This is a genomic window from Actinomadura syzygii, assembly GCF_008085905.1.
GTDB lineage: Bacteria > Actinomycetota > Actinomycetes > Streptosporangiales > Streptosporangiaceae > Spirillospora > Spirillospora syzygii.
Genome location: NZ_VSFF01000012.1, coordinates 342784 through 400075 on the forward strand (window position 1 = coordinate 342784; position 57292 = coordinate 400075).

Annotated in this window: 46 protein-coding genes and 2 tRNA genes (1 of these 48 cut by a window edge); 25 read left to right on the forward strand and 23 right to left on the reverse strand. The window is 72.1% G+C overall.

Going from position 1 to position 57292, the window contains the following annotated elements; all coding sequences use genetic code 11:
* Positions 1-1215: the 5' portion of a PucR family transcriptional regulator gene (locus FXF65_RS31560; RefSeq protein WP_148353688.1), read on the reverse strand. Its footprint begins 282 nt before the window's first position; the window shows 1215 of its 1497 coding nt (coding positions 1-1215); it begins with the start codon at positions 1213-1215; its stop codon lies off the left edge, out of view.
* A gap of 91 nt (positions 1216-1306) precedes the next feature.
* Here FXF65_RS31560 and gabT point away from each other — a divergent pair, with 91 nt between their 5' ends.
* The 8 genes from gabT to FXF65_RS31600 all read left to right on the forward strand — a co-directional run bounded on the left by gabT (position 1307) and on the right by FXF65_RS31600 (position 11188).
* Positions 1307-2668, forward strand: a complete 1362-nt coding sequence (gabT, locus tag FXF65_RS31565; protein WP_148353689.1) for a 4-aminobutyrate--2-oxoglutarate transaminase — start codon at positions 1307-1309, stop codon at positions 2666-2668.
* A 163-nt stretch (positions 2669-2831) separates the two neighbouring features.
* On the forward strand, positions 2832-4532 hold the full coding sequence (locus FXF65_RS31570) for an amidohydrolase (RefSeq protein ID WP_148353690.1): 1701 nt from the start codon (positions 2832-2834) through the stop codon (positions 4530-4532).
* A 1-nt stretch (position 4533) separates the two neighbouring features.
* Positions 4534-5709 carry an ABC transporter substrate-binding protein gene (locus FXF65_RS31575; RefSeq protein ID WP_148353691.1) on the forward strand — a complete coding sequence of 392 codons (1176 nt, stop codon included), beginning with the start codon at positions 4534-4536 and terminating at the stop codon, positions 5707-5709.
* Positions 5702-6559, forward strand: a complete 858-nt coding sequence (locus FXF65_RS31580) for a branched-chain amino acid ABC transporter permease (RefSeq protein ID WP_148353692.1) — start codon at positions 5702-5704, stop codon at positions 6557-6559. Before FXF65_RS31575 ends, FXF65_RS31580 begins: the two co-directional genes overlap by 8 nt.
* Positions 6546-8264, forward strand: coding sequence for a branched-chain amino acid ABC transporter ATP-binding protein/permease (locus FXF65_RS31585; protein WP_148353693.1), 1719 nt, complete (start codon positions 6546-6548; stop codon positions 8262-8264). The genes FXF65_RS31580 and FXF65_RS31585 overlap by 14 nt, the downstream gene beginning before the upstream one ends.
* 217 nt (positions 8265-8481) lie before the next feature.
* Complete coding sequence (locus tag FXF65_RS31590; RefSeq protein ID WP_148353694.1) at positions 8482-9660, forward strand: ABC transporter substrate-binding protein; 1179 nt, start codon at positions 8482-8484, stop codon at positions 9658-9660.
* A gap of 6 nt (positions 9661-9666) precedes the next feature.
* The gene (locus tag FXF65_RS31595; RefSeq protein ID WP_148353695.1) at positions 9667-10386 is read left to right on the forward strand and encodes an ABC transporter ATP-binding protein; all 720 of its coding nucleotides are present in this window, start codon (positions 9667-9669) and stop codon (positions 10384-10386) included.
* Positions 10387-10396: 10 nt separating this feature from the next.
* Positions 10397-11188 carry an SDR family NAD(P)-dependent oxidoreductase gene (locus FXF65_RS31600; RefSeq protein WP_222868826.1) on the forward strand — a complete coding sequence of 264 codons (792 nt, stop codon included), beginning with the start codon at positions 10397-10399 and terminating at the stop codon, positions 11186-11188.
* Positions 11189-11210: 22 nt separating this feature from the next.
* Here the strand turns inward: FXF65_RS31600 and FXF65_RS31605 are convergent, their stop codons facing one another.
* From FXF65_RS31605 to FXF65_RS31615, 3 genes are all read right to left on the reverse strand, one after another.
* Positions 11211-12212 (reverse strand): LLM class flavin-dependent oxidoreductase, encoded by a 1002-nt coding sequence (locus tag FXF65_RS31605; RefSeq protein WP_246199260.1) that lies wholly within the window; start codon positions 12210-12212, stop codon positions 11211-11213.
* 39 nt (positions 12213-12251) lie between these two features.
* Positions 12252-14771: a bifunctional YncE family protein/alkaline phosphatase family protein gene (locus FXF65_RS31610; RefSeq protein WP_222868827.1), complete on the reverse strand. Its 2520-nt coding sequence runs from the start codon at positions 14769-14771 to the stop codon at positions 12252-12254.
* A gap of 120 nt (positions 14772-14891) precedes the next feature.
* Entirely contained in the window at positions 14892-15209 is a 318-nt protein-coding gene (locus tag FXF65_RS31615; RefSeq protein ID WP_148353697.1) for a hypothetical protein, read from the reverse strand.
* 222 nt (positions 15210-15431) lie between these two features.
* Between FXF65_RS31615 and FXF65_RS31620 the strand changes: the two genes are divergently transcribed.
* Entirely contained in the window at positions 15432-16223 is a 792-nt protein-coding gene (locus tag FXF65_RS31620; RefSeq protein ID WP_148353698.1) for an IPT/TIG domain-containing protein, read from the forward strand.
* Between the two features lies 1 nt (position 16224).
* Here FXF65_RS31620 and FXF65_RS31625 read toward each other — a convergent pair whose 3' ends face one another.
* Positions 16225-17685 carry a carbon-nitrogen hydrolase family protein gene (locus tag FXF65_RS31625; protein ID WP_148353699.1) on the reverse strand — a complete coding sequence of 487 codons (1461 nt, stop codon included), beginning with the start codon at positions 17683-17685 and terminating at the stop codon, positions 16225-16227.
* Between the two features lie 195 nt (positions 17686-17880).
* Here FXF65_RS31625 and FXF65_RS31630 point away from each other — a divergent pair, with 195 nt between their 5' ends.
* Positions 17881-18669, forward strand: coding sequence for a helix-turn-helix domain-containing protein (locus FXF65_RS31630; protein ID WP_148353700.1), 789 nt, complete (start codon positions 17881-17883; stop codon positions 18667-18669).
* A 64-nt stretch (positions 18670-18733) separates the two neighbouring features.
* On the opposite strand, the gene FXF65_RS31635 is transcribed toward FXF65_RS31630, so the two are convergent.
* The 5 genes from FXF65_RS31635 to FXF65_RS31655 form a co-directional block, all read right to left on the reverse strand.
* Complete coding sequence (locus FXF65_RS31635) at positions 18734-19588, reverse strand: geranyl diphosphate 2-C-methyltransferase (RefSeq protein ID WP_148353701.1); 855 nt, start codon at positions 19586-19588, stop codon at positions 18734-18736.
* A 73-nt stretch (positions 19589-19661) separates the two neighbouring features.
* The gene (locus FXF65_RS31640) at positions 19662-20963 is read right to left on the reverse strand and encodes a family 2 encapsulin nanocompartment cargo protein terpene cyclase (RefSeq protein WP_222868828.1); all 1302 of its coding nucleotides are present in this window, start codon (positions 20961-20963) and stop codon (positions 19662-19664) included.
* A gap of 151 nt (positions 20964-21114) precedes the next feature.
* Positions 21115-22296 carry an MFS transporter gene (locus tag FXF65_RS31645; protein WP_148353702.1) on the reverse strand — a complete coding sequence of 394 codons (1182 nt, stop codon included), beginning with the start codon at positions 22294-22296 and terminating at the stop codon, positions 21115-21117.
* 80 nt (positions 22297-22376) lie between these two features.
* Positions 22377-23219: an EamA family transporter gene (locus FXF65_RS31650; RefSeq protein ID WP_222868829.1), complete on the reverse strand. Its 843-nt coding sequence runs from the start codon at positions 23217-23219 to the stop codon at positions 22377-22379.
* A complete protein-coding gene (locus tag FXF65_RS31655) occupies positions 23216-23737 on the reverse strand; it encodes a MarR family winged helix-turn-helix transcriptional regulator (protein ID WP_148353703.1) in 522 nt (173 codons plus the stop codon). The genes FXF65_RS31650 and FXF65_RS31655 overlap by 4 nt, the downstream gene beginning before the upstream one ends.
* Before the next feature lie 90 nt (positions 23738-23827).
* Between FXF65_RS31655 and selA the strand changes: the two genes are divergently transcribed.
* Positions 23828-25156, forward strand: a complete 1329-nt coding sequence (gene selA / locus FXF65_RS31660; protein ID WP_148353704.1) for an L-seryl-tRNA(Sec) selenium transferase — start codon at positions 23828-23830, stop codon at positions 25154-25156.
* On the opposite strand, the gene fdh is transcribed toward selA, so the two are convergent.
* Positions 25153-28404, reverse strand: coding sequence for a formate dehydrogenase (fdh, locus tag FXF65_RS31665; protein ID WP_187412598.1), 3252 nt, complete (start codon positions 28402-28404; stop codon positions 25153-25155). The two genes, selA and fdh, sit on opposite strands and share 4 nt — an antisense overlap.
* Before the next feature lie 79 nt (positions 28405-28483).
* The gene (locus FXF65_RS31675) at positions 28484-29221 is read right to left on the reverse strand and encodes a VOC family protein (RefSeq protein WP_148353707.1); all 738 of its coding nucleotides are present in this window, start codon (positions 29219-29221) and stop codon (positions 28484-28486) included.
* Between the two features lie 108 nt (positions 29222-29329).
* Between FXF65_RS31675 and FXF65_RS31680 the strand changes: the two genes are divergently transcribed.
* On the forward strand, positions 29330-29605 hold the full coding sequence (locus FXF65_RS31680) for a hypothetical protein (RefSeq protein ID WP_148353708.1): 276 nt from the start codon (positions 29330-29332) through the stop codon (positions 29603-29605).
* A 111-nt stretch (positions 29606-29716) separates the two neighbouring features.
* On the opposite strand, the gene FXF65_RS31685 is transcribed toward FXF65_RS31680, so the two are convergent.
* A tRNA-Gly gene (locus FXF65_RS31685) sits at positions 29717-29787 on the reverse strand.
* Between the two features lie 130 nt (positions 29788-29917).
* Between FXF65_RS31685 and FXF65_RS31690 the strand changes: the two genes are divergently transcribed.
* Positions 29918-29994, forward strand: a tRNA-Pro gene (locus tag FXF65_RS31690).
* 40 nt (positions 29995-30034) lie between these two features.
* On the opposite strand, the gene alaS is transcribed toward FXF65_RS31690, so the two are convergent.
* Positions 30035-32659 (reverse strand): alanine--tRNA ligase, encoded by a 2625-nt coding sequence (gene alaS, locus FXF65_RS31695; protein WP_148353709.1) that lies wholly within the window; start codon positions 32657-32659, stop codon positions 30035-30037.
* Positions 32660-32838: 179 nt separating this feature from the next.
* Positions 32839-33204: a winged helix-turn-helix transcriptional regulator gene (locus tag FXF65_RS31700; RefSeq protein ID WP_148353710.1), complete on the reverse strand. Its 366-nt coding sequence runs from the start codon at positions 33202-33204 to the stop codon at positions 32839-32841.
* A 132-nt stretch (positions 33205-33336) separates the two neighbouring features.
* Here FXF65_RS31700 and FXF65_RS31705 point away from each other — a divergent pair, with 132 nt between their 5' ends.
* The gene (locus tag FXF65_RS31705; RefSeq protein WP_148353711.1) at positions 33337-33915 is read left to right on the forward strand and encodes a YceI family protein; all 579 of its coding nucleotides are present in this window, start codon (positions 33337-33339) and stop codon (positions 33913-33915) included.
* Between the two features lie 149 nt (positions 33916-34064).
* Here the strand turns inward: FXF65_RS31705 and FXF65_RS45990 are convergent, their stop codons facing one another.
* Positions 34065-35903 (reverse strand): glycosyl hydrolase family 18 protein, encoded by a 1839-nt coding sequence (locus tag FXF65_RS45990; RefSeq protein ID WP_148353712.1) that lies wholly within the window; start codon positions 35901-35903, stop codon positions 34065-34067.
* Positions 35904-36098: 195 nt separating this feature from the next.
* On the reverse strand, positions 36099-36674 hold the full coding sequence (locus tag FXF65_RS31715) for a MarR family winged helix-turn-helix transcriptional regulator (RefSeq protein ID WP_148353713.1): 576 nt from the start codon (positions 36672-36674) through the stop codon (positions 36099-36101).
* 61 nt (positions 36675-36735) lie between these two features.
* Between FXF65_RS31715 and FXF65_RS31720 the strand changes: the two genes are divergently transcribed.
* Positions 36736-37155 (forward strand): cupin domain-containing protein, encoded by a 420-nt coding sequence (locus FXF65_RS31720; RefSeq protein WP_148353714.1) that lies wholly within the window; start codon positions 36736-36738, stop codon positions 37153-37155.
* 61 nt (positions 37156-37216) lie between these two features.
* Here FXF65_RS31720 and FXF65_RS31725 read toward each other — a convergent pair whose 3' ends face one another.
* Together FXF65_RS31725 and FXF65_RS31730 are read right to left on the reverse strand one after the other, a co-directional pair.
* On the reverse strand, positions 37217-37861 hold the full coding sequence (locus FXF65_RS31725) for a LuxR C-terminal-related transcriptional regulator (RefSeq protein WP_148353715.1): 645 nt from the start codon (positions 37859-37861) through the stop codon (positions 37217-37219).
* A complete protein-coding gene (locus tag FXF65_RS31730; protein ID WP_246199261.1) occupies positions 37813-39120 on the reverse strand; it encodes a sensor histidine kinase in 1308 nt (435 codons plus the stop codon). Before FXF65_RS31730 ends, FXF65_RS31725 begins: the two co-directional genes overlap by 49 nt.
* Positions 39121-39370: 250 nt before the next feature.
* Between FXF65_RS31730 and FXF65_RS31735 the strand changes: the two genes are divergently transcribed.
* Positions 39371-41935: a Tex family protein gene (locus FXF65_RS31735; RefSeq protein ID WP_222868830.1), complete on the forward strand. Its 2565-nt coding sequence runs from the start codon at positions 39371-39373 to the stop codon at positions 41933-41935.
* Between the two features lie 61 nt (positions 41936-41996).
* Here the strand turns inward: FXF65_RS31735 and FXF65_RS31740 are convergent, their stop codons facing one another.
* Positions 41997-43118: a DMT family transporter gene (locus tag FXF65_RS31740; RefSeq protein WP_148353718.1), complete on the reverse strand. Its 1122-nt coding sequence runs from the start codon at positions 43116-43118 to the stop codon at positions 41997-41999.
* 309 nt (positions 43119-43427) lie between these two features.
* Between FXF65_RS31740 and tig the strand changes: the two genes are divergently transcribed.
* The 5 genes from tig to FXF65_RS31765 all read left to right on the forward strand — a co-directional run bounded on the left by tig (position 43428) and on the right by FXF65_RS31765 (position 48869).
* Positions 43428-44924, forward strand: a complete 1497-nt coding sequence (gene tig / locus FXF65_RS31745; RefSeq protein WP_148353719.1) for a trigger factor — start codon at positions 43428-43430, stop codon at positions 44922-44924.
* Between the two features lie 281 nt (positions 44925-45205).
* Positions 45206-45838 carry a ClpP family protease gene (locus FXF65_RS31750; protein WP_148353796.1) on the forward strand — a complete coding sequence of 211 codons (633 nt, stop codon included), beginning with the start codon at positions 45206-45208 and terminating at the stop codon, positions 45836-45838.
* Positions 45839-45935: 97 nt separating this feature from the next.
* On the forward strand, positions 45936-46562 hold the full coding sequence (locus FXF65_RS31755) for an ATP-dependent Clp protease proteolytic subunit (protein ID WP_148353797.1): 627 nt from the start codon (positions 45936-45938) through the stop codon (positions 46560-46562).
* Between the two features lie 173 nt (positions 46563-46735).
* On the forward strand, positions 46736-48010 hold the full coding sequence (clpX, locus tag FXF65_RS31760; protein ID WP_148353720.1) for an ATP-dependent Clp protease ATP-binding subunit ClpX: 1275 nt from the start codon (positions 46736-46738) through the stop codon (positions 48008-48010).
* Between the two features lie 409 nt (positions 48011-48419).
* Complete coding sequence (locus FXF65_RS31765) at positions 48420-48869, forward strand: VOC family protein (RefSeq protein ID WP_148353721.1); 450 nt, start codon at positions 48420-48422, stop codon at positions 48867-48869.
* Positions 48870-48878: 9 nt separating this feature from the next.
* On the opposite strand, the gene FXF65_RS31770 is transcribed toward FXF65_RS31765, so the two are convergent.
* Together FXF65_RS31770 and FXF65_RS31775 are read right to left on the reverse strand one after the other, a co-directional pair.
* Complete coding sequence (locus FXF65_RS31770) at positions 48879-49532, reverse strand: response regulator transcription factor (RefSeq protein ID WP_067903948.1); 654 nt, start codon at positions 49530-49532, stop codon at positions 48879-48881.
* Positions 49533-50330: a sensor histidine kinase gene (locus FXF65_RS31775; RefSeq protein ID WP_148353722.1), complete on the reverse strand. Its 798-nt coding sequence runs from the start codon at positions 50328-50330 to the stop codon at positions 49533-49535.
* Positions 50331-50499: 169 nt separating this feature from the next.
* Here FXF65_RS31775 and FXF65_RS31780 point away from each other — a divergent pair, with 169 nt between their 5' ends.
* A complete protein-coding gene (locus FXF65_RS31780; RefSeq protein WP_148353723.1) occupies positions 50500-53121 on the forward strand; it encodes a valine--tRNA ligase in 2622 nt (873 codons plus the stop codon).
* 139 nt (positions 53122-53260) lie between these two features.
* On the forward strand, positions 53261-54184 hold the full coding sequence (locus FXF65_RS31785; protein WP_148353724.1) for a hypothetical protein: 924 nt from the start codon (positions 53261-53263) through the stop codon (positions 54182-54184).
* Here FXF65_RS31785 and FXF65_RS31790 read toward each other — a convergent pair.
* Complete coding sequence (locus FXF65_RS31790; RefSeq protein WP_148353725.1) at positions 54156-55358, reverse strand: folylpolyglutamate synthase/dihydrofolate synthase family protein; 1203 nt, start codon at positions 55356-55358, stop codon at positions 54156-54158. The genes FXF65_RS31785 and FXF65_RS31790 overlap by 29 nt on opposite strands.
* A gap of 55 nt (positions 55359-55413) precedes the next feature.
* Here FXF65_RS31790 and FXF65_RS31795 point away from each other — a divergent pair, with 55 nt between their 5' ends.
* Together FXF65_RS31795 and FXF65_RS31800 are read left to right on the forward strand one after the other, a co-directional pair.
* Positions 55414-56835: a bifunctional folylpolyglutamate synthase/dihydrofolate synthase gene (locus tag FXF65_RS31795; RefSeq protein WP_378230956.1), complete on the forward strand. Its 1422-nt coding sequence runs from the start codon at positions 55414-55416 to the stop codon at positions 56833-56835.
* A complete protein-coding gene (locus FXF65_RS31800; protein ID WP_148353727.1) occupies positions 56832-57188 on the forward strand; it encodes a DUF4233 domain-containing protein in 357 nt (118 codons plus the stop codon). The genes FXF65_RS31795 and FXF65_RS31800 overlap by 4 nt, the downstream gene beginning before the upstream one ends.
* The last annotated feature ends 104 nt before the right edge of the window (positions 57189-57292 follow it).

Genomic DNA, 57292 nt, shown 5'->3' on the forward strand with positions numbered 1-57292 from the left:
GAAGGCGCCCGCCGGGCCGGGCTCCAGCAGCCGCAGGATGCCCTGTCCGGGCAGGTCGGCGTGGCGCAGGACGTCCCGCCGCGCCCGGACGGCGGCGGCGAGCGCCTCCTCCGCCTGCCGCAGCGCCGCCGGGAGGTCGCCACCCGCCGGGTCGCTGATGCCGATCGGGTCGCTGACGCCGATCGGGCCGGTGCCCGCGAGCAGCGGCTCGACCGCGCCGAGCAGCCCGTCCGGGACGATCACCGCGGCGTGCCCGCCGAGCGGCAGCGTCAGGCAGCGGGCCCCGGCGGGGTCGGACTCCAGCGCGTCCGGGACGGCGGGCCCGCCCGCGCAGGCCAGCACCCGGACCGGGCCGCGCGGCACGTCGGGGGCGTCGCCGGGCCGGTCGAGGAGCAGCGCCGCGACCGAGGCCCGCAGGTCGCGGCCGGTGCGCGGGGTCTCGGACTGGAGCGTCAGCAACGCGACGGCCGCGCCGACGATGGTGTGCGCGGCGTGCGGGAGCGGCGCGTCCGTCCCGACGGCGAGGAACCCGCGCGGCCGCCCGCCGAGCCCGATCCGCTGCACGACCACGTGGTCGTTGGGGACGGCGAGGGCCAGGCTCGCGGCCGTCCCGCCGTCGGGCGTACGGCGGCGCAGCCGCGGCAGTTCGGGCGCGATCGCGGCGGCGCGGTCGCGGGCGGCGGCGGGCTCGGCGTGCCGGACGTCCCCCGCCGGGTCGAGCAGCAGCGCCCACCCGCCGAGCAGCCGGGCGAGCCGGGCGACGAGCGCGCCGGGCCCGGTGAGGGCGGCGCGGGTCAGCTCCCGCTGCGCCTGGAACGCGCGGGTCACGTCCTCGTACCACTCGGCGGCGAGCATCCGCGAGACGGCCTTGCCGATCGCGATGAACGGGGTCGGCCGGGGCACCTCCAGCAGGACGAGCCCCTGCGCCCGCGCCGCCGCGAGCAGCTCCGCCGGGACGGTGTCGTGGATGACGCCGACCGCGAAGCCGAGCCCGGCGACACCCCGTCCGACCAGGCGGGACACGTACGCGGCGGCGTTCGCCGGGGTGAGCCGCATGCCCGTGGTGAGGACGAGCTCGCCGCCCTCAAGGAAGGGCGTCGGGTCCTCGAGCTCGCTGACCGCGACCCAGACGACCGGCGTCTCCGGGAGCGGGCCGGTGCGCGAGCGCAGGCCGAGCTGGGGGAGCGCGGCGACGGTGGCCAGAGTGGGCGGCATCGCAATCCCTGTGCAAAGTGTCCATCCGGAGGGACGGAATTCGCCGTCCCGTACTGTTCATCGTAGGCGGCGTCCGGCCTATGTTCGGGCCATGACCAGCCAGGACCCTGCCCTGCCCGCAAGCGGCGACCGGCTTCCGCAGGAACGCCGCGTCGTGACCGAGATCCCCGGGCCGCGCTCCCGGGAACTGCACGAGCGCCGGACGGCGGCGGTGCCGCCGGGCGTCGGCAGCGTCCTGCCGGTGTACGTGACGGACGCGGACGGCGGCGTCGTCGTCGACGCGGACGGCAACTCGCTGATCGACTTCGGCTCCGGCATCGCGGTGACGAACGTCGGCAACGCCAACCCGCGCGTCGCCGCGCGGGTGAGGGCCCAGGCCGAGCGCTTCACCCACACCTGCTTCATGGTCGCGCCGTACGAGTCGTACGTCGCGGTCTGCGAGAACCTCAACCGGATCACGCCCGGCGACCACGAGAAGCGCTCGTTCCTGGTGAACAGCGGCGCGGAGGCGGTGGAGAACGCCGTCAAGATCGCCCGGTACGCGACCGGCCGGGACGCGGTCGTCGTGTTCGACCACGGCTACCACGGCCGGACGCTGCTGACGATGACGCTGACCTCGAAGAACATGCCGTACAAACAGGGGTTCGGCCCGTACGCGCCGGAGGTGTACCGGGCGCCGCTCGCCTACCCGTTCCGCTGGCCGACCGGCCCGCAGAACTGCGGCCCGGAGGCGGCGGCGCAGGTCGTCGACCAGATCGAGAAGCAGATCGGCGCGTCGAACGTGGCGGCCGTGGTGATCGAGCCGATCCAGGGCGAGGGCGGGTTCATCGTCCCCGCGCCCGGGTTCCTGCCCGCGCTCGCCGAGTTCTGCCGCGCGAACGGCATCCTCTTCGTCGCGGACGAGGTGCAGACCGGCTTCGCCCGCACCGGCGACATGTTCGCCTGCGAGCACGAGGGGATCGTCCCGGACATCGTCGCGACGGCGAAGGGGATCGCGGGCGGGCTGCCGCTCGCGGGCGTCACCGGCCGCGCCGACATCATGGACAAGGTCCACGGCGGCGGGCTCGGCGGCACCTACGGCGGGAACCCGCTGGCCTGCGAGGCGGCGCTCGCCGTGCTGGAGGAGATCGAGGACGGCAAGCTGACCGAGCGCGCCCGCCGGATCGGGGAGGTCATGCTGCCCCGGCTGCGCGCCCTGGCCGAACGGGTACCGGCGATCGGGGACGTCCGCGGCCGCGGCGCGATGCTCGCCGTCGAGCTCGTCAGGCCCGGCACGAAGGACCCGGACCCCGAACTGACCGCGCGGGTCGCCCGGCGGTGCCACGAGCGGGGCCTGCTGGTGCTGACGGCGGGCACGTACGGAAACGTGCTGCGTTTCCTCCCGCCGCTGGTGATCTCCGATGAGCTGCTCGCCGACGGGCTCGCCGTACTGGACGCCGCCTTCACGGACTGACCTGCCAAGATCCCGATTCCACCGACCCTCGGGCAGGGCCGGTGGTTTCATCATGCACGGGGGTCTGTGAAGGGCATCACTCCGTTATGCGCCCGTTATTGACCCTCCGTCTTTCGGGCCCGTACGTTCGCAAATACGTTTGGGCCCAAAGGAGGGGCGGAGGATGGAAGCAACCCCGGACCTGGTGCTGCTGAATGGCGAGGTCCTGACCGTCGACGCGGAGTTCTCCGCGGCGCACGCGCTGGCGATCACCGGCGGGACGGTCACCGCGGTAGGCGACACGGCCGAGATCCGCGCGCTGGCCGGTCCGCGCACGGAAGTGGTCGATCTGCGCGGCCGCACGGCGCTTCCCGGCATCAACGACTCGCACCTGCACGGCTGCGCCTTCGGGGTGGCCCGTCCGCCGCTGGCGCTGGACGTCGGGTTCCCGACCGTCCGGTCGATCGCCGACATCCAGGCGGCGGTGAAGGAGGCCGCGGCCGCGACCCCGGCGGGCGAGTGGATCCGCGGGTACGGCTGGGACCCCGGCTACCTCGCCGAGTGCAAGGACGCCGACCGGATGCCCGACCGCGCCGACCTGGACGCGGTCTCGCCCGCCCACCCCGTCTACCTCCAGGACTTCACCGGCCACCTGACCTGGGCCAACTCGCGCGCCCTGGAGCTGGTCGGGGTCGACCGCGACACGGTGGCGCCGGAGGGCGGGGTCGTCCACGCCGACGGCGCGGGCAACCCGACCGGGCTGCTCGCCGAGCGCGCCCAGGAACTCGTCCAGGGGCGGCTGCCCGCCTACACCCGCGCGGAGGTCGAGCAGGCCATCCGCGAGGCGGTCGCCGTCCTGCAGCGCGAGGGCATCACGAGCTTCACCGAGCCGGGCCTCGGGCCGGGCGGCAAGAGCCTGTTCGCGGGCGCCGCCGACCAGCTCACCCTGGACGTCTACGCCGACCTCGCCCGCGGCGGCGACCTCGGCGCGCGGGTCAGCGTCCTGCTGCTGCTCACCGGCATGGGCGGTTCGGCGGCCGAGATCGCCGCCGGACTCGACGCCGCGCGGATCCCGGCGGACGTCGACCCGCGGCTGCTCCGCGTCCTCGGCGTGAAGATCTTCGCGGACGGCACCCCGCCCAACAAGACCGCCTGGATGCACGACGAGTACGACGGCGGCGGGTTCGGCTGCCTCTGCGTGCACGGCGCGGCCGACGCGCTGCGCGCCCGCGAGCTGAACGAGATGGTCAGGCTCGCCCACGTCGCGGGCCACCAGCTCGGCATCCACGTCACCGGCGACCGGGGGCTGGACGCCGTCGTCGACGCGCTGGAGGCCGCGCAGGTCGAGCACCCGCGCGACGACCCGCGGCACTACGTGATCCACGCTGACCTCCCGGGGGCGCAGAGCCTCCGGAAGCTCGCCGAGCACCGCTTCGGCGCGAACATGAACCCGGCGATCAAATGGACGATCGTCGACATGCTGGAGGAGATGCTGGGCCCCGAACGGGCCGCCTACCAGTATCCCGTGCGCTCGGCGATCGAGGCGGGCATCCCCGTCACGGCGAGCTCCGACGCCCCCGTCACCTACCCGAACTGGCGGCAGGGCATCACGGCGATGCTGTTGCGTGAATCCAAGGCGAGCGGCCGGACATTCGGCCCGGAGGAGCGCGTGGGCCTCCCGGACGCCGTCCGCGCCTACACGGCGAACGCCGCGTGGCAGGACTTCGCCGAGGACTGGAAGGGCTCCCTCGAACCAGGCAAGGCGGCGGACGTCACCGTTCTCGACGGCTGCCTGACCGGCCTCGACCCGCACGACCTCCCGGACGTCCCCGTGGCGATGACGGTCTTCGACGGCCGCGTCGTCCACAGCACCGAAGGCATGTGAGATGCGCATCGCAAAGATTCTGCTGGCCGCCGCGCTGGTCGCCCCGATGGCCGCCTGCGGCGACTCGGGCTCCGGCTCCGGCGGCGACGGGCCGATCAACATCGGCTCCGTGTCGACGCTGAGCGGCCCGGTCACCTTCCCCGAGGCGTCACAGGCGGCCCGCGCCGTCTTCGACGACGTGAACGCCAAGGGCGGCATCAACGGACGGAAGATCGCCTACACCGCGGCCGACGACAAGGGCGACCCGTCCAGCGCCGCGCTGGCCGCCCGCGACGTCATCCAGAACAAGAAGGCCGTCGCCCTCGCGGGCGGCGCCAGCCTGGTCGACTGCCAGGTCAACGGCCCGCTGTACGCGCAGAACAAGATCACCGACATACGCGGGATCGGGATCGACCCGGGCTGCTTCAGCTCGCCGAACATCTCGACGGTCAACACCGGGCCGTACTTCGGCTCGACGGTCTCGCTGTACTACGCGTCCGAGACGCTGAAGCTGAACAAGGTCTGCTCGTTCTTCGTCATCATCGGCGGCACGGCGAACGCCTACAAGGAGGGCGTCGACCGCTGGTCCAAGATCACCGGCAAGAAGCCGCTGATCACCGACCTGAGCCTGTCGGCGAACACCACCGACTACACGCCCTACATCCTGCGGGCCCGGGACGCGGGCTGCCAGGCGGTCCTGTTCAACGGCACCGAGCCCATGCTGGTCGGCTGGGTGAAGGCGGCGCAGGCGCAGAAGGTCAAGGGCATCAAGTGGCTGTTCCTCGCGCCCGCCTACACCGTGGAGATCGCGAAGGCGCTGGGCCCGGCGGGCAAGGACGTCGTGGCGCTCTCGGAGTTCGAGCCGTACACCGACTCGAAGTCGACGATCAACCAGGACTGGCGGAACACCATGGCCGGTCACAAGGTGCCGCTCACCTCGTTCGCGCAGGGCGGCTACCTGGCCGCCACGCACCTCGTCGAGGTGCTGCGCGGGATCAAGGGCGACATCACCCGCGAGTCCGTCACCAAGGCGATGAAGGACCTGAAGCCGCTGCCCTCGAACATGACCGGCACGCCGTTCGCGTTCGGGCCCGGCGACGCGCACGCGCCCAACACCTCGGCGAAGTTCGTCAAGCCTGACGGCAACGGCGGCTGGACCGTGCTGACCCCGGACTGGATCAAACTCCCCAATGCTTGAGGGTGCGATAGCGGGCCTGGCCGGGGGCGGTGCGTACGCCGCCCTCGGCCTGTGCCTCACGCTGATGTTCCGCCTGGTCAGGGTCGTCAACTTCGCGCAGGTCGCGATCGGCGTGATCGGCGTGTACACGATGGCGCTCACCGTCGACCACGGCTGGCCGTACGGGCTCGCCGCGCTCGCCGGGCTGGTCACCGCCACCGTCGTCGCCGCCGCGCTCGGCTGGGTGATGGGACGCTGGTTCGGCGAGGCGGGCGCGGACCAGCGGTCCGCGATCTCCATCGCGTTCCTCGTGTCCCTGCTCGCCGCGTCCTACCTGGCCTACGGCACCGACCCGAGGCGGATCCCGGGCAAGTTCGGCGGGTCGCTGTTCACCGTCAACGGCATCACGATCACCCAGGCCGCGGCCGTGTGCACGGTCGGCTCGATCGCGGTCGCGGCGGGCGCCTGGCTGTTCCTCGACAAGACGGTCCTCGGCCTGCGGCTGCGCGCCCTGTCCGAGCGCCCGACGACGGCCGAGCTGCACGCCATCCCGTCCCGGTGGCTCGGCGTCGGAATGTGGGCGGTCACGGGGCTGCTCGCCGCCGCCGTCCTGCTCGTCGTCGCGCCGCAGCAGACCAGCGACCAGACGTCGCTGTCGCTGATGATCATCCCGGCGGGGGCGGCGGCGCTCGTCGGAGGGTTCCGCAGCCTCGGCCGGACGGTCGCCGGCGGCCTTGGTCTTGGCGCGCTCCAAGGCGCGCTCGCGCACGTCAGCCAGTTGCAGCAGTACCGCGACACGGTGCCTTTCGTGGCGATCCTCGCCATTCTCATCTGGTCCCAGCGGCGGGAGGTGTGGGATGCCGCGCGTTGATCCCAACCTGGTGAAACGGACGGCGATGTTCCGGCAGCCGCTGGCGGCGCTCCTCGTCGTCGTGGTCGCGGCGGTCGCCGTCCCGCAGTACTGGCTGTTCCTCGCGACGTCGGCGCTCGTGTCGGCGGTCGCGCTGCTCGGCCTCGGCATCGTCGGCCGGGCCGGCATGAACTCGCTGTGCCAGCTCTCGTTCGCCGCCGTCGGCGCGTGGACGGTCGCCCAGCTCAACGTCTGGTCGGCCCCCGGCACCCTCATCCTGTGGACGGTCGTCGGCGGCGTCGTCGCGATGCCGTTCGGCGTCCTCATCGGGCTTCCGGCGCTGCGGCTGCGCGGCGTGCACCTCGCCGTCGTCACGCTCGGCTTCGCCGCCGCCGCCGACGTCGTCGTGTCCGCGATCAACTTCCCCGGCGTCGACAGCTACCAGCAGGTGATGCGGCCGGAGTTCATCGCCACCGACCGCATGTACTTCGTCTACGCGGGGCTGCTGTTCGTCGTCCTCTCGCTCGCCGTCGAATGGGTCGGACGCACCCGGATCGGCGCGTCGTGGCGGGCCGTCCGGTTCTCCGAGCGCGCCACCGCCGCCGCCGGGACGAGCGTCGCCGGCGCCAAGCTGTCGGCGTTCGCGCTCAGCGCGTTCGCGGCCGGGCTCGCGGGCGGGCTGCTCGCCGGGCAGGTCGGTATGATCACCGCGCAGAACTTCGGGACGATCGGCTCCCTCGCCCTCTTCGTCGTCGCCGTGATGGCGGGCGGCGAGTTCGTGTTCGGCGCGCTGTTCGGCGGTTTCCTGATCATGTTCATCCCGGAGTTCTTCCGCCGCGCCGGGATCTCCCAGGACTGGGCGAACGTGCTGTTCGGCGTCGGCGCCGTGCAGGCGCTGTCGCAGGGCACCAGCATCAGCGAGGGGTTCGCGAAGCGGCTGCGCGCGCGGCGTCCCGCCGCGGTGCCGCCGGCGCGCGAGCCGATCGGCGGCGGCAGGCCGCCGCTCGGCGCGAAGCCGCTGCTGGAGGCCAAGGGCGTCGGCGTCCGGTACGGGCAGGTCACCGCGCTGCAGGAGGTGGACCTCGTCGTCCCGGAGGGCACCGTGATGGGGCTCATCGGTCCGAACGGCGCGGGGAAGTCGACGCTCGTCGACGCGCTGTCGGGGTTCCTGCCGTCCGCGGTTGGCTCGGTCACCCTGGACGGCCGCCGCCTCGACGGGCTGCCCGTGCACCGCCGCGCCGGGGCCGGGCTGCGCCGCACGTTCCAGCAGGACCGCGTCCCGACCGGCCTCGCCGTCGACGCCTACCTGCGGTTCGCCGCGCACCGCCTCGTCACCCGCGACGAACTGGAGGAGATCCGCGGGTTCCTCGGCTGCCCGCCCGGCGACGCCCACGTCGCCGACCTGGACGTCGGCAGCCGCCGCCTGCTGGAGGTCGCCGCCGCGATCCTCGCCAAGCCGAAACTGATCATCCTGGACGAGCCCGCCGCCGGCCTCGCGCACGCCGAGTCGCTCGCGCTCGCCGACCGGCTCGTGGAGGTCCCGGCCCGCTACGGCGCGTCGGTGCTGCTGATCGAGCACGACCTGGACATGGTCCGGCACGCCTGCGCGCGGATCGTCGTCCTCGACTTCGGCGCGGTGATCGCCGCGGGCCCGCCCGCGGAGGTGCTGGCGAGGCCCGAGGTCGCCCGCGCCTACCTCGGCGGAGAGGAGGCGGCCCTCACGTGACCAGGGTCGGACACCGCTTTGACCTCCCAAATGCCGTTTTCGCCGACATCCACAACGCCGCGTGGCAGGATTCGCCCGAGGATCGGAAGAGCGTCCTCGACCTGGCAATGCGGCGGAGGTCGCTGTCTTCGACGGCGTGCTCACCGCCCTCGACCCCCGCGACCTACCGCAGGTGCCCGCCGCGGCGGATGGTCGTCCACACCGAAGGCATTTTGAGATGCGCATCACGAAGATCCTCCTCGCCGCCGTACTGGCGGCTCCGCTGGCCGGCTGCGGCGACTCCGGGACCGGCACCGCCGCGGGCGACGAGCCGATCAACATCGCGTCGGTGTCGACGCTCAGCGGCCCCGTCGCGTTTCCCGAGTCCTCGCTCGCGGCCCGCGCCGTCTTCGACGACGTCAACGACAAGGGCGGCATCAACGGCCGGAAGATCGTCTACACGATGGCCGACGACAAGGGCGACCCGGCGGGCGCCGCGCTCGCCGGCCGCGACGTCATCGAGCGGAAGCAGGCCGTGGCGCTCGCGGGCGGCGCGAGCCTGCTCGACTGCCAGGTCAACGGCGCGCTCTACGCGCGCAGCAAGATCACCGACGTGCGCGGCGTCGGGGTGGACCCCGGCTGCTTCAGCTCCGCGAACATCTCGCCGGTCAACACCGGCCCGTTCTTCGGCTCGGCCGTGACGCTGTACTACGCGTCCGAGACGCTGAAGCTGAACAAGCTCTGCGTCTTCCTCTCCATCATCGGCGGCACCGCGGAGGCGTACAAGGACGGCGTGGCGCGCTGGTCCCGGCTCACCGGCAAGAAGCCGCTGATCATGGACCTGAGCCTGGCGACGGCCTCCTCGAACTTCAAGCCCTACGTCCTGCGGGCGCGGAACGCCGGCTGCGAGGCGGTCCTGTTCAACGGCGTCGAACCCGATCTGATCGGCTGGGTGAAGGCGGCGCAGAAGCAGAACGTCACCGACATGAAATGGCTGTTCCTCGCGCCCGGGTACACAGAGGAGGTCGCGAAGGCGCTCGGCTCGTCCGGGAGGAGCATCATCGCGCTGTCGGAGTTCGAGCCGTACACCGAGTCGGCCTCCCGGGCCAACAGGGAATGGCGCACCACCATGGAGGACCACAAGGTGCCGCTGACCGCCTTCGCGCAGGGCGGGTACCTCGCGGCGAAGCACCTGGTCACGGTGCTGCGCTCGATCGAAGGGGACATCACCCGCGAGTCCGTCACCGAGGCGATGAAGACGCTGCGGCCGCTGCCCTCCGCGATGACCGGGACGCCGTTCGCGTTCGGCCCCGGCGACGCCCACGCATCCAACCTCGCCGCGAAGTTCGTCCAGCCGGACGGACGGGGCGGCTGGACGGTGCTCACACCGGATTGGATCAAACTGCCGAATGGTTGATGGAGCATGAGGGAACTGCGGCTTGAGGACGTGTCGGTCGGCCGGGGCGGGGCCCCGATCGTCCGGGACGTCGGGTTCACCGTCCCGGCCGGGCAGGTGACCGTGCTGCTCGGCCCGAACGGGGCCGGGAAGACGACGCTGCTGGAGGCGATCGCGGGCGTCCTGCCCCTCGCGTCCGGACGGCTCACCGGGGACGGCGACGACCTGTCCGGGCTCGACCGCGTGTCGCGCGCCAAGCGCGGCATCGCGCTCGTCGAACAGGGCCGGACCGTGTTCAGCGGCCTGACCGTCGCGGAGAACCTGCGCGCCGTGCGGCGCGGCCCCCGCGCCGACCGCGCGCTGGAGCTGTTCCCCGAGCTGACGAAGCGGATGGACGTCCAGGCCGGGCTGCTGTCCGGCGGCGAGCAGCAGATGGTCGTGCTCGCCCGCGCGCTCGCGATGTCCCCGTCGGTCCTGCTGATCGACGAGATGTCGCTCGGCCTCGCGCCGGTGATCGTCAAGCGGCTGCTGCCCGCCGTCCGCGCGCTCGCGGACGAGGGCGTCGCCGTCCTGCTCGTCGAGCAGTTCGCGACGCTCGCGCTGGCGGTGGCCGACACGGCGCACGTGCTGGCCGGCGGCCGTCTCACGCACAGCGGCCCCGCCGCGCCGCTGCGCAAGGCGCCGAACGTGCTCCACGCGGCCTACCTTGGAGAACCCGCGCCCCAGGGCGGCGGACGGCGGAACTAGGGAGATGCGAATGCAACGGGTGCTGATCGTCACGGGCGGCGGCAGCGGGATCGGCGCGGCGGTCGCCGCGGCCGGGGCCGCCGCCGGGGACCGGGTGGTGATCTGCGGGCGGCGCAAGGAGGCGCTCGACCGGGTCGCGGCCGAGACGGGCGCCGAGCCCCGGGTCTGCGACGTCTCCTCGCCGGACGAGGTCGCCGGCCTCGTCGAGGACGTCGTCGCCGCGCACGGCCGCCTGGACGGGATCGTCGCGAACGCGGGCACGCTGCGCAACGGCGCCGTCCTCGACCTGTCGCCCGACGACTGGGACGCCACGATCAGGACCAACCTGACCTCGGTGTTCCTGCTGGCCAGGGCCGCGCTGCCGCACCTGATCGAGGCGAAGGGGTCCCTCGTCACGGTCTCGTCGGTGGCGGCGCTGCGCGTCCCTGCGGGGGTCGCTGCGTACGCGACGTCCAAGGCGGGGCTCACCATGCTGACCCAGACGATCGCGGCGGACTACGGTCCGCAGGGCGTCCGCGCCAACGTGGTGTGCCCCGGCTGGATCCGCACCGAGATGTCGGACATGGAGATGGCCCTCTTCGGCGAGCCGCACGGCCTGACCAGGGAGGAGGCGTACGACGAGGTGACCCGGCTCGTCCCGCAGCGCCGCGCGGGCAGCCCGGACGAGGCCGCCGCCGCGATCATGTGGCTGCTCGGGCCCGAGGCGTCGTACGTGAACGGCGCCGTGCTGAGCGTGGACGGCGGCACCGCCCTGCCCGACCCGGGCACCGTCCCGTTCGACTTCCAGGTCAGGCCCCGCTAGCGGGTCAGGCCCCGCCGGGCGGTCACGCGGGGCTGGCCGCGAGGCTGTAGAGGTCGGCGAGGATGTCGTAGGAGCGCAGCCGGTCGGCGTGGTCGTGGACCTGGGTGGTGACCATGACCTCGTCGACCCCGGTCCGCTCGATCAGCGCGTCCATCCTGCGCCGCACCGTCTCGGGCCCGCCGACGACCTGGTCGGCCAGCCGCGAGTCGATCATCTGCCGGTCCAGCGCCGTGTACGGGTAGGACGCGGCCTCGTCCGGCGTCGGGAGGAGCCCCGGGTTGCCCTGCCGCAGCCGCAGGAACGCGAGCGCCTGCGGCCGCGCGAGCTCCACCGCCCGCTCGTCGGTGTCGGCGGCGGTGACCGCCACGCCGATCATCGAGTACGGCTCGGTCAGCGCGCCGGGCCGGAACGACTCCCGGTACAGGTTCAGCGCGGGCACCGTGTTCTGCGCGCTGAAGTGGTGCGCGAACGCGAACGGCAGCCCGAGCAGCCCGGCGAGCCGCGCGCTGTACCCGCTGGAGCCGAGCAGCCACACCGGCGGCTCGTTGCCCGCCGCCGGGGTGACCTTGCTGTCCGCGCCGAAGTAGCCGCGCAGCTCGACGACCTGCTCGGGGAAGTCGTCCACGGACAGGGCCTGCGGGGAGCGGCGCAGCGCCAGCGCGGTCGCCTGGTCGGTGCCGGGCGCGCGGCCGAGGCCGAGGTCGATGCGTCCCGGGAAGAGCGCCTCCAGCGTCCCGAACTGCTCGGCCACCACCATCGGCGCGTGGTTCGGCAGCATGATCCCGCCGGACCCGACCCGCAGCGCGGACGTCGCCGCCGCGACCTGCCCGATCAGCACCGCCGTCGCGGAGCTCGCGATGCCGGGCATCGCGTGGTGCTCGGCGAGCCAGTACCGGTGGAAGCCGAGCCGCTCGGCGTGCCGGGCCAGGTCGAGGGTGTTGCGCAGGGCCTCGCCGGACGTGGAGCCGCTGACGACGGGTGCCAGGTCGAGGACGGAGAAGGGGACGCTCATGAACAGTGCCAACCCGTCTCCCCTCCGTCCTCTTCCCGGTCACCTGGTCATTCAGTCGTCGTCGTCATCTTCGTGTCCCACGGTCGGCGCGCCGGGGAGGCGGTGGCGCGGTTCGGGCATCTCGGCGCCCTTGCCGCGGACGCTCTGCCAGATCGCCTGGTTGAACGTCCGCTCGTCGATCTGGTCCTCCTTGCCGAGCTGCTGCCGAGCGGAGATCGCCGCGAGCGGGGCGGACGCGGAGTTGGTCTCCGTCCGCGGCCACTGCGGGACGACCGCGTCGTAGGGACGCGCGTTCGGCCTCGACGTGAACGCCGCCGTCATCGGCGTCGCGTAGGCGTCGAACTGGGTGAGCGGGCGGATGCCGCTGATCAGCTGGATCGTCCGGACCATCGAGACCGTGCTGTAGAACGTCGAGTCGACCTTGCCCGTCTGCGTGTACGGGCTGATCACCAGCGCGAGCGTGCGGTGCGCGTCGATGTGGTCGGGGCCGTTCTGCGCGTCGTCCTCGGTGACGAAGATCGCCGTGTCCTTCCAGAACTTCGACTTGGACACCGCGTCCACGAGCAGGCCGAGCGCGTAGTCGTTGTCGGCGACGTAGGCGCGCGGGGTGGGGGAACCCGCCTTCGTCCCGGCCGTGTGGTCGTTCGGCAGCCGGACGAACTCGACCGACGGCAGCTTCCCGCTCTTCTCGAACCCGCGGAACTCGGTCAGCCACCGGCTGATCCGCGGCGTCCCGCACGTCTTCGACAGCGGCGTGAACGAGTTCGGGCTGTCCGGGCAGGCGAGGTCGTAGCCGTGGAACTCGGGGTCGGTGGCGGCGCTCAGCACCGGGTCCTCGGCGGACGCCCGGCCCTGCGCGTCGTGCTGCACGTAGAACCCGTAGTTGCGGAACGGGACGCCCGCCCTCTTGAGCCGCTGCCAGATGTAGGCGTCCTTCGGGTCGCTGTTCGGCGCGATCTCCGGCGTCCCGTTCTCGGACGGGTAGGGCGCGTTGCGGCTGGAGTAGTTCGCGGGCCACACCTGCTCGGAGTAGGGGTTCGAGTTGCTGCCCACCACCCAGTTCCAGCCCTGCGCGCTGACCTCGGCGTCGGCGTAGAAGTTGTCGAACGTGACGAACCTGCGCGACAGCTCGCGCGCGTTCGGCGCGGACTCGTCGCCGAACAGGTTGAGGCTCGCGTCGCCGCCGCCCTTGCCGATGCTGCCGAACTCCTGGTCGTAGGTCCGGTTCTCGCGCACCACGTAGATGACGTGCTTGATCGGCGTCTTCGCGCCGGGGTGCAGCGGGACGACGTGCCCGCCGTCGCCGCGACCGCCGCGCACCCGGTCGCGCTCGTCGAACCCGTTGTTGCGGACGACCTGCCGCGACCACGCGCGCAGCCGTCCCGCGTCGGACGGACGGTCGATCAGCGACAGCGTCCCCTTGATCATCGAGCCGATGTACTTGTCGGCCGTGCCGCCGCCGTGCGGGTCGGGCCTGCCGGGACCGTCGTTCGGCCCCGCGCCGAGCCCCTTGGCGTTGACGACCAGCAGCCGGTCGCCGAGGACGTGCACCGACGTCGGGTACCAGCCGGTCGGGATCATGCCGGTGACGCGGCCGCGGCGCAGGTCGACGACCGCCACGTCGTTGTTCCCGGAGTTCGCGACGTAGAGCAGCCGCCCGTCCGGGGACGGCGCCGACGCGACCGGGTTGCTGCCGATCGGCGCGCCGTTGTAGGGGCTCAGGTCGATCTTCCGGACGACCTTGTTCCGCGCCGTGTCGACGACGTCGGCCTCGTCCCCGTCACCCGCCGTGACGAACGCGCGGGAGCCGTCCGCGCTGAGCGAGACCTTGTTCGGGTGGGTGCCTGTTGGAACGTTCCCTATGACGTTGGGCGCGGTACCGGACACGTCCACCACGCTCACCGACGCGCCGCCCTGGTTCGCGACGTACGCGGTCTTCCCGTCCCTGCCGAGGGCGACGCCGTACGGCCGGTGCCCGACCGCCGTCGTCTCCGCCTTCCCGGACGCGAGGTCGACCACCGACAGCGCGTCCGCCTGCTGGTCGGCGACGAGGAGCCGCTTCCCGTCCGGCGTGACCGCGAGGCCCGCCGGGAACATGTTCACCTTCTGGCCGTCCGGATTCGTCGTCGGCAGCGCGATGGACGCCTTCTCGGTGAGCGTCCCGCCCGCGACGTCGTACACGCGGATCTTGTTGTTGCCGCCCGCGCTCGCGTAGGCGTGCGTCCCGTCCGGGCTCCACGCGACGCCCGCGTAGAGCGCCTGCGGGCTCTTGTAGCCGATCGTCTGGCCGACCGCGCCGGACGAGGTGTCCACGACCTGGAGCGACTGGACGCCCTGCCCGGCGTTGACGACGAGCAGGCGGGAGCCGTCCGGGCTCAGCGCGGACGCGAGCGGGAGCAGCCCCAGCGTCACCTGCGTTCCGGCCGGAGTCACGAGGTGCCCGACGGGCGTGACGCCGGTGCCGTCGCCCTGCGGTCCGGCCTGCTTGCGGGTGCCCGCGTAGGCGGCCCCGCCGCTCAGCACGACGAGCGCCGCCGCTGCGGCGATCGCGCGTCTGGATCGGAGTCTCATCAGCGCCTCCTGGCGCCGCCGTCCCACCCTGGGGGAAAGATGGTCGTCAACGGCGGCCGACCGGAACGTAAATCGCGATTCCGGACGGCAGGTGAGCCCGAGGTTAAGCGCCGGAGAAGATCAACCGGTAATGGCGACGATCGCCGCCACAAGGCCCGCAATGGCCCCCGCGACGAGGAGCGGGAAGAGCGTGATGCAGAGCCATGACCACCGCACGAGGACGCGCGCCCGCGCGGGATCGTCCGCGAACCGCGTTTCGGCTCGCGTGTAGAGCAACGCGGCCACGACGACGAGCGGCAGGAACACGAACGTCGTGATGAGCCCGAGGACGAACGCCGCCACCTGGCCGAGACGGGTGTAGGTCCCGTCGGCGCCGACGCCGAGCGCGAAACGGCGGGACGGCGCGGGGACGGCGGCTGCGGACAGGGCTTCGGTCATGGCGCCCACCTTGATCGATTGTGAAAGTGACCTGGATCATACGCTTCGCGACCTTCCCGCGCGAGAGCCCTGTAACGCCTTCGTGGCAGCGAGTGCCGTGCCGCCCGCGCGTGAGGGCGGAGTGGCGAAACGCCATCCCGGCGCGGCTCGATAATCGGCAGGGGACGAAAAGCAGCGCACAACAGGCATGCACAACCGGCACGAACAACAGAATGGAGAGCCGTGGCCGACTCAGAGGTCGGACGCGAATACGCCCGCACCCGCGACATCGTGATCGTGTTCGCCGTCCTGCTGGTCCTCACGGCCCTGCTGGTGACCGTCCTCGTGGAGGCGTGGCCGCCCGCGCCGACCCCCGCGCCGGACGGCCGCGCGCCGAGCGCCGCAGCCAAGACGGTCCACCTGTTCGGCTGGTCGCCCACCGTGTCCCGCGACACGTGCCTGTTCCTGGTGGTCATGGCGGCCGGGGCCCTCGGGGCGGTCACGCACGTCCTGCGGTCGTTCTACTGGTACGTCGGGAACCGGGCGCTGCGCCGCAGCTGGCTGATGATGTACCTGACGCTCCCGATCGTCGGCGCCCTGTTTGGGCTGATGGTCTACCTCGTGGTGCGCGGCGGGCTGACCTCGCCGCTCGGCGGCGCCGACGACGTCAACCCCTACGGTGTCGCCGCCATCGCCGCGCTCGTCGGCCAGTTCTCCCGCGAGACCGCCGAGAAGTTCCGCGCGGTGTTCGCCACGCTGCTGGCGCCCGCGCAGCGCGGCCGCGACCACGCCATCCCCCCGAAGGTCTCCTCCATCGACCCGGACAACGGGCCGCCGGGCACCGCCGTCACGATCCAGGGCGACGGGCTGGACGGGGCGACCAGCGTCCGCTTCGGCGCGGCGCGGGCCGCGGTGATCGACGCGACGGACACGCTGGTGCGGACGACCCTCCCCGCGGGCGCCACCACGGCGCCGCCGGTCGTGAACACCCCGGCCGGTTCCGCCGTCAGCCCGGAGCCGTTCACCGTCGACTGAGCTACCGCTTGTCGTCCTGCCAGTGGTCGAACCAGGCGTCGTAGGCGGCGCCCGGGAACACGCGCGGCAGCTCGGACGTCGGCAGCCGCCCGAGCTCGGCGCCCGTCCGCGCCACGCCGAACTGCCCCTCGGTCTGGTACGCGACGCGGTCGAGGCTCTTCGGCCCGGTGACGAGGCAGGTGTAGCGGGGGCCGGGGACGCGCGGCTCGTCGTCCGGGATGGCGGCGCCGACCGCGAGGCTGTTGGACACCGTCACCCATGTCCCGAGCTCGATGACCTGCCGCTCGGCGGAGCGCTGCTCCCAGCGGAACTCCAGGATCGGCTTGGAGAAGATCGGGACGAGCAGGTGCGACACCCCGCACGAGCGCAGCTCCCGCTCCCAGCCGACCGACCGGGCGAGGTCCTCGCAGATCAGCACGGCGAGGCGGCCGAGCGAGGAGTCGAGTACGGACACCTTCCGGCCCGGCCGCGCGTACTCCACGGCGGAGCCGGTGGACGGCGCGTCCGGCAGCCGCCACAGCCGCATCTGGTCGGCGTCCAGCGTGAACCCGGACAGCTTGTCCTGGACGAGGAGCTCCTGCCCCGTCCAGCGGTCGAGCAGGACGGCGCGGTTCGGCGGCGGGTCGCCGCCGCCGACCGGGCCGGTGCCGAGCAGCAGGAAGCGCAGCGGGCGGCGGGCGCGGTCGCGGGCGGCCGTGTCGAACGCGACCTCCTTCCACAGCTCCAGCAGCGAGTCCGAGAGCGACGCCTCCGGCATCACGGCGAGCTGCGCGCCGGACTCGTCCAGCCGCCGGATGATCGCCTTGACCCGGCTGCGGATGCCGGAGGTGTCCATCGGGCGGAGCCGGTAGACGGTCAGGCCCGCCCGCTCCGCGAACTCGATCTCGATGTCGTCGTAGGTCTCCAGCACCGGCGCGCAGCCGACCGCGACCGGCTCGTCCCGGTTGAGGTGCGGGTCGTTCACCGCGGGCAGCACGCGATGGTCGATCATCGCCCACTCCGTCTGCGGGACGCGGTGCACCCCGAAGAACTCGGCCTTCGTCCGCAGCCCGCGCGGACGTCCGGCGAACGCGCAGCGGGGCAGCAGCGCGCCGGTCGTGCGGGGCCCGTTCAGCTTGCCCTCGGTGAGGTAGTTGACCAGCACTCCGGCCAGCGCGGGCGCGTCGTGGTAGGGCCCGTAGGGGCTCGCGTGGGCGAGGGCGATGTCGAGGCCGAGCAGGATGACGAAGCGCCCGCGGTCCCCGCGCGCGGCGACGACGCCCGCCGTCCGCGCCGGGTCGAACGTGCCGGTCGCGAGGACCGAGTCGGCGATCTCGTTCGCCTCCTGCCGCACCCGCTCCGCCGCGTACCAGCGCGTCGCCGCCCAGCCCTCGAAGACGTCGTCCGGGATCGCGTCGTAGAGCTGGACGAAGAGATCAGCTGGTTCCGCCGAGTACTCGGCCGCGGCCAACTGATCCGTCATAAGCGCCCCCGGGGGTTGACACGCACGGTTACGGGTGGTGGACCGATGTTAACTCTGCCAGGGCCCGGCTTTCAGCGTCCTCCGCTACACATACGTCCTTCTGGCGATACTGAGGACTGGGTCACTTGACAATCACTTGGCATGGACGCACTCTGGAGTGGTCCAACGGTGCTCGCCTACTCCAGGAGTGTGACCATGAGCGCTGTTACCGCCTCCGCCCGTGACCGCCGGACGGAGGTCCGGCGTCTCATCGACTCGATGGAACACGCCAAGGTCATCAGCGACGGTCACTTCAGCGCCCTCGGGATGCTGATCACCGACGCCTCGCTGAGCGCAGACGAACCCGCCCTCGTGGAATGCCAGGACGGGCTGCAGTGGCTCCACCGCCACTATCTCGACGTCACCGGCCTGGACGGCGCGCAGCGCGAGCAGCGCGGCCGGATCCTCGGGCTGATCGACGTCGTCCACTGGGCGCTGCGGCGGCTGCCGTCCGGGCTGCAGCTCGGGCTCCGGCCGGAGAGCCACGCCGCCCGCTTCCTCGTCGCCGTCCACCGCCGCCAGGGCCTGTCGAACAAGCAGCTCGCCGCCGCGCTCGGCACCGACGAGACCGAGGTCAGCCGGGTCGGACGCCGGCTGCTGTCCGCGGGGCTCGTGTGGCGGCGCAAGGAGTGGCGGCACAACGCCTGGGACATCACCCCCCGCGGCTTCCAGTACCTGGAGACGTCCGGCCTGCTCGCCGAGGGCGCGGGCGACGGCCGGCGCGCCGCCGGGCCGGGCCGCGGCGAGGAGCTCGCGCCCCGCTCGCCGGACGCGGTGCCGCGCCGTCCCCGGCAGGACGCTCCCGAACCGGACCGCGCCGAGGCGGGCCTCCCCGAGCCGGGCTTCGCCGAGCACGACCTCACGGAACCGGGCCACACCGACCCTGGCCGTAAAGAGCCCGGTCGCGAAGAGCCCGGATCGTCGTCCTCGCCCGGGCACGCCTGAACGCCGCCGCGAAAAGGGCTCGGCCCGCGACCGGCGACGGTGGCGGGCCGAGCCTCGGGGACGGTCAGACGCGGTCGGCGGCGATCAGCAGGTACTGGAAGCTGCCGCCCTTGTACGCGTCGAGGAACGCCGCCTCGATGCCGGTGGTCAGCGAGGACTTCGCCCGCAGCTCCCAGTAGGGGATGGTGGCCGGGGTCAGGTCGATCACGCTCGCCGGGACGAGCCGGTTCGCCGCCATCTCCTTGAAGTACGTGCTGCGCGGGTGGATGTCGCAGATGTAGTGCGCGTTGATCTCGCTCACGGCGCGCGACGGCAGCCCGTAGGCGTCGTTGTAGCAGCCGGTGATGGTCACGTACCGGCCGCCGCGGCGTAGTAGTCGGGAGTGCTCGGCGAACAGCAGTCCGAGCTCGACGTACATGGTGCTCTCGTTGTTCCAGATGGCCTGGAACGCTCCCGTCTCGAAGCCGGTGTCGAGCATGTTCTTGAAGTGGAAGCCCACCTTGTCGTCGACGCCGCGCCGGGCGGCCTGCTCGGTCGCGAACTCGACCTGGGACTCGGAGATCGACACCCCGTCCACGCGGCAGCCGAACCGCTGGTTGGCCATGAGGCTGGAGCCGCCGCGACCGCACCCCGCGTCGAGGAGGCGGTCGGACGGGTGCACGGGGCCCAGATGGTTCATCAGCAGCTCCGCCTGGGCGGTCTCCAGCCGGTGCAGTTCTGCGATCGTCCGCTCCTCGCGGGTCTCGGCCGGGCCGTCGAGGACGGTCCAGTCGACGACGCCGATGCCGTAGTGGTGGTGGTAGATCCCGTCCACCTCGCCCAGCCGCAGGTTGACCGGGTTCCTCTCGGCGTTCCAGTAGTCGGCGACCGAGTGCTGGTAGAGGCTGCTCAGAACCTGGCTGCCCGTGGTAGAGGCCATACGTGGTGATCCTTTCTCGGAGGGTGGTCGGGGCGGGTCGGAGGGCGGGGCGGGTCGGAGGGCGGGGCGGGGGTCACTGGTAGCGGCGGCTGCCCTGGTGCCATTCGAAGCCGCCCGCCATCCAGCCCTGGACGCCGAGCAGGAACCGCTGCAGCTCGGGGGACGGGAGCACGGCGAGCTCCTTCTGCGCGGCCTCGAAGCCGCGGACGAAGTCGTTGTGCAGCGCGATGGCGACCTCCGCGGCCTCGCGCAGCGGGCAGCCCTCCTCCTCGGCGATCAGCAGCACGACGTTGCAGTCGGGCAGGTCGTCGGCCGCCTCCTTCTCCGCCGAGTGGAGGTCGTTGACGATGACCGCCGCGGTGCCGGCCTGCATCACCGCGCGGTGCACGCGCGGCTCGAAGAACAGGTTCGCGTCGAGGTAGTAGCCGCCGACGATGTCGATCAGCGTCATCGAGGTGTAGAAGCTGTCGTGCTGCCGGGCGGCCAGGTAGCGCCACACCTGGGGCAGCTCGCCGAGGTGCCGCCAGGCGGCGTAGGCCGTCCAGCTCACGTACATCTGGGAGGTGATGTTGCAGAGCCGCATGATCTGCGACGGCGTGCCGAGCCGCCGCGCGTGGTCGGTGGCCGAGCGCAGCGCCATCAGGACGGGGTCGGCGCGGATCGCCTCCTCGAGCTGCGCGGTGTACCGGCCCGCGGGGGGCGGCGGGTCCATCGCGGACGTGACGAGCGCGAGGCGGGGCGGCAGCTTGGTGGGGGAGGCGCCGAGGTCGGTCTCGTCGGCGTAGTAGTCGTCGCTGGCCCACCAGGCGGCGTTCATCTTGGCCCCGAGGAGTAGCGCGTCGACGTCGTCGGTCTCGGGGTGGGCGAGGACGGCGAGCCGCCCGAACCCGGTCTCGCGGAACTGGTCGATCTGGTCGGCGTAGATGCCGACCTCCTCCGCCCAGGCCACCAGCCGGTCGTTGACCACGCGGGCGAGGTCGTCGTCGACGCGGGCGGTCACCGGCAGGTACAGCGGCGACAGGGAGCCGTCGCCCCATTCCCGCTCGGCGTAGCCGGGGGAGAAGTGGCCGCCCTTGCGGGTCGGGCTCGGTAGCGGCCGGGTGGGCGGGAGCGGCGCGTCGGCCGGAAGCCCGGCGGCCGGGTCCTCAGGCGCGTCCGTAGGTAGGTCGGTAGGCCCGTCGGCGGGCTCGGTCGGGGGCTCGGTAGGTGGGGCCTCCGTCGTGCCGCCCGCCGGCTCGGTGGCGGGCGGACAGGCGGGCGGGCATGACGGCGTCCCTTTGCCCGGACTCAGCAGGTCCGTGATGCGCGCCGCCGACGTGCCGAGCCCGGACGGGCCGGACAGGAGCCGGGTCACCCGCTCCGCGATGTCGTCCATGGTCGGTCCCCTCGCTGGTCATTGCGGTGGACGGCCGCTCCTCGCGAAGAGCCGTCCGGACTCCCGGGGACCAGTTACTCACAGCTTCACCACGACTACAACCGGGCATCGCCTTGCCTGAGGGTGACAGCATGTAACCACCCGTCAGGGGTCATTTCCGGCGTCTGGGTACGCGCCGGGACAGCGTCAGCGGCACCGCGAGGGCGATCACCGCGGCGGTGAGCGCGAACGCGGGCGGATAGCCGGTCTGCGCCGCGATCACCCCGAACGCGGCGCCGCCCGCGCCCATGCCGCCGTCGTAGCCGATGTTCCAGACGGCGCTGACCGTCCCGTAGCCGGACGGCGGCACCCGCTGGTACATCACCGCGAGGCTCACGTTCTGGGCGATGCCGAAGCCCGCGCCGAACAGCGCCATCGAGACGAGGACGGCCACCGGGTTCGGCACCAGGACGAGCAGCGCGACCCCGGCCGCCGCCGCGACGAGCGCGGGCGTGAGGAGGCGTCCGGCGCCGTGGCGGTCGCCCGCGCGTCCGGCCCACCAGCGGGTGAAGGTGGTCGCGGCGGGCTGGACGAGCAGGGCCGCCGCCGCGACGCGCCCGTCCGGGACGGCCTCGGGCAGGAACGTGACGAGGATGCCCGCCGCCATCGCGGTCGCGGCGAACGCGGCGGCCGGACGCAGCAGCGCCGCCGTCCGCAGCCCGGCGACGATGCCGAACGCCTGCCCGGTCGCCTCGGGCCGGAGACTCGGCAGGCCGGGCAGCGTCGCGAGGGCGGCGAGCGTCACGGCCGAGCCCGCGAGGAACACCGGGGTGTAGCCAACGTGCCCGGCGAGCCAGACGCCGAGCGGCAGCGCGAGGACGGTCGGCAGCCCGGCGGTGAGCCCGAAAAGGCCGAGCGCCTCGCCCCGCCGCTCCGCCGGGACAATCGCCGCCACCAGTGCGTTCGTCACCACCACCGAGACCCCGAAGCCGAGCCCGCGGACCAGGCTCACCACGGTGATCGTCGCCATGTCGGACGCGAAGACCAGCGCGATCGGCGGCAGCCCCAGCAGCACCAGGCCGACCGCGAACACCGGCCGGTACCCGAACCGCGCGAGCAGCCGGGGGAGGGCCAGCTCGGCGAGCACCGTGGACAGCATCAGCGCGCCCGTGGCGAGCCCCGCGCCGACGCCGCCCGCCCCGGACGCCGACGCGTACATCGGGACGACCGACAGCAGCAGGAAGACGCCCGTCAGGCTCGCGAAGGTCGCGGCGAAGACGAGCGCCAGTCGCCTGCCCACCAGTCGCGGACGCCTGCCGCCGACGTCCTGCTTGCCACGAAGTGCCTCGCTCATGCCCATCACGGTAGAAGCACGCGGACCGCCCCCGTTTATTCGGCCCTCACGAGGACGCGGCCGTCAGGAGGAGGCGAGCGTCAGGAGGAGGCGAGCGTCAGAAGGACGACGGCGGCGCCCGCCCCGGCCAGCCCGGCCGCCTGCGGCCACGACAGCCGCTCGCGCAGCGCCGTGACGCCGAGCAGCACCGGCACGACCGGGTACAGCGAGGACAGCACGACCGCGACGACGACCAGTTGCTCCCGCGTGGCGAGCAGGTAGCAGACGAGCGCCGCCGCCGCGAGCCCGCCGTTCAGCGCCGACCAGAGGCACGCCCTCCCGGACGGCAGGCGCTGATCGGACGGCCACATCATCGGCGCGACGGCGAGGACGGCGGCGACCCGTCCGGCGGCGACCGGCCAGAGACCCGAGCCCTCGCCCGCCTGCGCGAGGGCGAGGTACTGGACCCCTATGCCGACGCTGGCGACGAGCCCGTTGACGAGGGCCGCGCGCACCGGGCCGCGCTCGTCCGAACGCGACTGGGACACGAGCCACAGTGCGGGCAGCACGACCGCGATCCCGGCCCACGACGCCGCCGGCGGACGGTCGCCGAGGAACACGACGCCCGCGACGACCGGCAGCGCGACCCCGCCGACGGCGCTGACCGGGACGACGACGCTCAGGTTCCCCAGGCTGATGCCCCGGTAGAGGAACACCATCGCGAGGCCCGTCCCCACGCCGGACGCCGCGCCCCAGCCGAGGTCGGCGGCTTCGACGCCGTCGGCGGAGACGAGCAGCGCGGCCACGACCGCGAACACGAGCCCTCCGGCCTGGCCCAGGAACGCGACGGCGGCGAAGCCGGAACGCCGCGCCAGCAGACCGCCCCAGACGTCCGCGACGCCGTAGAGGAGCGCCGAGGCGAGGGCGAGGAGCGGGCCGGTCACGCGCCTCCCGCGTCCCGCTCGGCCTGGCCGACCGGGCAGACCGCGCCCTCGGTGCAGCAGCGCCGGTCGCAGAACCGGCACATGACGTCCGAGTCGCCGATCGTCTCGTAGAGGCGGGCCAGGAGCTTGCCGAGGATGACGGTGAGGGCCTCGCGCTCGCCGCCGTCCAGGACGGCCAGCGCGTCGGCCAGCGGCGCGCCCCGCGCGGTGAGCATGCGGCGGGCCGCGTCCTCGCCCTTCGCGGTCAGCCGCACCTCCACGGCGCGCCCGCCGCCGGGACGGCGCCGCGCGAGCCCGGCGTCCCGGAGGCCGTCCACCATGCGGGCGGCGGCGGACTGGGTCAGCCCGACCCGCCTGCCCAGCTCGGTGACGCCCAGCCCCGGCTCCTCGGCCAGGACGATCAGCGCCGCCGCGCCGCTCGCGCTCACTCGTCCGGCGGCCGTCGTCCCGGCGAGGACGAGGTCGGTCACCGCCAGCGACGCGGCGCCCAGCAGGTTCGCCAACCGTTCATCATGCATGACTCATGCATGATACATCTCGGCGCGCGCCGGTCCCGGCGCGGCGTGCCGCGCATGCGATGCTGGCGGAAACACCGCGGAGGTCGCCCGATGGATCGTGAAGCCGCGCCCGGCGCGCCCGCGCCGATGGGCGAGGACGCGCGGCGGCGGATCGCCCGCACCGACGTCCTCCTCGCCGAGCCGCGGCTCGCGCTGGCGGCCGGACGTCTCGGCCGAGGCGTGGTGAAGGCGGCGATCGGCGCGGCGCAGCGGCGCGCCCGGGACGGCGAGATCCCGCCGGACGCGGTGGCCGACGCCGCCGTCGCGGCGCTGCCGCCGACCGCGTCCGGGCTGCGTCCGGTGATCAACGCGACCGGCGTCCTGCTGCACACGAACCTCGGGCGCGCGCCGCTCTCGGACGCGGCCCGCGAGGCGGCGGCCATGGCGTCCGGCCCGACCGACGTCGAGCTCGACCTGGAGACGGGACGCCGCGCGCGGCGCGGACGGTCCGTCCTGGACGCGCTCCTGGAGCGGGTGCCGAAGGCGGGGGCCGCGCACGTCGTCAACAACGGCGCGGCGGTGCTCGTGCTGGCCGCGTCCGCGCTGGCGCACGACCGGGAGATCGTGATCAGCCGCGGCGAGATGGTGGAGATCGGGGACGGCTTCCGCATCCCCGAGCTGCTCGCCGCGACCGGCGCCCGGCTGCGCGAGGTCGGCACCACCAACCGGACGACCCCCGGCGACTACGCCGAGGCGATCGGCGACGAGACGGGCTTCATCCTCAAGGTTCACCCGTCGAACTTCCGCGTCACCGGCTTCACGCGCGGCGCCGGCGTCTCAGAGCTGGCCGGACTCGGCGTCCCCGTCGTCGCGGACATCGGCTCCGGCCTCCTCGCCCCCGAGCCGCTGCTGCCGGACGAGCCGGACGCCGCGTCCATGCTCAAATCCGGCGCGGACCTCGTCACCGCGAGCGGCGACAAGCTGCTCGGCGGCCCGCAGTGCGGCATCGCCCTCGGCCGCGCGGACCTCGTCCGGCGGCTCGCTCGCCATCCGATCGCGCGGGCGCTGCGGGCCGGGAAGACGACGCTCGCCGCGCTGGAGGCGACCCTGCGCGGCCCCGCCACCCCGACCGCGCTGGCCCTGCACGCCGACGTCGGGGCGCTGCGCGAGCGCGCCGAACGCCTCGCCGCCCGGCTCCGCGACGCCGGGGTGGACGCGCGGCCCGTCGCGAGCGAGGCGGCGGTCGGCGGCGGCGGCGCGCCCGGGGTCGTCCTGCCGAGCGCGGCCGTGTCGCTGCCCGAGCCGTACGCGGCCCGGCTGCGGCTCGGCGCGCCCGCCGTGATGGGACGCGTCGACGACGGCCGCTGCCTGCTCGACCTGCGCGCGGTCCCGCCGGGCGACGACGACGAGATCGTCCGGGCCGTCGGGCTCGCGCGCTAGAGCTCGGTGCCGGTGTCGGCGGTGATCCCGGCGCGCTCCCGGTACTCGCGGACGAGCGCCGCCGCGTCCCGCCCGCGCGGGCGCCGTCCCGGACGGATGTCGACCGCCAGCGCCTTCGCCTCCTGGATGTGGGTGTTCGGGTCCAGCGCGAGGTGCAGCAGTTCGTTCGCCGCGTCGCCCCTGCTGTAGCCGTTCGGGCCCCAGTGGTAGGGGAGGCCGACCTGGTGGAGCGTCAGCCCGTCCACGGTGAGCGGAGCCATCCGGTCGGTGACCAGGACGCGCGCCTCGACCACGTTGCGCGGGCTGACGATCGTCGCCCAGCCGCCGTGCTCCAGGTCCCGCTCGGCCGCCAGCTCCGGCGACACCTCGCAGAAGAACTCCGGCTGCAACTCCGCCAGGTACGGCTGCCAGCGCGACATCCCGCCTGCCGTGTGGTGCTCGGTGAGCCGGTACGTCGTCGCGACGAACGGAAACACGTCCGCGCCCGGCGCGCCGTCGCTCGGCGCGAACCGGTCGTCCGGATGCGGCGGCAGCAGATGCCGGACGGGGTTGCGCTGCTGCCCGTACAGCGCGTTCGTGAACGGCGACTCCTGCGGCTCGTAGTGCGCGGGGAGCGGGCCGTCCGTCAGTCCGGCCGGGACGTACAGCCACGCCTTGCCGTCCGCCTGCATGATGAACGGGTCGTCCCCGGCGAGCGCGTCCGGGCCGGTCGCGTCGTCCGGCGGCTGGTAGTCGGGCGGACGGTCGGCGACGAAGTCGGGCACGTCATGACCCGTCCACTTGCCCTTGTCGGCGTCCCACCACACGAGTGCCTTGCGCTCGCTCCACGGGTTGCCGTCAGGGTCGGCGGACGCGCGGTTGTACAGGACGCGCCGGTTCATCGGCCACGCCCAGCCCCACTCCGGCGCGACCCAGCTCTGCTCGGAGCCGGGCTTGCGGCGGGCGGGCTGGTTGACGCCGTCCGCGTAGCAGCCGCAGTAGATCCAGCAGCCGCACGACGTGGACCCGTCGTCCTTGAGCTGCGTGTAGGACGACAGCGGGTTCCCGTCGGCGTCCCGCCCGTTGATCTCGGCGAGGACGGCCTCGGCGTCGGGTTCGTCCAGCCTCCCTTGGGTCGGGTAGTCCCAGGCGAGGTCGAGCAGCGGACGGTCCATCTCCTCTGTCGACGCGGCGAGCTTCTCCCGGATGATGCGGCCCAGGTGGTACATGAACCACAGCTCGCTGCGCGCCTCCCCGGCGGGCTCCACGGCCTGGTGGTGCCATTGCAGCATCCGCTGCGTGTTGGTGAAGCTGCCGTCCTTCTCGGTGTGCGTGGCGGCGGGCATGAAGAACACCTCGGTGCCGATGTCCTCGGTGCGCATCTCGCCCGTCTCGATCTCCGGGCCGTCCTTCCACCACGTAGCGGACTCGATCAGCGAGAAGTCGCGGACGACCAGCCAGTCCAGGTTCGCCATCCCGAGCCGCTGGAGCTTCGCGTTCGCCGACCCGACCGCCGGATTCTCGCCCATCAGGAAGTAGCCCTTGCACAGGCCGTTGATCTGGGCCATCACCGTCTCGTACGTGCTGTGCGATCCGGTCAGCCTGGGCAGGTAGTCGAAGCAGAAGTCGTTGTCCTGCGTCGCGGCGTCGCCCCAGTACGCCTTCAGCAGGCTGACGATGTAGGAGCGCATGTTGCCCCAGAAGCCCTTTTCCGCCGACTCCGCCTGCACGAACGCGTCCAGGTTCTCGTTGGTGTGGGCGTGCGGCATCGGGATGTATCCGGGAAGCAGGTTGAACAGCGTCGGAATGTCCGTCGAGCCCTGGATGGACGCGTGCCCGCGCAGCGCCAGGATCCCGCCGCCCGGCCGTCCGATGTTGCCCAGCAGTGACTGGAGGATCGCGGCCGTCCGGATGTACTGGACGCCGACCGTGTGCTGCGTCCAGCCGACCGCGTACGCGAACGCCGTGGTCCGGTCGGGCCCGGAGTTCTCCGCGATCAGCTCGCAGACCTCGCGGAACCGGTCCTGCGAGACGCCGCAGATCCGCTCGACCATCTCCGGCGTGTACCGCGAATAGTGCCGCTTGAGCACCTGGAACACGCACCGGGGATGCTCCAGCGTCAGGTCGCGCTCCGGCGTGCCCTCGCCGATCGCCGCGCCGCCCGAGCCGTGCGCCTCGCCGCGTCCCGCCTCGGACACGGCCGGGGCGCGCTCGTCCCACTGCATGTCCCGCTCACCGGCCGCCGACTGGACGTTCATCCCCGCGTACCGCCAGGTCGTGTGGTCGTACACGCGCTTCTCCGGGTCGAAGCCGGAGAACACGCCGTCCAGGTCCTCGGTGTCGCGGAAGTCCTCCGACAGGATCATCGGCGCGTTCGTGTACGCGACGACGTAGTCGCGGAAGTACTTCTCGTTCTGCAGGACGTAGTTGACGATCCCGCCGAGGAACGCGATGTCGCTACCGGCGCGCAGCGGTACGTGCGCGTCGGCCACGGCGCTCGTCCGCGTGAACCGGGGGTCGACGTGGACCAGCTTCGCGCCGCGAGCCTTCGCCTCCATCACCCACTGGAACCCGACCGGATGGCATTCCGCCATGTTCGAGCCCTGGACGACGATGCAGTCAGCGTTCTGCAGATCCTGCTGGAAGGTGGTCGCGCCGCCGCGTCCGAACGAGGTTCCCAGACCGGGAACGGTGGAGGAGTGTCAAATGCGGGCCTGATTCTCGATCTGCACCGCGCCGAGCGCGGTGAACAGCTTCTTGATCAGGTAGTTCTCCTCGTTGTCCAGGGTCGCGCCGCCGAGGCTCGCGAGGCCCAGCGTGCGCCGCACCCGGACGCCGTCCTCCTCCTGCTGCCACCCCTGCCGCCTGGCCTCGATCACCCGGTCGGCGATCATGTCCATCGCGGTGTCGAGGTCGAGCGGCTCCCACTCCGTGCCGTGCGGGCGCCGGTACAGCACCCGGTACTCGCGGGCGGACCCGGTGGTCAGCTGGAGGCTGGCCGAGCCCTTCGGGCACAGCCGCCCCCGGCTGACCGGTGAGTCCGGGTCGCCCTCGATCTGGGTGACCTTGCCGTCCTGGACGTAGACGTCCTGCCCGCAACCGACGGCGCAGTACGGGCAGACGGACTTCACGACCTTGTCGGCCGTGCTCACCCGCGCCTTGATCCGCTCGGATCCCGCGCTCTTAGCAGCGGCACCCCGCCCGAGCGGGTCGTCACCGGTGAACTGGCGGTAGACGGGCCACGACCCGATCCAAGTGCGAACGCCCACGTCACACCACCCCTCACCTCGGCGCGCCGTGCCACCTACCCGACGCCCCCCGAGCGAAACACCGCTGCGGGCCGTCGCCTCAGCCTCGGCCGAGGACGCAGAACTCGTTGCCCTCCGGATCGGCGAGGACCGTCCACGGCACGTCACCCTGACCGACGTCGAGGTCGGTAGCGCCGAGGCTCCGCAACCGGGCCACCTCCGCGTCCTTGTCCTCGACGGGGGACGGCAGCACATCGATGTGGACGCGGTTCCACCACGCCCTCTCGCCGGGCTTGCGAAGGAACTCCAGGTACGGCCCGACGCCCTCGCTCGCACGCAGCACCGCATGCTCGTCGGTCAGCTCGTGCAGTGTCCAATCCAGAGCTTCGTCCCAGAACCGGGCCATGGCCCGCGGATCCGCGCAGTCGACTACCACCGCGGCGATCGGCCCGGTGTCCCGGTAGACCTCCCGAGGCTCCAGCACGCAGAACACGTTGCCCTCAGGGTCGGCCATGACCGTCCACGGGACGTCCCCCTGCCCCACATCGGCTCGCGTCGCCCCCAGTCCCTCCAGCCGCGCGACCAATTCCACCTGATGGGCCTCAGACGTAGTGGCGAGATCGAGATGCACCCGATCCTTAACCGTCTCCGGATCCGGGACGGTCACGAAATCGACGCACACCGCCGTCGGATCAGGCCAGTCGAACCCCACAGGCTCGACGTTGGTCACGCCGGGCCCCTCACTGGAAACGCCCCACCCGAGCACGTCCGCCCAGAACCGTCCGAGCGCCGAGTCGTCCCGAGCCTTGAAATTCACCTGAACAAGCCGCAACCCCATACGCCCCGATCGTAGTCGCGGGCGACACTGACGAGCTCCAACGCAACATTCCCGGGCCCCAGGTCAGCCCCGTGACGCGCTGTCGGCCGAGCCTGGTGGGATACGGGAATGAGTGAATCCCCTCAGCTGCTCACGCAGCTACTCAAGGCCGTAGTGGCGTACACATGGTTCTTCGAGGTCTGCGATGAGACGGTCCTGGACAACGACACGGCGCTCAAACAACAGGAGTACGCCGGCTACCTCCTGAACCAACTCTCCGGCGCAGACAAACTGCGGCTCACCGCCGAGCTGGCAGACCTGGCTGCAAGCGAGCCGGACCCGGCTTACCGAGAATTCGTGGCGACGTTCGCCTTCGCCATGGGCCTAGCAGAGGAGCCCGGCTAATCCTGCCGCTGACCTGGCCTTAAGGCGGACTTCCGCAGCGCCACCGTAAGCGTGACTGAAGCACCGGGAAATGGAGCGTCCTGCATAACGCTGACCCCGGGGAAACACCGGAGCGGGCGACGGGAATCGAACCCGCGTAGCCAGTTTGGAAGACTGGGGCTCTACCATTGAGCTACGCCCGCGTGCGAATGAGGGTGTGAGACCTCCGTCGCCATCCCGTAGCGTACAGGGTTCGCGGGGGTGGGCGTGCCCGCGGGAGGCCGAGCGGGCCGTGGCGGATCGGGTCTAGACTTCTCGCGTCGTCGTGACGTGCGGGCTGTAGCGCAGCTTGGTAGCGCACTGGCTTTGGGTGCCAGGGGTCGTGGGTTCGAATCCCGCCAGCCCGACCAACGGAGCGGGCCGCCCGGTTTTCCGGGCGGCCCGTTCTGGTTAGGGGAGTGCCGCCAGGATCGAGCGGGCCTCCGACGCCGCCGTGCTGAGTGCGTGGGGGAGGCGGTCGGGGTGGCGGCCGCCCGCGTTCGCCAGTGGGCCCTTGCCGCCTGCGCCGCCGCCTACCTCGCGCGCCGCGGTGGTGAGGACGTCGCGGGCCTGGATGGTGGTGTTCGTCGCGGCGACCAGCGCAGCTTTTTCGTCGGTCGTCGTGCCGAGGATGACGATGCCGCGCGGGCCGCGGCGGGTGAGGATCTCGGTCGCGATGGTGCGGAGGTCGGTGCTGGTGAGGGCGGGGATCGAGCGTGCTAGGAGCCAGCCGCCGGGGACTGGGTTGGCCTCGGAGGCTAGGCGTTCTGCGTGCGCGTCCAGTTCGGCGCGGTGCAGGGTTTCCAGGTGGCGTTGGGTCTCGGTCAGAGTTTCCAGGCGTTGGCGCAGTTTTTCCGGTGCCTGGTCGGGACGGACGTTCAGCAACTCCGCTAGTTCGGTGAGGAGCGCCTGTTGGTGGTCGTAGTGGCGTAGGGCGTCTGAGCCGGTGAGGGCTTCGATGCGGCGCAGGCCGGTGCCTATGGACGACTCGCCGACTATGTGGACCGGACCCGCTTGGGAGCCGTGGCCGACGTGCGTCCCGCCGCATAGTTCGCGGGACGCGTCGCCGATGTCCACGATGCGGACGGAGTCGCCGTACTTCTCGCCGAACAGCGCGTACGCCCCCGCCGACTCCGCCTCGGCGCGGGACGCCTCCCACACGCGGACGTTGGGATCATCCAGCAGGTAGTCGTTGACCAGCGTCTGCACGGGTTCGGTGTCGAAGGACGAGAAGTGCGCGAAGTCGAAGCGGAGGCGTCCCGGTTCGACGCGGGAGCCGCGCTGTGCCGCGTGGTCGCCGAGGTGGCGGCGCAGCATCGCGTGCAGGACGTGGGTCGCGCTGTGCGAGCGCGCGGTCGCCGCCCGGCGGTCCGCGTCGACGACCGCCTCCGCCCCCGTGCTGGGGCGCACCTCGCCCTCCAGGACGCGGACGGTGTGCACGTGCAGGCCGTCCAGGCCGAGTTGGGTGTCGAGCACTTGGAGTTTCGCGGACGAGGTGCGCACTACGCCCGTGTCCCCGACCTGGCCGCCGGACTCCGCGTAGAACGGCGTGCGCGTCAGGATCAGTTCGACCTCGTCGCCCTCGACCGCGCTCTGGAGGGGACCGCTGGAGTCCAGGAGTGCGAGGACGTTTGTTTCCGCTCTTGTCGCGGAGTGGCCGACGAAGTCGGTGAGGCCATGCTGAGCCGTGATCCGCCGGTAGGCGTCCGCGCGTGCGACCGCGTCGCCCTTGCGGCCCCGGCCCGCCTGCTGCGCCTGGCGGCGCTGATCTTCGAGCAGATCCGCGAATTCGGTCTCGTCGACGGTGAGGCCCGCCGAGCGCGCCGCGTCGACGGTGAGGTCGATGGGGAAGCCGTAGGTGTCGTGCAGCTCGAACGCGGTGCGCCCGGAGATCGTGCTGCTCGCGCGGGCGATCGCCGCGTCGAGGAGTTGGGAGCCCTGGCGGAGTGTCCGCTCGAAGCCTTCTTCTTCGGCTGACACGACCTGCCGGATGAGGTCCTCCTGCCGGGTCAGCTCGGGCCAGGTTTTGCCGAGGTTTCCGATGACGCTGGCCGTCAGATCCGGCAGGACCGGCTCGTCGATGCCGAGCTTGCGCGCGTGCCGGACGGCGCGGCGCATCAGGCGGCGCAGCACGTAGCCGCGGCCGTCCCGCGCGGGCAGGACGCCGTCCGCGATGAGGAACGCGACCGACCGCGAATGCTCCGCGACGATCCGGAACGACGTCGACTCTTCGCTTCCGTCGCGTCCCGGGTATTCGCGGCCCGCCATTTCCTGGACGAGCCGGAACGTCGGCGCGAGCAGATCCGTCTCGCACACCGTGTCCACGCCCTGGAGGACGGTGGCGAGCCGGTCGAGCCCGAGCCCGGTGTCGATGTTCTTCGCGGGCAGCTCGCCCAGGATCGGATATCCGCCCTTGCCCGTCCCCTCCCCGCGGAGGTTCTGCATGAAGACGAGGTTCCACAGTTCCTGGTAGCGCTCGCCGTCCACGGCGGGCCCGCCTTCGCGGCCGAACGACGGGCCCCGGTCGTAATGCAGTTCCGAGGACGGCCCGCACGGCCCGGGAACGCCCATCGACCAGTAGTTGTCCTCCATTCCGAGGCGCTGGATCCGCGACGAGGGGACGCCGACGCGCCGCCATATCCGCGCCGCCTCGTCGTCGTCCAGGTAAACGGTCACCCAGAGGCGTTCCGGGTCGAGGTTGTAATGGCGCGTGAAGAGCTCCCACGCCCAGGAGATCGCCTCGGCCTTGAAGTAGTCGCCGAAGGAGAAGTTGCCGAGCATTTCGAAGAACGTCGCGTGCCGCGTGGTGCGGCCCACGTTCTCGATGTCGGACGTCCGCGCGCATTTCTGCACGGACACCGCCCGCGGACGCTCCGGCGCCGTCTCCCCGAGGAAGTACGGCTTGAACTGGTTCATGCCCGCGTTGGCCAGCAGGAGCGTCGGGTCGGACGGGATCAGCGGGCTGGACGGCACGACCCGGTGGTCGCGGTCTTGGAAGAAGTCGAGGAATGCCGAGCGAATGTCAGCAGAGCGCATGGGACGGCCTCACGAGGTCGATGGGATGACGGCGCACACCGCCGAGCCGGGCCGGGCACGACTGCTCGTCCCCCAGCTCGGCGCGGCTAGCTCGCCGTCCCACCTCGTGAAAGTCCATCGCCTTCCACGCTACGCGACGCGGACCGCGACGGCACGCCCATTTCGCGGCCCGCCCGCCTTCACGCCTCCGGGTCGGCGGCGCGCGCGTCGTAGGCGGCGCGGGCGGCGTCGATCTCCGCCAGGTGGCTCTCCGCCCAGCAGACGAGGGTGTTGGCCGCGTCCATCAACGTCGCGCCCATCTCGGTCAGCGAATACTCCACGCGCGGCGGCATCACCGGATAGACCTTGCGCGTGACGATGCCGTCGCGCTCCAATCCGCGCAGCGTGACGGTGAGCATCCGCTGGCTTATCCCGTCGATTTCGCGCTTCAGCTCGGTGAACCGCTTGGTGCGCTCGCCGAGCAGCGCGATGACCTGCAGCGACCATTTGTCGCCGACCCGGTCGAGGGTCTCGCGGGCGCGGCAGCGATCCGCCGTGTACTCCATCGGTTCTCTCCAGGTGACCAGGGCAGGAAAAAGTGCCTTCTTGTGCCGGGGCCGAGCGCGTCCGCACCATGGAGGCGCGCCCCACGGTTCCTGATCGGAACCGCCTTACCTTTCATAACCTTAGGAGACACGATGACTGCCGAGCTTGTCGAGGTCCCCGGCTACGTCGCCGGCACGTGGACGATCGACCCCGCCCACTCCGGCGTCGGCTTCACGATCCGGCACATGATGGTCAGCAAGGTGCGCGGCCGGTTCGGGACGTTCGAGGGGACGATCACCACCGGCGCCGACCCGCTCGACTCGTCCGTCGCCGCGACCATCGACCTGACCTCGATCGACACCGGCAACGCCCAGCGGGACGAGCACGTCAGGTCCGCCGACTTCCTGGACGTGGAGAAGTTTCCGAGCATGTCCTACCGCTCGACCGGGCTCCGTCCCGGCAGGGACGGCTTCGTGCTCGACGGCGAGCTGACCCTGCGCGGGCTGACCAAGGAGATCCCGCTGAACCTGGTCCCCGAGGGCTTCGGCCCAGACCCGTTCCGCCAGGACGACCCGTTCAAGGGCGCCCGCGCCGGGTTCACCGCGACCGGCGAGATCAGCAGGCTCGAGTTCGGCGTGGGCGAGGGGACGACCATCCCGGGCGGCGGGCTGGCGCTGAGCGACAAGATCCAGGTCGTCCTGGAGATCCAGGCCGTCCTCCAGACGGACTGACGGCGCGGCCGCACCGCGCGGGAACAAAAAGGGCGGGCCCCTGACCGGCGTCCGGTTGGTCAGGGGCCCGATGTCTCGGCTGTACTGAAGGGGCTGGGAGGACCCCCTCTGCGAACAGCTCAGCCGAGACCGTTCTTGACGGACGCGGCTTAGCCGAGACCGTTCTTGATGGCGGAGATGAGCTCACCGTTCGTGGTGTCGCCGCTGAGCTCCCAGAAGAACGCGCCGCCGAGGCCCTCGGCGCCCGCGTACTTCATCTTCCCGCCGATGGTGGACGGCGTGTCGTAGCTCCACCACTGGTCGCCGCACTTGGCGTAGGCGGTTCCGGCGACCGTGCCGGTCACGGGGCACCTGGACTTGATGACCTTGTAGTCCTCGATCCCGGCCTCGTAGGTGCCGGGTGCGGGGTTGGTCGCGGTGCCGCCGGGCTCGGACTGCGTGACGCCCGTCCAGCCGCGGCCGTAGAAGCCGAGGCCGATCAGGAGCTTGTTGGCCGGAACGCCCTTGGCCTTGAGCTTGGCGATCGTGTCGGTGGTGTTGAAGCCCTCGTGCGGGATCCCCGGGTAGGACGTGAGCGGGGAGTGCGGGGCCGTCGGTCCCTTCGCGTCCCAGCCGCCGAAGTAGTCGTACGTCATGGGGTTGTACCAGTCGACGTACTGCGCGGCGCCTCCGTAGTCGGTGACGTCCATCTTGCCGCCGTTGCTGGCGTCGGCGGTGATGGCTGCCGTGACCAGGTTGCCGGAGCCGAACTTGGCGCGCACCGCGGCGAGGAGCTTCTTGAACGCGTCCGGCCCGCTCGTGTCGCAGGAGAGGCCGCAGGCGTTCGGGTACTCCCAGTCGATGTCGATGCCGTCGAACACGTCCGCCCAGCGCTTGTCCTCGACGAGGTTGTAGCAGGAGTCGGCGAACGCGGCCGGGTTCTGCGCCGCCTGGCCGAAGCCGCCGGACCAGGTCCAGCCGCCGAACGACCAGAGGATCTTCAGGTTCGGGTGCTTCGCCTTCAGCTTGCGCAACTGGTTGAAGTTGCCGCGCAGCGGCTGCTCCCAGTTGTCGGCCACGCCGTCGACGCTCTGGTCGGCGCCGTACGCCTTGTCGTAGTCGGCGTAGGAGTCGCCGATGGTGCAGCGGCCGCCCTGGACGTTGCCGAACGCATAGTTGATGTGGGTCAGCTTGCTGGCCGAACCACTCGTCTCAATGTTCTTGACGTGGTAGTTGCGCTGGTAGACGCCCCAGTTGGTGTAGTAGCCGATCACCTTGTCGCCGGCGGTGCCGTTGCCGCCGCCGTCGTCGGTGGTGGCCGACACGGTGGCGGACGCGGCGGAGGCGTTCCCGGCGGCGTCCTTGGCCTTGACGCTGAAGGTGTACGCGGTCTTGGGAGAGAGACCGCTGACCGTGGTGCTGGTGCCCGTGGTCGAGGTGGCCTTGGTGCTGCCGTTGTAGACGTCGTAGCCGGACACGGCGACGTTGTCCGTGGAGGCGGTCCACGAGAGCGAGACGCTGGTGGCGGACTTGCCGGTGACGCGCAGGCCGGAGGGAGCGGAGGGAGCCTCGGTGTCGTCGCCGGGACCGCCCGGGTCGCCGGTGCCGTCGCAGGCCAGGCCGTTGATCTTGCAGCCGGTGAACCAGCCGGAGCCGGTGCCGTTGAAGCCGAAGGTGGCCTTGGAACCGGCGGCGACCGCGCCGTTCCACCCGAGGCTGCTGAAGGTGTAGTGGTTCCCGGAGACGGTCTTGGTCGCGTCCCACACAGAGGTCACGGAAGTGCCGGAAGGAAGGTCGCCCTCGACCTTCCACCCGCTCAGGGCGGCGCTCGTCCCGTTCGTGACTGTGCACGTGCCACCGAAGCCCGCGCCCCAGTCAGAGGTCTTCGTACAGGTGGCGGTGACCGTCCCCGCCGACGACGCCGGCGGCGCCGAGAGCAGGGCGGTGCCGACCGCCAGAGTAGCTGCGCCGACGAGCGCGATCGCTCGCCGTCCGCCCGGTCTTGACATGATTCTCCGTTCGGTCCGGCCCCCGAAACAAACAGGAATCTCCCAGCAACTCTTAGGAAACTTTCCTAAGAATTGGGTGGATGGTAACCGGGTGGAACGGTGCGTTCAAGGGCTTGCGCGCGCCGTGATCGCCCCGCACGGGGTGGTCTAAGCGGCTGCCTGGGCACATATGGGTCGGAACCTCGCAAAGAAATCTCAACCCGCGCCGAACCAACCGGGGACGTCGAGCCGCCACGGATCGGCGGGCGTGACCTGCCGAAGATCGTGCTCCAGCGCCCGGACGCGGTCCGCGCCGAGCCGCCGGACCCAGTCGTCCCGGATCCGCTCGAAGATCAGCGCGGCGCGGTCGAGCGAGTCGGTCCCGCGCGCCGTCAGCCGCACGATCTTACGCCGCGCGTCGACCGGGTCGGCGCCGCGCTCGACGTACCCGGCGCGCTCCAGCGACTCGATCATCTTGCCCGCCGCCTGCTTGGAGACGCCGAGCCTGCGGCCGAGCTCGACCGCGGTCGTGCCCCGCGGGCCGATGGCCTGGAAGACGAAGCCGTGCATGGGGCGCAGGTCGGGGTGCCCTTGCCGGGCCAGTTCGGCGTTCAGCTCGTCGACGATCCCGCGGAAGGCCAGGAAGAGCCGCAGGGGCAGCTCGTATCCGGGCGCGTCGGCGGGCTCGGCGGGCTCGGCGGGCTCGGCGGGCTCGGCGGGCTCGGTGGGCTCGGCGGGCTCGGCGGGCTCGGCGGGCTCGGCGGGCTCGCCGAGGTCACGGTCGCTTGACATAAAAGACAACCTCATTGACTATATGGACAACCACATTGTCTAACTTAGGGGATCGGGAACCATGACGCTCATCCGCGCCGCCGAGAGCCGCCGCACCGAGACGCCCAACGGCACGATGACGACGTCCGCCACGCCCACCCAGGGCGGCACCGAGGGCATCGCCGTCTGGCGCGTCGACTTCGCGCCCGGCCGGACGGGGCCGCTGCACGCCTTCGACACCGAGCAGGTCTGGACGTTCCTCACCGGAACCGTGTCCATCGACCTGGACGGGCGCACGCTGGAGGCGGGCCCCGGCGACACGCTCGTCCTGCCCGCCGACGTGCCGCGCCAGATGACGACCCGGCCGGACGCCGGCTTCACCGCGGTGGTCGCCGCCCACGCCGGATGCCTCGCCTACGACCCGGAGAAGCTCGTGGACGACACGCGCTGCGACATCGCCCCGCAGGGCGCCGAGCGGCTCGTCCCGCCGTGGGCTCGATGACACGGGCTTGCTGACGCGGGCTCGCTGACACGGGCTTGCCGACACGGCCGGGGCCGATGGCTCAGGCGCCCAGGTAGGCGAGGACGGCGAGGACGCGGCGGTTGTCGTCCTCGGACTGCGGCAGCCCGAGCTTGCCGAAGATGTTGTTCGTGTGCTTGCTGATCGCCTTCTCGGTGACGAACAACTTCGCCGCGATCGCCGCGTTGGACCGTCCCTCCGCCATCAGGCCGAGCACCTCGCGCTCGCGGGGGGTGAGCTGCTGCAGCGGCTCCTCGCGGGCGTGCCGGGTGAGGAGCTGGGAGACGACGTCCGGGTCGAGGGCGGTGCCGCCGCCGGCGACCCGGCGCACCGCCTCGACGAAGACCTTGACGTCGGACACGCGGTCCTTCAGCAGGTAGCCGATGCCGCCGCCGCTGTCGGACAGCAGCTCGCGCGCGTAGAGCTGCTCGACATGCTGCGACAGCACCAGCACCGGCAGCCCGGGGATCTCCTTGCGGGCCGCGAGCGCGGCCCGCAGGCCCTCGTCGGTGAACGTCGGCGGGAGGCGGACGTCCACGACCGCCACGTCCGGACGGTGCGTGGTGAGCGCCCGCAGCAGCGAGGGCCCGTTGTCCACCGCCTCGACCACGTCGAAGTCGAAGGCGCCGAGGAGGCGGATCAGCCCGTCCCTGAGGAGGGCGAGATCTTCGGCGATGACAACGCGCACGGCAGCTCCATGGTCACGACGGTCGGCCCGCCGCGCGGGCTCGTCACGGCCATCGTGCCATCGAAGGCGGCCAGCCTGCGCTCGATCCCGCGCATGCCGGACCCGCGCGCGGGGTCGGCGCCGCCCGTCCCGTCGTCCCCGACGATCATGAGGAGCCGGTCGCCGGTGTGCTCGATCTGGACCCAGGCCCGTGGAGCGGCGGAGTGCTTGACGACGTTCGCGAGCATCTCCGCGACCGCGAAGTAGGCCGCCGACTCGACCGGGGCGTCGGCGCGTCCGGGCAGGTCGACCTGGACGTCGACGGGCAGCGGCAGGCCGAGCGCGAGCGCCCGGACGGCCCCGTCGAGGCCCCGCTCCGCGAGCACCGGCGGGTGGATGCCGCGGACGAGGTCGCGCAGCTCGGTCAGCGCCGTCCCGCTCGCGGCGCGGGCCTCGGCGAGGAGCTGCTGCGCGGTCTCCGGGTCGTGCTTCATCATCTCCTCGGCGAGCCCGATGTTCATGCTCAGCGCGACGAGCCGGGCCTGCGCGCCGTCGTGCAGGTCGCGCTCGATGCGGCGCAGCTCGGCGGCGGACGCGTCCACCGTCTCCGACCGGGTCTCGGTCAGCTGCTGCACGCGCTCGGTCAGCGCGGCGCGGGTGGGGGAGAGCAGTGACTGGCAGAACAGCGCGTGCGCCTTCATGAACATCGGCCCGACCGGGACCGACACCGCGATCAGCCCGGCGCCCAGCACGACGGACCCGACGATGCCGACCGCGCCCCAGTCCTCCAGCGGCCAGAACGGGCCCCAGCCGTAGGCGGTGACGATCGACAGCCACGGCGCGACGAACACGCCCTCCAGGCCGTACAGGACGAGCCCGCCGCCGAAGATCCCGAGGACGAGCGCGACCGGCACGTTCAGGAACGACCACAGGAGGTCGCGCCAGGTGGCCGGGTCGGTGAGCAGGCGGCCCAGCCGCGCGAACGGGCCGAGGCCCCCGGCGGGCTCCGCCCGGTACGGGACGGCGATCCGCACTCCGTACCACTCGTCCGCCCACACCCGCTGCTGGTTGGCGATCGACCTGATGGCGCCGAACACTGCCGGGGCCAGCAGCACGCCCACGCCGAGCGGGATGAACGCGATCGACAGCACGGCGAGGATGAACAGCGGCAGGTTCACCGTGAACGCCAGGACGATCTGGATCACGCCCCGGACGAGGCCGACGAAGGCACGCCGCGCGTACCCTCCGAGTCGCTCGGCGAGGCGCTCGCTGTCGCTCACGTGTTCCTCCATGGGTGCGTTCCCCGGCAGTCCGACCCCATCATTGTGTTCGGTGGCCGTCCAGGGATCGGTGGTGCTAAGCCCCCATTCACCGGCACCCCCTGGGGGAGTTCCCCCTACCCCGCCCCAGTCCGTGACCGCGCGGTCACGGGCAGGCGGGAAGGCGACCGACACTGCGGTCGACAAGACAACGGGCCCGGATCCCTGGACAATGCAACGGCGACATCCAGGGGAGAAAGCGAACCAAGCTGTGACAGCGACCATCAGCCAGACGTCCACCGGACACGAGGGCCCGCGGCCCGTCACCCAGCGGATCGCCGAGGAGATCGGCGTCCGCGAGGGTCAGGTGCGGGTCGCGGTGGACCTGCTCGACGGCGGGGCGACCGTCCCGTTCATCGCCCGCTACCGCAAGGAGGCGACGGGCGCGCTCGACGACGCGCAGCTCCGCGCGCTGGAGGAGCGGCTGCGCTACCTGCGCGAGCTGGACGAGCGGCGCGGCGCGATCCTGGAGTCGATCGAGTCGCAGGGCAAGCTCACCGGCGAGCTCAGGGCCCAGATCATGGCGGCCGACTCCAAGGCCCGGCTGGAGGACGTCTACCTCCCGTACAAGCCGAAGCGCCGCACCAAGGCGCAGATCGCGCGCGAGGCGGGGCTCGAACCGCTCGCCGAGCTGCTGCTGGACGACCCGTCCAACGACCCGGAGGCGGCCGCCGCCGGCTACGTGGACGCCGACAAGGGCGTCGCCGACGCGGCCGCCGCGCTGGAGGGCGCCCGCGCCATCCTCGTCGAGCGCTTCGCCGAGGACGCCGACCTCATCGGCGGGCTGCGCGAGCGCATGTGGAACCGGGGCCGGATGCTCTCCCGCGTCCGCGAGGGCAAGGAGGAGGCGGGCGCGAAGTTCGCCGACTACTTCGAGTTCGCCGAGCCGTTCGCGAAGCTGCCGTCGCACCGCGTCCTCGCGCTGTTCCGCGGCGAGAAGGAAGAGGTGCTCGACCTCGACCTGGAGCCGGAGGACGAGCCGGACGACGCCCCGGCGGCCCGCAGCTCCTACGAGGCCGAGATCGCGCGCCGGTTCCAGATCACCGACCAGGGGCGCCCGGCCGACAAGTGGCTGAACGACGCCGTCCGCTGGGCGTGGCGCACCCGGATCCTCGTCCACCTCGGCATCGACCTGCGCGCCCGGCTGCGCCAGGAGGCCGAGGACGAGGCCGTCCGCGTGTTCGCCGCCAACCTGCGCGACCTGCTGCTCGCCGCGCCCGCCGGGACCCGCTCCACCATGGGCCTCGACCCGGGCCTGCGCACCGGCGTGAAGGTCGCGATCGTGGACGCGACCGGCAAGGTCGTCGCCACCGACACCATCTACCCGCACGAGCCGCGCCGGAAGTGGGACGAGTCGATCGAGACGCTCGCCCGCCTGTCCCGCGAGCACAATGTCGACCTGGTCTCCATCGGCAACGGCACCGCGTCCAGGGAGACCGACAAGCTCGCCGCCGACCTGATCGCCCGGCACCCCGACCTCAAGCTCACCAAGATCATGGTGTCGGAGGCGGGCGCGTCGGTGTACTCGGCGTCGGAGTACGCGGGCCGCGAGCTGCCGGGCATGGACGTGTCGCTGCGCGGCGCCGTCTCCATCGCCCGCCGCCTCCAGGACCCGCTCGCCGAGCTCGTCAAGATCGACCCGAAGTCGATCGGGGTCGGGCAGTACCAGCACGACATCTCCGAGGTGAAGCTGTCGCGCTCGCTCGACGCCGTCGTCGAGGACTGCGTGAACGCCGTCGGAGTGGACGTCAACACCGCGTCCGCGCCGCTGCTCACCCGCGTGTCCGGGATCGGGGAGGGACTCGCGGAGAACATCGTCGCGCACCGCGACGCCAACGGTCCGTTCCGCAGCCGGGGCGGGCTGAAGGACGTCCCGCGGCTCGGCCCGAAGGCGTTCGAGCAGTGCGCCGGGTTCCTGCGCATCCCCGGCGGGGACGACCCGCTCGACGCGTCCAGCGTGCACCCGGAGGCGTACCCGGTCGTCCGGCGGATCCTGGACGCGGTCGGCGCCGACATCAAGGCGCTCATCGGCAACTCGGGCGCGCTGCGCTCGCTCAGGCCGTCCGACTTCGTTGACGACGTGTTCGGGCTGCCGACCGTCACCGACATCCTCGCCGAGCTGGAGAAGCCGGGGCGCGACCCGCGTCCGGCGTTCAAGACGGCCACGTTCAAGGAGGGCGTCGACAAGCTCGGCGACCTGGAGCCCGGCATGATCCTGGAGGGGGTCGTCACCAACGTCGCCGCGTTCGGCGCGTTCGTGGACGTCGGCGTCCACCAGGACGGGCTCGTCCACATCTCCGCGATGTCCGACAAGTTCGTGTCCGACCCGCGCGAGGTCGCGAAGCCTGGCGACATCGTCCGGGTGAAGGTGCTGGACGTCGACCTGCAGCGCAAGCGCATCTCGCTCACGCTCCGCCTGGACGACGAGCCCGGCCGCGACCGCCAGGAGCCCCGCAGGGGCGGCGGACGCCAGGGCGGCCAGCAGGCCGGTCAGCAGGGTGGTCAGCAGGGCGGCGGCGCGCGCCAGAGCCGCGGCGGCCAGAACCAGCGCGGCGGCGGTCAGGGCGGCGGCGGACGCGGTGGCCAGGGCGGTGCACGCGGCGGGCAGGGCGGCCAGGGCGGGCGCGGCGGTCAGGGCGGCGGCGGGCAGCGCAGCGGGCGCGGGCGCGACGCCCAGGGGAGCGGCGGCTCCTCCGGCGGCGGCGCCATGGCCGACGCGCTGCGGCGTGCGGGCCTCGACAAGGGCCTCCCCGGCGACGGACGCAAGGGCCGCTGACCCGACCGGATTCGCGAAGCGGCTGACGGGCGCCCGGCCGAGGTTCTGGCCGGGGTGTCCGTCAGCCGCTAAAGCCGCGCCAGCGGCCGTCCGACCCGGTCTCGGTCGCCGACCGCGGCTGGACGGGACGCCGCGGCGGCTCCGCCCGGTCGTAGGGCCCCTGCCCGAGCGGCCGGCGCGGCTGCGGCAGCGGCGGGCGTCCGTCCCGCTCGTCCGCCGCCTCGCGGGCCAGGCCCAGGACGGACGGCACAGCCGCGAGATCGCCGCCGAACGGGTCCCTTTCGGGCCGCGTTCCGTCGGACGCCTCGCCGCGCGGCTCGTCCGCGATCGGACGGTGCCGGGGGAACTGCGCGACCGCGACCGCGCCCAGCACGAGCGCGCCCAGCCGCATCGCGGAGTGCGCCGCGTCCTGCGGCCACGGCTCGGCGTACATGAACGTCCCCATCGTCAGCAGGTACGTCTTCGCGGACACCGTCATCACGGTCGCCACGACCGACACCCGGCAGCGCTGGAACGCCATGACCATGATCCCGAACCCGATCGCCGCCGCGACCACCGTCAGGTAGGGCCACGGCGTCGCCGCGATCCGGACGCTCGTGGCGTGCGGGTCGTCGCTCCACCCCTTGATCGCCAGCTCCGCGGTGCCGACCGGGAAGCCCGAGCCCAGCCCGTAGGCGATGCCCGTCACCGGGCGCGCGTGCCGGCCGTCCGGCCGGTGGTCGCCGAGGACGAGGATCAGCACCGGCACCAGCACCGCCGGGGCGACCACGACCGCGATCTTCCACAGCGGCGCGGCCGCCGAGCGGATCGGCTCGTCCCCGCTCAGCGAGGCGGTGAGCAGCAGGATCGCCCCGCCGATCAGCACCACGCTCAGCCACTCGCGCGCCGTCAGCCGCTCGCCGAAGAACACGAGCGCGATCAGCAGCAGCGGGACCGCGCCGGACATGAAGATCGGCACGGCGGTGGACAGCGGCAGCCCGCCGAGCGCGAGGATCTGCAGGCCGAGCCCGCCGAGCACGAACGCGAGCGCGATCAGGAAGATCCAGTTGGTGAGGATCGTCCAGGCCATGTGCGGGACGCGGTTGCCCCGGAGCGGGGCCATCCGGTCCGCCGCGAGCTTGAAGACGGCGAAACCGAGGTAGTAGAGACCGGTCGCACTGAAGGCCGCGGCTATCCCGTTCATCCCGGACGAGTATGGGCCTTCCCATGCGTGATGTCACTGCCCGTACGGGATCGCTGACGCTGATTCGCCGGTTTCGCGGGCGTCCGATGTCCGCACACCGCGCCGCTACCCCATAGACTTGGCCGCGCGAAGGCGCGGAGCCGTATTCGGCGTGCCCGCGCCGCTGAGAGACTGACCGGCCGTTGGACGACACGGGCGGGCCGACCGACGAGGGCCGTCCGCGTGCAGGCCGAGGGCCTCGCAGGCAGCATGAACAGCACGTGTCGACGCCGCGGCCGAAGCAGCGCCCGATCAAGGAGACCGACCCCAGTGAAGACCGATGTCGAGGAGCTGACCCCCACGCGGGTCAAGCTCACCGTCGAGGTTCCGTTCGACGAGCTCAAGCCGAACCTCGACAAGGCGTACAAGGAGATCTCCCAGCAGGTGCGGATCAAGGGCTTCCGGCCCGGCAAGGTCCCCGCCCCGCTGATCGACAAGTACGTCGGCCGGGGGGCGGTCCTGCAGGAGGCCGTCAACGACGCGCTTCCCGACCTGTACGGCCGCGCTGTCGAGGAGACCGAGATCTTCGTGCTCGGGCAGCCCGACGTCGAGGTGACCGCGCTGGAGGACGGCACCCAGTTCGCCTTCACCGCCGAGGTCGACATCCGTCCGAAGTTCGAGGTCCCCGACTACGACGACCTTGAGGTCGTCGTCGACGACGCCGAGGTGACCGACGAGCAGGTCCAGGAGACCATCGACAACCTGCGGGAGCGGTTCGCGTCGCTGACCACCGCCGAGCGCGCCGCCGAGGAGGGCGACTTCGCCACCATCGACCTCGTCGCGCGCGTCGACGGCGAAGAGGTCGAGGACGCCTCCACCGCCGGCTTCTCCTACGAGGTCGGCAGCGGCTCCGCCGTCGAGGGCCTGGACGAGGCGCTGACCGGTCTCGCCGCGGGCGAGGACAAGACCTTCACCGGCACCCTGGTCGGCGGCGAGCGCGCCGGCGAGGAGGCCGAGATCACCGTCACCGTGCAGAGCGTCAAGATCAAGAACCTGCCCGACCTGGACGACGAGTTCGCCCAGCTCGCGAGCGAGTTCGACACGATCGACGAGCTGCGCGAGGACGTCCGCACCCGGCTCGGCCGCCAGGTGAGGATGCAGCAGCTTTCCGAGGCGCGCGACAAGGCCCTTGAGGCGCTGCTCGAGAAGATCGACGTCCCGCTGCCCGAGAAGGTCGTGGACGAGGAGATCAGCCGCCGCAACCAGCAGCTCGAACAGCAGCTCCAGATGGCGGGCATGTCCAAGGAGGACTACCTCAAGGACGAGGAGAAGTCCGAGGAGGAGTTCGACAACGACGTCGCCGACGCGGCGCGGCTCGCGGTGAAGGGCGGCTTCGTCCTCGACCAGCTCGCCGTCCAGGAGGAGCTGGGCGTCGAGAACGAGGAGCTGTCGGAGTACGTCTTCACGCAGGCCATGCAGATGGGCGTGCAGCCGCAGCAGCTCGCCGAGTACCTCACGCAGAACAACCAGATCCCGGCGATCGTGTCGGAGGTGCTGCGCAGCAAGGCGCTGAACCTCGTCGTCGAGCACGTCACCGTGAAGGACGAGTCGGGCAACGTCATCGACGTCGAGGCCGTCCAGCGCGAGCTGAACGGTGAGACCGAGCAGGCTGAGCAGGCTGAGCAGGCTGAGCAGGCTGAGGACGCCGACGCCGAGGACGCCCCGGAGACGGCCGAGGAGACGGCGGAGGCCGCCCCCGAGGCGAAGGCCGACGCCGAGGCCGTCGACGAGAAGGACGAGAAGGACGCCGAGACCAAGGAGTCCTGAGCCGCCCCCCGCGGTCTTCCGCGGCATCGGGCGCCAGCAGGACGCCCCGCACCCCCGCCAGGGTGCGGGGCGTCCGCTGTATACGGGTCCCGTCCGGGTGGGACGCGCCCTCTCCGGGTATGCCGCGTTCGCGAGGGTCTCGCGTATTCCGTGACACGCCCGGTGGCGCCCGGGTACGCCCCTGGCGAAAAGGCGGCCTCACGGGCTTAAGCGGGCCCGTGCGCGCGTTAATGTCCAATCATCCGAACCGATTAAAAGGACCGGAGGAACACCCGGTGAGCATGCCTCCGACTTTCGACGAGACGTCGCGGATCCAGGCGCGGGTCGCCGAAGCGCCCCTGTTGCCGCTCGGCGACCAGCTCTTCCAGCGGCTGCTGCGCGAGCGGATCGTCTTCCTCGGCCAGCAGGTCGACGACGACATCGCCAACCGCATCTGCGCCGAGCTGCTGCTGCTGTCGGCCGAAGACGGGCGCCGCGACATAACGCTCTACATCAACTCGCCAGGTGGCTCCGTCACCGCCGGCATGGCGATCTACGACATCATGCGGTACGTCCCGAACGACATCGTCACGGTCGGCATGGGCCTCGCCGCGTCGATGGGCCAGTTCCTGCTGTGCGCGGGGACGCACGGCAAGCGCTACGCCCTGCCGCACGCGCGCATCATGATGCACCAGCCTTCCGGCGGCATCGGCGGCACCGCCTCCGACATCAAGATCCAGGCCGAGCAGATGCTGTACGTCAAGCGCACGCTCGCCGAGAAGATCGCCGAGCACACCGGACAGGAGCTCGACCAGATCGAGCGCGACTCCGACCGCGACCGCTGGTTCACCGCCGACGAGGCCAAGGACTACGGGTTCGTCGACCACGTGGTGCTCAGCGCAACCCAGGTGCCCTCCGAGGGCCCCGTCTCCTGACGACCTCACTACATTTCGGAGGCACACAGTGAGCGACCTCTACCGCCCCGGCTTCAGTGATCTGGTCCGTCCCGGCGTCCACGCGGGCGGCTCTCCGATGCCGGTCGACAACCGGTACATCATCCCGTCGTTCGTCGAGCGCACCACGTACGGGGTCAAGGAGATGAACCCGTACAACAAGCTGTTCGAGGAGCGCATCATCTTCCTCGGCGTGCAGATCGACGACGCGTCCGCCAACGACGTGATGGCGCAGCTGATCACGTTGGAGTCGATCGACCCCGACCGCGACATCAGCATCTACATCAACTCGCCCGGCGGCTCGTTCACGGCGATGACGGCCATCTACGACACGATGCAGTTCGTCAAGCCCGACATCCAGACGGTCTGCATCGGCCAGGCCGCGTCCGCCGCCGCGGTGCTGCTCGCTGCCGGGACGCCCGGCAAGCGGGCCGCGCTGCCCAACTCGCGGATCCTGATCCACCAGCCCGCGACCGAGGGCACCTACGGCCAGTCCAGCGACATCGAGATCCAGGCGCGCGAGATCCTGCGCATCCGGGAGCTGCTGGAGAGCATCCTGGCCGAGCACAGCGGCAAGGGCATCGACCAGGTCCGCAAGGACATCGAGCGCGACAAGATCCTCACGGCGGACGAGGCGAAGGACTACGGTCTCATCGACGACGTCTTCGCCAGCAGGAAGCGCAAGGCCGAGGTAGTGTCGTCCTGAGACGACACGAGGACGTGGGAGACCCCCAGCCCGGGCGTCACACTTCCGGGCGAGGGGCTTTCCAACCCCGTTGGAGGCGGTAACGTCGAATCCAACGTCGAGAGCCTTCGGGACGCAACCGAGCTGCGCCGCATTCTCCACAGCGGACGGCCCCACGAAAAGGAGACAGTTGGGTGGCACGCATCGGCGACGGTGGTGACCTGCTCAAGTGCTCGTTCTGCGGGAAGAGCCAGAAGCAGGTCAAGAAGCTCATCGCGGGTCCGGGCGTGTACATCTGCGACGAGTGCATCGATCTCTGCAACGAGATCATCGAGGAGGAGCTCTCCGAGACCTCCGACCTCAAGTGGGACAACCTGCCCAAGCCGCGGGAGATCTACGAGTTCCTCGACTCCTACGTGATCGGGCAGGAGACGGCGAAGAAGGCGCTGTCCGTCGCCGTCTACAACCACTACAAGCGCATCCAGTCCGGTGACACCGGCCGCGACGACGCGGTCGAGCTGGGCAAGTCGAACATCCTGCTGCTCGGCCCCACCGGATCCGGGAAGACGCTGCTCGCGCAGACGCTCGCCAAGCTCCTCAACGTGCCGTTCGCCATCGCGGACGCCACGGCCCTGACGGAGGCGGGCTACGTCGGCGAGGATGTCGAGAACATCCTCCTCAAGCTGATCCAGGCCGCCGACTACGACGTCAAGAAGGCCGAGACCGGGATCATCTACATCGACGAGGTCGACAAGATCGCCCGCAAGAGCGAGAACCCGTCGATCACCCGGGACGTCTCGGGCGAGGGCGTCCAGCAGGCGCTGCTGAAGATTCTGGAGGGGACCACCGCGAGCGTCCCGCCGCAGGGCGGCCGCAAGCACCCGCACCAGGAGTTCATCCAGATCGACACCACGAACGTGCTGTTCATCTGCGGCGGCGCGTTCGCCGGTCTCGAGAAGATCGTCGAGTCCCGGGTCGGCAAGCAGGGCATGGGCTTCGGCGCGCAGATCCGCTCCAAGTCCGACTTCGAGGACGGCTCCGCCGTGCTCGGTGACGTCATGCCCGAGGACCTGCTCAAGTTCGGCATGATCCCGGAGTTCATCGGCCGGCTCCCGTCGATCACGTCCGTCCACAACCTGGACCGCGAAGCCCTGATCAACATCCTCACCGAGCCGAAGAACGCGCTCGTCCGCCAGTACCACCGGCTGTTCGAGCTCGACGGCGTCGACCTGGAGTTCACCGACGACGCCCTGGAGGCCATCGCCGACCAGGCGATCCTGCGCGGCACCGGCGCCCGCGGCCTGCGCGCCATCATGGAGGAGGTCCTCCTCTCCGTGATGTACGAGGTCCCGAGCCGCCAGGACGTCGCCCGCGTCGTGATCACCCGCGAGGCCGTCCTGGAGCACGTCAACCCGACCCTCGTCCCACGCGACCGGCCGAAGCGCGAGCCGCGGGAGAAGTCCGCTTAGGGGACGTGTGCTCGCGGAGGGCGCTCGCCTTCGCGCGGACTTCGTGTTGACCCGGGGGGCGACCCCCGGACCCCCGATGTGGGGGGCTCCGCCCCCCACGCCCCCCCCTGCCGGTTGCGGTCGGTGATTCGGTTGCGGGAAGTGGGGGCTTCCGCTTCCTAACCCCGGCGACCCCCGGGGTGCCGTGGGTGATTTGGTTACAGGATGTGGGGCTTCTCACGTCCTCCTGTCGGTTGCGGTCTTGGGGCTGTTGTCGTGGGCGCTTGAGCCGGGTGGTGGTCTTGGGGGCGGGTCGGCGCGGGCTTGATGGAGCGGTCCCATGATCATTTCTTGTCTTGAATTCCGATCGGTGGGGTGGGGGGCGTGGGATCGTGGGGGGATGGGCGTTGGTATTGCGAAGATTCGACAGGTGAAGGTTCCGGTGTCGGATCTGGTGGCCAGTACGGAGTGGTATCGGCGGTTGCTCGATCTCGTGCCCGTGTTCGAGTTCTTCGAGGACGGGGCCGTGCGCGGGGTCGTGTTATGGGAACCCGAGGCCGACCTGCACGTCTCGTTGCGGGATCGGCGGTACTGCGCCGGGGATCTCTCCGGGGCCGAGGTCGTGGCGTTGAAGGTCGAGTCGGCCGACGCGCTCAACATCATCATCGGGCGGTGCCAGAGCCTCGGCTTCTCCCACGGCGACGTCCAGCACCGGGGGCCCTACGGGGCCGCGTTGGACGTGCCCGACCCCGACGGCACCGTGCTCCGGTTCCTGTACGAGCCCGACACCTACCCGCGGGGATTCGCGGGACTCGAGTTCGGGCCGGACGGGACGCCATCGGCATACCGGGAGCCGCGGCTGCCCGCGCCGTCCGGTTAAGGCCGAAGGTCAGCCGCGGGACTCGCCGAGGCCCGCCTCGCGGGCCACGACGATGGCCTGGGCGCGGTCCGCGACGTGCAGCTTCATGAAGATGTTCGACACGTGGTTGCGGACGGTCTTCTGGCTGAGGAACAGCGTCCCGGCGATCTCGGAGTTGCTGCGGCCCTGCGCGATCAGTTCGAGGACCTCCCGCTCCCGGTCGGTGAGCTCGGGGAACGCGGCCCGCCTCGGGTCGGGCATGTCGGTGAAGTAGGTGAGGACGCGGCGGGCGATCTCCGGTCCGTAGATCGCCTCGCCCGCGGCGACCGCCTTCACCGCGCGGGCGATCTCCTCGGCGCCGGACTCCTTCAGCAGGTAGCCGCGGGCGCCCGCGCGCATCGCCGCGAACACCGAGTCGTCGTCGCGGAACATCGTGAGGACGAGGACGCCTATCCGCGGGCTGGTCCGGGTGATCGTCCGGGTGGCCTCGATGCCGTTGCCGCCCGGCATGTGCAGATCCATGACGACGACGTCGGGCTGCAGGTCGGCGGCGAGCTTCACCGCCTCCGGACCGTTCTCCGCCTCGCCCGCGACCTCCACGCCCAGCGCCTGCAGCAGCCCCTTCAGGCCTTGCCGGAACACCGGGTGGTCGTCGGCGATGAGGACACGGATGATCTCCGTCATCTACGCCCGTCCCTTCCCCGTGAAGGGACGATCGTACCCGGCGGCGACCTCCGCCGGGGTGAGTGGAAGATGTGCGGTGACGACCGTTCCGCCGCCCGTCCTGGACGTGATGGCGCAGCTTCCGCCGATCTCCGCCGCCCACTCCTTCATCGCCGCCATGCCGCGCCGCGGCCGGGGCTGGCCGCCGTTGCGGGCGGCGTCCGGGAGGCCGGGCCCGGTGTCGGCGACCATCAGGTGCAGCTCGACGTCCCGGTGCAGCCGGACGGTCGCCGTGCTGTCCCGGGCGTGCAGCCGGACGTTCGTCAGCGCCTCCTGCGCGATGCGGTACGCCGCGACCTCGACGGCGGCGGGCAGCTCCAGGTGCTCGCCGTCGAACCGGACGTCCACCCGCTCGCAGCAGCCGTCGGCGAACGACTCGATCGCCGCGACGAGGCCGAGGTCGTCCAGCGCGGGCGGGCGGAGGCCGTGCGCCAGCTCGCGGATCTCGCCGACCGCCGACGCGAGCCGGTTGCGCACGTCGGCGAGCAGCGGGTCCGTGCGCTCCGGCTCGCAGGCGAGGGTGATGCGCGCGGCGTCCAGCGACATGGCGAGGCTGGCGAGCGTCGGGCCGAGCCCGTCGTGCAGGTCGTGCCGCAGCCGGCGGCGCTCCTCCTCGCGGCTCGCGAGGATCCGTTCCCGGGAACGCTGCAGGTCGGACGTGAGGCGGCGGAGGTGGGGGATGGTCGCGGCACGTGCCGCCACGGCCCCCGCGGTGAACGCGCCGGCCAGCACGGCAGCGCGTGCCAGTGCCGCTCGCATCCCATCCCCCTCCTCCCGCGCCGCCGTTTCGGGTGTTCCCCGCAACCCTTTCCGGCGGGGCGACCCGGTGTCAGGTGACCTGTGTCCCGACCGCGGCGGGAACCCGCGTCCCCCCGGGCGGGACGGCGGAGGCGCCGCCACCTCCCGGGTCCCCGTAGAATCGTCAGCCGTGACACAGCCCAGCACTGAGCGCGGCCAGGGGGCCGCAGCGGACGTCGACCTGCCCACCCAGTACCGACCGGCCGACGTCGAGGGCCGGCTCTACGAGCGGTGGGTATCGGAGGGGCTGTTCACCGCCGACCCGGAGGGGGCGCCGGAGCGTCCCGCCTACTCCATCGTGATCCCGCCGCCGAACGTGACGGGCTCGCTGCACATGGGCCACGCCCTCGACCACTCCATCCAGGACACGCTGATCCGGCGGCGGCGGATGCAGGGCTACGAGGCAGTGTGGGTCCCGGGCATGGACCACGCGGGCATCGCCACCCAGAACGTCGTCGAGCGCGAGCTCGCGAAGGAGGGCGTGTCCCGGCACGACCTCGGCCGCGAGGCGTTCCTCGAGCGGGTCTGGCAGTGGAAGGCGGAGTCCGGCGGCCGGATCCTCGGCCAGATGCGGCGGCTCGGCGACGGCGTCGACTGGACGCGCGAGGCGTTCACGATGGACGACGACCGCGCCCGCGCCGTCCGCACCATCTTCAAGCGGCTGTTCGACGACGGCCTCATCTACCGCGCCGAGCGCATCATCAACTGGTGCCCGCGCTGCCTGACCGCGCTGTCCGACATCGAGGTCGAGCACGAGGACGTCGACGGCGAGCTCGTCTCGATCCGGTACGGGTCGGGCGACGACGAGATCGTCGTCGCGACCACGCGGGCGGAGACGATGCTCGGCGACACCGCCGTCGCCGTCCACCCGGAGGACGCCCGCTACGCGCACCTGGTCGGACGCGAGATCGAGCTGCCGCTGACCGGCCGCCGCATCCCGGTCGTCGCGGACGAGCACGTCGACCCCGGGTTCGGGACGGGCGCCGTCAAGGTGACGCCCGCGCACGACCCCAACGACTTCGAGATCGGGCGCCGCCACTCGCTGCCGTCCCTGTCGGTCATGGACGAGCGCGGCGTCGTCACCGCGTCCGGCCCGTTCGAGGGCCTCGACCGGTTCGAGGCGCGCCCGGCGGTCGTCGCCGCGCTGCGCGAGCAGGGCCGGATCGTCAAGGAGATCCGTCCGTACGCGCACTCGGTGGGGCACTGCCAGCGCTGCGCGACGGTCGTCGAGCCGCGCGTGTCGCTGCAGTGGTTCGTGAAGGTCGAGTCGCTGGCGCGGGCCGCGGGCGACGCCGTCCGCGACGGCCGCGTGAAGATCCACCCGCCGGAGATGGCGTCCCGCTACTTCGAGTGGGTCGACAACATGCACGACTGGTGCATCAGCCGGCAGCTCTGGTGGGGGCACCGCATCCCGGTCTGGTACGGGCCGGACGGCGACGTCGTCTGCCCCGGCCCGGACGAGGAGCCGCCCGCCGGGTGGACGCAGGACACCGACGTCCTCGACACGTGGTTCTCGTCCGCGCTGTGGCCGTTCTCGACGCTCGGCTGGCCGGACGAGACACCCGACCTGAAGCGCTTCTACCCGACGTCCGTGCTGGTCACCGGGTACGACATCCTGTTCTTCTGGGTCGCCAGGATGATGATGTTCGGGCTGTACGCGATGGACGGCGTCCAGCCGTTCGGCACGATCGCCCTGCACGGGATGGTCCGCGACCAGTTCGGCAAGAAGATGTCCAAGTCGTTCGGGAACGTCATCGACCCGCTCGACTGGATCGACGAGTACGGCGCCGACGCGACCCGCTTCACGCTGCTGCGCGGCGCGAACCCGGGCGGGGACGTCCCGGTCGCCGAGCAGTGGGCGCAGGGCTCGCGCAACTTCTGCAACAAGCTGTGGAACGCGACGCGGTTCGCGCTCATCAACGGCGCGCACGTCCGCGGCGAGATGCCCACCGCGGTGTCGACCGTGGACGCCTGGATCCTGTCGCGGCTCCAGTCGGTCGTCGCGGAGGTCGACGAGCACCTGGAGGGCTACGACTTCGCGAAGGCGTGCGAGGCGCTCTACCACTTCGCGTGGGACGAGGTCTGCGACTGGTACGTCGAGCTGGCCAAGGTGCAGCTCGCCGACGAGCGGGCGGAGGCGACGCGGCGCGTCCTCGGCGAGGTGCTCGACAAGCTGCTGCGGCTGCTGCACCCGGTGATCCCGTTCGTCACCGAGGAGCTGTGGACGTCCCTGACAGGCGGCGCGACGATCGTCACCGCGCCGTGGCCGACCGCCGAGCCGGGCCGCGCCGACAGCGCGGCGGAGGCCGTGGTGGAGTCGCTGCAGCGGCTCGTCACCGAGGTCCGCCGGTTCCGCGCCGACCAGGGCCTCAAGCCGGGCCAGAAGGTCGCGGCGGCACTGGAGTGGGGCGGCTCGCCGCTCGCCGCGCACGAGGAGGGCGTGCGGTCGCTGCTGCGGCTGACCGTCCCCGGCGAGGGGTTCGCGGCGACCGCGTCGCTGCCGGTGGAGGGCGTCGCGGTGCGGCTCGACACGGCCGGGGCGATCGACGTCGCGGCCGAGCGGAAGCGGCTGGAGAAGGACCTCGCCGCCGCCCGCAAGGAGGTCGACCAGACGAGCCGCAAGCTCGGCAACGAGGCGTTCATGGCGAAGGCCCCGGAGGCGGTCGTCGCCAAGAACCGCGACCGGCTGGCGCAGGCCGAGGCGGACATCAAGCGCCTTGAGTCGCAGTTGGCCGCGCTGCCCGCGGGCTGAGCCGGGCGAGCGGGCGGAACCGTCGGCGCGGCGGCCCGGTGCGGTCTACGATCCGGGTGGGCTTGCCGGGCTTTGCGGCACATGAACCATCGGGAGTGCAATGGCCGAATCACCACCTCGGTCCGACAGGCCGGACCCGGTGTCCGGTGACGACCCCCGGCGGGCCGAGGACGAGGAGGCGGGCGGCCCGGACGGCGAGCAGGGCCCCTGGGGCGGTTCGCGCCCCTGGTGGACGGTCGAGCCCGGCACCGGCCCGCAGATCCTCCCGGGCGGTTCGGGGCAGTTCCAGGTCGTCCCGGACGGCACCGGCCCGCAGATCGTGATCAACGGCGGGACGGGCGGCCACCCGATCGTCGGCAACGCGACGGGCGGCCACCCGGTCGTCGCGGACGGATCAGGCGCGTTCCCCGCGCTGCCGAACGGCACGGGCCCGCTGCCGCCGATGCCGGGCCCGGCCGCCGGGCTGCGGCGCGGGCCGCGCCTGCTGCTGGCCCTTGGCGGCCTGCTGGTCGCGGGCGTGGTGGTCGTGGCGGGCGTGCTGGCCGTCCGGTCCGACGGCGGCGGTGGGCAGAACGCCCGCGTCGCCGGCCTTCCCGCGTCCAAGAGGGTGATCGAGGCGGGCGGGACGGCGGGCGGCCTGCACCGCGACGGCCTCGTCGGGCCCCCGGCGAGCGCCGCGTACCCGTTCGTCGCGGGCGCGGTCGAGGCCGGCGGCGTCCCGGCGGCCAAGCGCGGCCAGGCCGTCTACAGCGAGGAGCCGGTGCGGCCGGTCAACGTCCTGTTCGTCGGCGGGACGGGCCGGGTCGGCAACCCCGCGGACTTCCTCCAGAAGGCGCAGCCGACGACGTTCATCGCCGGGCAGGACGCCGAGCCCGGCCCGATGGGCGGCCGGGCCGTGTGCGGCACGTTCGCCGTCCTGGCGCAGACGCACACGTACTGCGCGTGGGCGACCGTCGACTCCTACGGCATCGTCGCGTCGAACGTCCCGTCGGCGAACCCGGAGTTCACCCTGATGGCCGACGTGATGCGGCGGATCAGAAAGGACGTCGAACGGCGGCGGTGACGAACAGCCGCTCGGTCGAGGCGTCCACCGCGCCGAGGACGTGCCCGGTGAAGTAGACGGTGCCGAGGACGACGACGCGGCGGCCGAGCGCGGCGAGGGACTCGCGGGTGACGTCCGCCGCGTCGACGACGTCCCAGGCGGGCGGCAGCGGGCGGGTGAAGCCCAGCCGCGGCCACGGCAGCCGGGCGAACGTCACGGGCAGCCCTTCGAGCTCGGCGATGGCGCCGTCCAGGTCCTTGTGGTCGGGGAGGCAGACGACGACGTGGTCGATCTCGTCCCAGGCGCGGCGCGCCGCGGCGAGCGCCGCGGCCACCCCGGTCCGGTCGACGGCGGAGTCGACGAGCAGCCGCGTCGCGGTTCCGGGGACGTCGTGCCAGGACAGCCGTCCCGGCAGGACGATCGACGCCAGCACGTCCCGCAGCGTCTCGGGCGGGGGCTCGGCGATCCCGGGGAGGCGGCGGGCGGCGACGACGCCGAGTTCGGCGTTCGTCCGGCCGAGACCGGCGGGGAGCAGCCCGAGCGGGAGGCCGGAGTCGCCCGGCCGCATGCGCTGGACGTCCCCGAGCGCCTCGGAGACCTCGGCGGACTGCGGCGCGGACACCACGACCGTGCCGGGCCCGGCCACCCCGGCCTTCTCCTTGGCGATCTGCGCCGGGGTATCGCCGAGGATGTGGGCGTGCTCCAGGAAGATCGGCGTGATCGCGGCGACGTCGGGGCTGAACAGGGACACCTCGTCGGAGCGTCCGCCCATCCCCGCCTCCAGGACGATCGCGTCCGCGTCCACCTCCCGCGCGTGGCGGACGCCGGAGAGGGTGAAGAGCCCGGTCGGCGCCAGGTAGCCGTGCGAGCGGGGCGGCAGCGCGGCGATCGCCTCTTCGAGGACGTCCCGCAGCGCGGCCAGCTCGGCGGCGGACAGGGCGCGCCCGTCCACCCTGATCCGGTCGCGGTCGCTGCGCAGCCCCGGGCTCGTGACCGTGCACACGCGCAGCCCGGCCGCCGCGAGGTAGGCGGAGGCGTAGGTGGCCGCCGTCCCCTTCCCCTTGGAGCCGACGACCACCAGGACCGGGACACCGGGGTTCAGCAGGCCGAGCGCGTCCGCGAGGGCGCGGGAGCGGGAGAGGTCGCGGGTCTCGCCGGGGGACCGCCGCTCCCATTCCCGGTAGAAGACGTCCATGCCTCCAGTGTGGGGGCGTCCGGGGCGCGGTCGATCCCCGAGTAGGCTCGTGGCCGTGAGTCAGCTGAGCGAGCCGTCCGGCTACCGGCGCGCCATCGGCGCGATCATGGCCCGCGGAGTCGAGTGGGAGATCGATCCGACCCTCGACCGCGTCCGCGACCTGCTCGACGTCCTCGGGGAGCCGCAACGCGCCTACCCGGTGATCCACATCGCCGGGACCAACGGCAAGTCCAGCACGGCCCGGCTCGTCGAGGCGCTGCTGCGCGAGCGCGGGCTGCGCACGGGCCTGTACACCAGCCCGGAGCTGACCACCCTGCGGGAGCGGATCGCGATCGACGGGGAGCCGATCAGCGAGGACGGCTTCGCCGCCGCGTTCGAGGACGTCCTGCCCTACGTCCAGCTCGTCGACGGCAAGCACCCGGTGGAGCTGTCGTTCTTCGAGGTGCTGACGGCGATGGCGTACGCGGCGTTCGCGGACGCCCCGGTCGACGTCGCGGTCGTCGAGGCGGGGATGGGCGGCGTCTGGGACGCGACCAACGTCGCGGACGGCGCCGTCGCCGTGATCACCCCGATCGGCCTCGACCACACCCGCTACCTCGGCGACACGCTGGAGGAGATCGCGGGGGAGAAGGCCGGGATCATCAAGCCCGGATCGGTCGCGGTGCTGGCCCAGCAGCCCGTCGAGGCGGCCGAGGTGCTGCTCCGGCGGGTCGCCGAGACCGGCGCGGCCGTCGCCCGCGAGGGCATCGAGTACGGCGTGCTCAGCCGGGACGTCGCGGTCGGCGGGCAGCAGCTCCGCCTCCAGGGCCTGCACGGCGTGTACGACGAGATCTTCCTGCCGCTGTTCGGCGACCACCAGGCGAGCAACGCCGCGACGGCCCTCGCCGCCGTGGAGGCGTTCGCCAGTGGCGCGCCGACCAGGGGCGAGCACAACCTGGAGGCCGCGACCCGCATCGCGCCCGGCGAGTCCTTTCTCGGCGGCGAGGAGGGGCAGCTCGACCCGGCGCTGGTGCGCAGCGGGTTCGCGAAGTCGGCGTCGCCCGGCCGCCTCGAGGTCGCGCGGACCAGCCCGACCGTCCTGCTGGACGCCGCGCACAACCCCGCCGGGATGGCCGCGACCGTCAACACGGTCACCGAGTCGTTCGGCTTCACCCGGCTCGCCGGGGTCCTCGCGATCGCGTCCGACAAGGACGTCGCGGGCGTCCTCGACCAGCTCGAACCCGTGGTGGAGGAGCTGGTCGTCACCCGCAACTCCTCGCCGCGCTCGATGCCGCCGGAGGAGCTGGCCGAGATCGCCGAGAGCATCTTCGGCCCCGAGCGGGTGCACGTCGCGGACCGGCTGGACGACGCGATCGACCGGGCCATCGGCCTCGCCGAGGAGACCGGCGAGTACCGCGGCGCCGGAGTCCTGATCACCGGCTCGGTGGTCACCGCCGGAGACGCCCGCACCTTGCTCCGGGTCGAGGAGGGGCGATGACGACCACGGGACGGCGGACCGCGGCGCCGAATCCGGCTCGGCGGCTGCTCGCCACGGTGCTGGGGTGCGAGGCCATCGTGATCGCGCTGGCGATCCCGGTGGCGGTGTCGGTGCTGGACGTCGACGGCGCGACCGCCGGCGGCGTCTGCGGCGGGCTGGCCGTCGCGTGCCTGCTGCTCGCGGGGCTGCTGCGGTTCCGGTGGGCGGTCGCGGTGGGGACCGTCCTCCAGGTGCTGATCGTCGCGACCGGGTTCATGGTCCCGGCCATGTTCTTCCTCGGCGTCCTGTTCGGGGCGCTCTGGGGGACGGCCATTTGGATGGGACGCAAGGCGGAGAGCGTCCGGCCGCGCTAAATTCGCCGGGACGGTACGCCGGTCCTTATTCGCCGCCGATCGCTTGAGCGATGCGGGGCGGCCGGTCAATGCCGGATGAAAATACGATCTCGTCCGCCATGTGT

Excerpts from the sequence above, each read along its gene's own strand:
- gabT (WP_148353689.1), top strand. The coding sequence starts at position 1,307 with ATGACCAGCCAGGACCCTGCCCTGCCCGCAAGCGGCGACCGGCTTCCG.
- FXF65_RS31570 (WP_148353690.1), top strand. The coding sequence starts at position 2,832 with ATGGAAGCAACCCCGGACCTGGTGCTGCTGAATGGCGAGGTCCTGACC.
- FXF65_RS31575 (WP_148353691.1), top strand. The coding sequence starts at position 4,534 with ATGCGCATCGCAAAGATTCTGCTGGCCGCCGCGCTGGTCGCCCCGATG.
- FXF65_RS31580 (WP_148353692.1), top strand. The coding sequence starts at position 5,702 with ATGCTTGAGGGTGCGATAGCGGGCCTGGCCGGGGGCGGTGCGTACGCC.
- FXF65_RS31585 (WP_148353693.1), top strand. The coding sequence starts at position 6,546 with ATGCCGCGCGTTGATCCCAACCTGGTGAAACGGACGGCGATGTTCCGG.
- FXF65_RS31590 (WP_148353694.1), top strand. The coding sequence starts at position 8,482 with ATGCGCATCACGAAGATCCTCCTCGCCGCCGTACTGGCGGCTCCGCTG.
- FXF65_RS31595 (WP_148353695.1), top strand. The coding sequence starts at position 9,667 with ATGAGGGAACTGCGGCTTGAGGACGTGTCGGTCGGCCGGGGCGGGGCC.
- FXF65_RS31600 (WP_222868826.1), top strand. The coding sequence starts at position 10,397 with ATGCAACGGGTGCTGATCGTCACGGGCGGCGGCAGCGGGATCGGCGCG.
- FXF65_RS31610 (WP_222868827.1), bottom strand. The coding sequence starts at position 14,771 with ATGAGACTCCGATCCAGACGCGCGATCGCCGCAGCGGCGGCGCTCGTC.
- FXF65_RS31615 (WP_148353697.1), bottom strand. The coding sequence starts at position 15,209 with ATGACCGAAGCCCTGTCCGCAGCCGCCGTCCCCGCGCCGTCCCGCCGT.
- FXF65_RS31625 (WP_148353699.1), bottom strand. The coding sequence starts at position 17,685 with ATGACGGATCAGTTGGCCGCGGCCGAGTACTCGGCGGAACCAGCTGAT.
- FXF65_RS31630 (WP_148353700.1), top strand. The coding sequence starts at position 17,881 with ATGAGCGCTGTTACCGCCTCCGCCCGTGACCGCCGGACGGAGGTCCGG.
- FXF65_RS31635 (WP_148353701.1), bottom strand. The coding sequence starts at position 19,588 with ATGGCCTCTACCACGGGCAGCCAGGTTCTGAGCAGCCTCTACCAGCAC.
- FXF65_RS31640 (WP_222868828.1), bottom strand. The coding sequence starts at position 20,963 with ATGGACGACATCGCGGAGCGGGTGACCCGGCTCCTGTCCGGCCCGTCC.
- FXF65_RS31645 (WP_148353702.1), bottom strand. The coding sequence starts at position 22,296 with ATGAGCGAGGCACTTCGTGGCAAGCAGGACGTCGGCGGCAGGCGTCCG.
- FXF65_RS31655 (WP_148353703.1), bottom strand. The coding sequence starts at position 23,737 with ATGCATGATGAACGGTTGGCGAACCTGCTGGGCGCCGCGTCGCTGGCG.
- selA (WP_148353704.1), top strand. The coding sequence starts at position 23,828 with ATGGATCGTGAAGCCGCGCCCGGCGCGCCCGCGCCGATGGGCGAGGAC.
- FXF65_RS31675 (WP_148353707.1), bottom strand. The coding sequence starts at position 29,221 with ATGGGGTTGCGGCTTGTTCAGGTGAATTTCAAGGCTCGGGACGACTCG.
- FXF65_RS31680 (WP_148353708.1), top strand. The coding sequence starts at position 29,330 with ATGAGTGAATCCCCTCAGCTGCTCACGCAGCTACTCAAGGCCGTAGTG.
- alaS (WP_148353709.1), bottom strand. The coding sequence starts at position 32,659 with ATGCGCTCTGCTGACATTCGCTCGGCATTCCTCGACTTCTTCCAAGAC.
- FXF65_RS31700 (WP_148353710.1), bottom strand. The coding sequence starts at position 33,204 with ATGGAGTACACGGCGGATCGCTGCCGCGCCCGCGAGACCCTCGACCGG.
- FXF65_RS31705 (WP_148353711.1), top strand. The coding sequence starts at position 33,337 with ATGACTGCCGAGCTTGTCGAGGTCCCCGGCTACGTCGCCGGCACGTGG.
- FXF65_RS45990 (WP_148353712.1), bottom strand. The coding sequence starts at position 35,903 with ATGTCAAGACCGGGCGGACGGCGAGCGATCGCGCTCGTCGGCGCAGCT.
- FXF65_RS31715 (WP_148353713.1), bottom strand. The coding sequence starts at position 36,674 with ATGTCAAGCGACCGTGACCTCGGCGAGCCCGCCGAGCCCGCCGAGCCC.
- FXF65_RS31720 (WP_148353714.1), top strand. The coding sequence starts at position 36,736 with ATGACGCTCATCCGCGCCGCCGAGAGCCGCCGCACCGAGACGCCCAAC.
- FXF65_RS31740 (WP_148353718.1), bottom strand. The coding sequence starts at position 43,118 with ATGAACGGGATAGCCGCGGCCTTCAGTGCGACCGGTCTCTACTACCTC.
- FXF65_RS31750 (WP_148353796.1), top strand. The coding sequence starts at position 45,206 with ATGCCTCCGACTTTCGACGAGACGTCGCGGATCCAGGCGCGGGTCGCC.
- FXF65_RS31755 (WP_148353797.1), top strand. The coding sequence starts at position 45,936 with ATGCCGGTCGACAACCGGTACATCATCCCGTCGTTCGTCGAGCGCACC.
- FXF65_RS31770 (WP_067903948.1), bottom strand. The coding sequence starts at position 49,532 with ATGACGGAGATCATCCGTGTCCTCATCGCCGACGACCACCCGGTGTTC.
- FXF65_RS31775 (WP_148353722.1), bottom strand. The coding sequence starts at position 50,330 with ATGCGAGCGGCACTGGCACGCGCTGCCGTGCTGGCCGGCGCGTTCACC.
- FXF65_RS31790 (WP_148353725.1), bottom strand. The coding sequence starts at position 55,358 with ATGGACGTCTTCTACCGGGAATGGGAGCGGCGGTCCCCCGGCGAGACC.
- FXF65_RS31800 (WP_148353727.1), top strand. The coding sequence starts at position 56,832 with ATGACGACCACGGGACGGCGGACCGCGGCGCCGAATCCGGCTCGGCGG.